The organism is Metamycoplasma equirhinis, from assembly GCF_006385185.1.
Taxonomy (GTDB): domain Bacteria; phylum Bacillota_I; class Bacilli_A; order Mycoplasmatales; family Metamycoplasmataceae; genus Metamycoplasma; species Metamycoplasma equirhinis.
Map to the genome: position 1 here is coordinate 1 of NZ_VFIX01000004.1, position 57,671 is coordinate 57,671.

54 protein-coding genes, 2 tRNA genes and 1 other RNA gene (1 of these 57 running past the window's edge) are annotated in these 57,671 nt (G+C 26.2%); 28 read left to right on the plus strand and 29 right to left on the minus strand.

Translation table 4 applies throughout. The features are described 5' to 3' along the window. Window positions 1-775 (plus strand): MAG0480 family ComEC-like protein (locus FJM08_RS07670; protein ID WP_211331333.1); only part of this gene is annotated, 775 nt, incomplete at its 5' end. Here the strand turns inward: FJM08_RS07670 and ligA are convergent. From ligA to ruvA, 17 genes are all read right to left on the minus strand, one after another. Further along, window positions 743-2,737, minus strand: a complete 1,995-nt coding sequence (gene ligA, locus FJM08_RS01495; RefSeq protein WP_140031449.1) for an NAD-dependent DNA ligase LigA — start codon at window positions 2,735-2,737, stop codon at window positions 743-745. The genes FJM08_RS07670 and ligA overlap by 33 nt on opposite strands. A 10-nt stretch (window positions 2,738-2,747) precedes the next feature. Next, window positions 2,748-3,692, minus strand: a complete 945-nt coding sequence (locus FJM08_RS01500) for an energy-coupling factor transporter transmembrane component T family protein (protein WP_140031450.1) — start codon at window positions 3,690-3,692, stop codon at window positions 2,748-2,750. Continuing rightward, window positions 3,692-4,723, minus strand: a complete 1,032-nt coding sequence (locus FJM08_RS01505; protein ID WP_140031451.1) for an ATP-binding cassette domain-containing protein — start codon at window positions 4,721-4,723, stop codon at window positions 3,692-3,694. The genes FJM08_RS01500 and FJM08_RS01505 overlap by 1 nt, the downstream gene beginning before the upstream one ends. Further along, complete coding sequence (locus FJM08_RS01510) at window positions 4,714-5,511, minus strand: energy-coupling factor transporter ATPase (protein WP_140031452.1); 798 nt, start codon at window positions 5,509-5,511, stop codon at window positions 4,714-4,716. The genes FJM08_RS01505 and FJM08_RS01510 overlap by 10 nt, the downstream gene beginning before the upstream one ends. A 175-nt stretch (window positions 5,512-5,686) precedes the next feature. Then, window positions 5,687-6,232: a hypoxanthine phosphoribosyltransferase gene (gene hpt / locus FJM08_RS01515; RefSeq protein WP_140031453.1), complete on the minus strand. Its 546-nt coding sequence runs from the start codon at window positions 6,230-6,232 to the stop codon at window positions 5,687-5,689. Further along, window positions 6,219-6,878 (minus strand): deoxynucleoside kinase, encoded by a 660-nt coding sequence (locus FJM08_RS07675; RefSeq protein WP_140031454.1) that lies wholly within the window; start codon window positions 6,876-6,878, stop codon window positions 6,219-6,221. Before FJM08_RS07675 ends, hpt begins: the two co-directional genes overlap by 14 nt. A 105-nt stretch (window positions 6,879-6,983) precedes the next feature. Then, window positions 6,984-7,859 (minus strand): bifunctional 5,10-methylenetetrahydrofolate dehydrogenase/5,10-methenyltetrahydrofolate cyclohydrolase, encoded by an 876-nt coding sequence (locus tag FJM08_RS01525; RefSeq protein ID WP_140031455.1) that lies wholly within the window; start codon window positions 7,857-7,859, stop codon window positions 6,984-6,986. Then, on the minus strand, window positions 7,859-8,041 hold the full coding sequence (locus FJM08_RS01530; protein WP_140031456.1) for a DUF2188 domain-containing protein: 183 nt from the start codon (window positions 8,039-8,041) through the stop codon (window positions 7,859-7,861). The genes FJM08_RS01525 and FJM08_RS01530 overlap by 1 nt, the downstream gene beginning before the upstream one ends. Before the next feature lie 92 nt (window positions 8,042-8,133). Then, window positions 8,134-8,505: a transfer-messenger RNA gene (gene ssrA / locus FJM08_RS01535) on the minus strand. Window position 8,506: 1 nt separating this feature from the next. After that, complete coding sequence (smpB, locus tag FJM08_RS07680; RefSeq protein WP_140031457.1) at window positions 8,507-8,932, minus strand: SsrA-binding protein SmpB; 426 nt, start codon at window positions 8,930-8,932, stop codon at window positions 8,507-8,509. Between the two features lie 28 nt (window positions 8,933-8,960). Continuing rightward, window positions 8,961-11,090: a ribonuclease R gene (gene rnr, locus FJM08_RS07685; RefSeq protein WP_211331334.1), complete on the minus strand. Its 2,130-nt coding sequence runs from the start codon at window positions 11,088-11,090 to the stop codon at window positions 8,961-8,963. Between the two features lie 6 nt (window positions 11,091-11,096). Beyond that, window positions 11,097-11,348 carry a preprotein translocase subunit SecG gene (secG, locus tag FJM08_RS01550; protein ID WP_140031459.1) on the minus strand — a complete coding sequence of 84 codons (252 nt, stop codon included), beginning with the start codon at window positions 11,346-11,348 and terminating at the stop codon, window positions 11,097-11,099. A 14-nt stretch (window positions 11,349-11,362) separates the two neighbouring features. Beyond that, window positions 11,363-13,033 (minus strand): aspartate--tRNA ligase, encoded by a 1,671-nt coding sequence (gene aspS, locus FJM08_RS07690; RefSeq protein ID WP_140031460.1) that lies wholly within the window; start codon window positions 13,031-13,033, stop codon window positions 11,363-11,365. Window positions 13,034-13,035: 2 nt separating this feature from the next. Then, window positions 13,036-14,298 carry a histidine--tRNA ligase gene (gene hisS, locus FJM08_RS01560; RefSeq protein WP_241863864.1) on the minus strand — a complete coding sequence of 421 codons (1,263 nt, stop codon included), beginning with the start codon at window positions 14,296-14,298 and terminating at the stop codon, window positions 13,036-13,038. An 18-nt stretch (window positions 14,299-14,316) separates the two neighbouring features. After that, window positions 14,317-16,962, minus strand: a complete 2,646-nt coding sequence (gene secDF / locus FJM08_RS07695) for a protein translocase subunit SecDF (protein ID WP_140031461.1) — start codon at window positions 16,960-16,962, stop codon at window positions 14,317-14,319. Window positions 16,963-16,997: 35 nt separating this feature from the next. Continuing rightward, a complete protein-coding gene (gene ruvB, locus FJM08_RS01570; RefSeq protein WP_140031462.1) occupies window positions 16,998-17,948 on the minus strand; it encodes a Holliday junction branch migration DNA helicase RuvB in 951 nt (316 codons plus the stop codon). Beyond that, entirely contained in the window at window positions 17,932-18,543 is a 612-nt protein-coding gene (ruvA, locus tag FJM08_RS07700; protein ID WP_140031463.1) for a Holliday junction branch migration protein RuvA, read from the minus strand. Before ruvA ends, ruvB begins: the two co-directional genes overlap by 17 nt. A gap of 105 nt (window positions 18,544-18,648) precedes the next feature. Here ruvA and FJM08_RS07705 point away from each other — a divergent pair, with 105 nt between their 5' ends. The 4 genes from FJM08_RS07705 (at window position 18,649) to FJM08_RS07715 (ending at window position 21,104) form a co-directional block, all read left to right on the plus strand. Continuing rightward, window positions 18,649-19,197: an inorganic diphosphatase gene (locus tag FJM08_RS07705; protein WP_140031464.1), complete on the plus strand. Its 549-nt coding sequence runs from the start codon at window positions 18,649-18,651 to the stop codon at window positions 19,195-19,197. Between the two features lie 174 nt (window positions 19,198-19,371). Further along, a complete protein-coding gene (locus FJM08_RS01585; protein ID WP_140031465.1) occupies window positions 19,372-19,707 on the plus strand; it encodes a hypothetical protein in 336 nt (111 codons plus the stop codon). Between the two features lie 94 nt (window positions 19,708-19,801). Beyond that, the gene (locus tag FJM08_RS07710; protein ID WP_170177181.1) at window positions 19,802-19,954 is read left to right on the plus strand and encodes a hypothetical protein; all 153 of its coding nucleotides are present in this window, start codon (window positions 19,802-19,804) and stop codon (window positions 19,952-19,954) included. 10 nt (window positions 19,955-19,964) lie between these two features. Further along, complete coding sequence (locus tag FJM08_RS07715; RefSeq protein ID WP_140031466.1) at window positions 19,965-21,104, plus strand: MHO_1580 family protein; 1,140 nt, start codon at window positions 19,965-19,967, stop codon at window positions 21,102-21,104. Between the two features lie 22 nt (window positions 21,105-21,126). Here the strand turns inward: FJM08_RS07715 and nadE are convergent, their stop codons facing one another. Continuing rightward, window positions 21,127-21,870, minus strand: a complete 744-nt coding sequence (gene nadE / locus FJM08_RS01595; RefSeq protein ID WP_140031467.1) for an NAD(+) synthase — start codon at window positions 21,868-21,870, stop codon at window positions 21,127-21,129. A gap of 184 nt (window positions 21,871-22,054) precedes the next feature. Here nadE and efp point away from each other — a divergent pair, with 184 nt between their 5' ends. The 3 genes from efp to FJM08_RS07725 are packed head-to-tail and all read left to right on the plus strand — an operon-like array spanning window position 22,055 to window position 24,759. Continuing rightward, entirely contained in the window at window positions 22,055-22,612 is a 558-nt protein-coding gene (efp, locus tag FJM08_RS07720; protein WP_140031468.1) for an elongation factor P, read from the plus strand. 2 nt (window positions 22,613-22,614) lie between these two features. Then, on the plus strand, window positions 22,615-22,917 hold the full coding sequence (locus tag FJM08_RS01605) for an MMB_0454 family protein (RefSeq protein ID WP_140031469.1): 303 nt from the start codon (window positions 22,615-22,617) through the stop codon (window positions 22,915-22,917). Beyond that, window positions 22,918-24,759: a thiamine pyrophosphate-binding protein gene (locus FJM08_RS07725; RefSeq protein WP_140031470.1), complete on the plus strand. Its 1,842-nt coding sequence runs from the start codon at window positions 22,918-22,920 to the stop codon at window positions 24,757-24,759. Between the two features lie 24 nt (window positions 24,760-24,783). Here FJM08_RS07725 and FJM08_RS01615 read toward each other — a convergent pair whose 3' ends face one another. Further along, on the minus strand, window positions 24,784-25,494 hold the full coding sequence (locus FJM08_RS01615; RefSeq protein ID WP_140031471.1) for a pseudouridine synthase: 711 nt from the start codon (window positions 25,492-25,494) through the stop codon (window positions 24,784-24,786). Between the two features lie 115 nt (window positions 25,495-25,609). Between FJM08_RS01615 and FJM08_RS01620 the strand changes: the two genes are divergently transcribed. The 5 genes from FJM08_RS01620 to FJM08_RS07740 all read left to right on the plus strand — a co-directional run bounded on the left by FJM08_RS01620 (window position 25,610) and on the right by FJM08_RS07740 (window position 27,865). Then, window positions 25,610-25,924 (plus strand): MG284/MPN403 family protein, encoded by a 315-nt coding sequence (locus FJM08_RS01620; protein WP_140031472.1) that lies wholly within the window; start codon window positions 25,610-25,612, stop codon window positions 25,922-25,924. Then, the gene (locus tag FJM08_RS07730) at window positions 25,899-27,044 is read left to right on the plus strand and encodes an MHO_1580 family protein (protein WP_140031473.1); all 1,146 of its coding nucleotides are present in this window, start codon (window positions 25,899-25,901) and stop codon (window positions 27,042-27,044) included. The genes FJM08_RS01620 and FJM08_RS07730 overlap by 26 nt, the downstream gene beginning before the upstream one ends. Then, window positions 27,044-27,523 (plus strand): MHO_1590 family protein, encoded by a 480-nt coding sequence (locus FJM08_RS07735; protein WP_140031474.1) that lies wholly within the window; start codon window positions 27,044-27,046, stop codon window positions 27,521-27,523. The genes FJM08_RS07730 and FJM08_RS07735 overlap by 1 nt, the downstream gene beginning before the upstream one ends. A 9-nt stretch (window positions 27,524-27,532) precedes the next feature. Then, a complete protein-coding gene (locus FJM08_RS01635; RefSeq protein WP_140031475.1) occupies window positions 27,533-27,757 on the plus strand; it encodes an acyl carrier protein in 225 nt (74 codons plus the stop codon). A gap of 33 nt (window positions 27,758-27,790) precedes the next feature. Next, a tRNA-Trp gene (locus FJM08_RS07740) sits at window positions 27,791-27,865 on the plus strand. 87 nt (window positions 27,866-27,952) lie between these two features. Here the strand turns inward: FJM08_RS07740 and FJM08_RS01645 are convergent. Further along, window positions 27,953-28,027: transfer RNA gene (locus FJM08_RS01645), tRNA-Thr, on the minus strand. A 94-nt stretch (window positions 28,028-28,121) separates the two neighbouring features. Between FJM08_RS01645 and FJM08_RS01650 the strand changes: the two genes are divergently transcribed. Both FJM08_RS01650 and FJM08_RS07745 read left to right on the plus strand, forming a co-directional pair. Further along, window positions 28,122-28,985 carry a tRNA pseudouridine(55) synthase gene (locus FJM08_RS01650; RefSeq protein ID WP_140031476.1) on the plus strand — a complete coding sequence of 288 codons (864 nt, stop codon included), beginning with the start codon at window positions 28,122-28,124 and terminating at the stop codon, window positions 28,983-28,985. Window position 28,986: 1 nt separating this feature from the next. Then, window positions 28,987-29,790 carry a YcsE-related riboflavin metabolism phosphatase gene (locus FJM08_RS07745; RefSeq protein ID WP_140031477.1) on the plus strand — a complete coding sequence of 268 codons (804 nt, stop codon included), beginning with the start codon at window positions 28,987-28,989 and terminating at the stop codon, window positions 29,788-29,790. Window positions 29,791-29,945: 155 nt separating this feature from the next. Here the strand turns inward: FJM08_RS07745 and FJM08_RS07750 are convergent, their stop codons facing one another. The 4 genes from FJM08_RS07750 to FJM08_RS07760 all read right to left on the minus strand — a co-directional run bounded on the left by FJM08_RS07750 (window position 29,946) and on the right by FJM08_RS07760 (window position 36,518). Beyond that, on the minus strand, window positions 29,946-32,354 hold the full coding sequence (locus FJM08_RS07750; RefSeq protein WP_140031478.1) for a S41 family peptidase: 2,409 nt from the start codon (window positions 32,352-32,354) through the stop codon (window positions 29,946-29,948). 351 nt (window positions 32,355-32,705) lie between these two features. Further along, window positions 32,706-33,572, minus strand: coding sequence for an FAD synthase (locus tag FJM08_RS01665; protein WP_140031479.1), 867 nt, complete (start codon window positions 33,570-33,572; stop codon window positions 32,706-32,708). Between the two features lie 53 nt (window positions 33,573-33,625). Then, window positions 33,626-34,648, minus strand: coding sequence for an HxHSH motif-containing lipoprotein (locus tag FJM08_RS07755; protein WP_140031480.1), 1,023 nt, complete (start codon window positions 34,646-34,648; stop codon window positions 33,626-33,628). 1 nt (window position 34,649) lies between these two features. Beyond that, window positions 34,650-36,518, minus strand: a complete 1,869-nt coding sequence (locus FJM08_RS07760) for an MAG3240 family lipoprotein (protein WP_140031481.1) — start codon at window positions 36,516-36,518, stop codon at window positions 34,650-34,652. 86 nt (window positions 36,519-36,604) lie between these two features. On the opposite strand from FJM08_RS07760, the gene FJM08_RS07765 reads away from it, so the two are divergent. The 5 genes from FJM08_RS07765 to FJM08_RS01700 are packed head-to-tail and all read left to right on the plus strand — an operon-like array spanning window position 36,605 to window position 41,568. Further along, window positions 36,605-37,534, plus strand: a complete 930-nt coding sequence (locus FJM08_RS07765; protein WP_140031482.1) for a ZIP family metal transporter — start codon at window positions 36,605-36,607, stop codon at window positions 37,532-37,534. A gap of 9 nt (window positions 37,535-37,543) precedes the next feature. Beyond that, entirely contained in the window at window positions 37,544-39,976 is a 2,433-nt protein-coding gene (locus FJM08_RS07770; protein WP_140031483.1) for an OppA family ABC transporter substrate-binding lipoprotein, read from the plus strand. A 10-nt stretch (window positions 39,977-39,986) separates the two neighbouring features. Beyond that, window positions 39,987-40,454, plus strand: coding sequence for a hypothetical protein (locus FJM08_RS01690; RefSeq protein WP_140031484.1), 468 nt, complete (start codon window positions 39,987-39,989; stop codon window positions 40,452-40,454). 17 nt (window positions 40,455-40,471) lie between these two features. Next, entirely contained in the window at window positions 40,472-41,005 is a 534-nt protein-coding gene (locus FJM08_RS01695) for a hypothetical protein (protein ID WP_140031485.1), read from the plus strand. A 20-nt stretch (window positions 41,006-41,025) separates the two neighbouring features. Beyond that, on the plus strand, window positions 41,026-41,568 hold the full coding sequence (locus FJM08_RS01700; RefSeq protein WP_140031486.1) for a hypothetical protein: 543 nt from the start codon (window positions 41,026-41,028) through the stop codon (window positions 41,566-41,568). A gap of 45 nt (window positions 41,569-41,613) precedes the next feature. Here FJM08_RS01700 and FJM08_RS07775 read toward each other — a convergent pair whose 3' ends face one another. The 5 genes from FJM08_RS07775 to holA all read right to left on the minus strand — a co-directional run bounded on the left by FJM08_RS07775 (window position 41,614) and on the right by holA (window position 48,618). Further along, entirely contained in the window at window positions 41,614-44,484 is a 2,871-nt protein-coding gene (locus FJM08_RS07775; RefSeq protein WP_140031487.1) for a cation-translocating P-type ATPase, read from the minus strand. Between the two features lie 146 nt (window positions 44,485-44,630). Continuing rightward, window positions 44,631-45,512 (minus strand): CDP-diacylglycerol--glycerol-3-phosphate 3-phosphatidyltransferase, encoded by an 882-nt coding sequence (gene pgsA / locus FJM08_RS07780; RefSeq protein WP_306769762.1) that lies wholly within the window; start codon window positions 45,510-45,512, stop codon window positions 44,631-44,633. Next, window positions 45,493-46,035 (minus strand): MHJ_0274 family protein, encoded by a 543-nt coding sequence (locus FJM08_RS07785; protein WP_140031488.1) that lies wholly within the window; start codon window positions 46,033-46,035, stop codon window positions 45,493-45,495. Before FJM08_RS07785 ends, pgsA begins: the two co-directional genes overlap by 20 nt. Window positions 46,036-46,118: 83 nt before the next feature. Further along, on the minus strand, window positions 46,119-47,639 hold the full coding sequence (locus FJM08_RS07790) for an alpha-amylase family glycosyl hydrolase (protein WP_140031489.1): 1,521 nt from the start codon (window positions 47,637-47,639) through the stop codon (window positions 46,119-46,121). A gap of 10 nt (window positions 47,640-47,649) precedes the next feature. Beyond that, window positions 47,650-48,618 (minus strand): DNA polymerase III subunit delta, encoded by a 969-nt coding sequence (holA, locus tag FJM08_RS01725; protein WP_140031490.1) that lies wholly within the window; start codon window positions 48,616-48,618, stop codon window positions 47,650-47,652. Window positions 48,619-48,721: 103 nt separating this feature from the next. Here holA and FJM08_RS01730 point away from each other — a divergent pair, with 103 nt between their 5' ends. The 8 genes from FJM08_RS01730 to FJM08_RS01765 all read left to right on the plus strand — a co-directional run. Beyond that, window positions 48,722-49,456: a YebC/PmpR family DNA-binding transcriptional regulator gene (locus FJM08_RS01730; RefSeq protein ID WP_140031491.1), complete on the plus strand. Its 735-nt coding sequence runs from the start codon at window positions 48,722-48,724 to the stop codon at window positions 49,454-49,456. 172 nt (window positions 49,457-49,628) lie between these two features. Then, window positions 49,629-51,119, plus strand: coding sequence for an MSC_0624 family F1-like ATPase-associated membrane protein (locus FJM08_RS07795; protein ID WP_140031492.1), 1,491 nt, complete (start codon window positions 49,629-49,631; stop codon window positions 51,117-51,119). Further along, a complete protein-coding gene (locus FJM08_RS01740) occupies window positions 51,106-51,603 on the plus strand; it encodes a DUF2714 domain-containing protein (RefSeq protein WP_140031493.1) in 498 nt (165 codons plus the stop codon). Before FJM08_RS07795 ends, FJM08_RS01740 begins: the two co-directional genes overlap by 14 nt. Window positions 51,604-51,611: 8 nt before the next feature. Then, window positions 51,612-52,544: an MSC_0622 family F1-like ATPase gamma subunit gene (locus FJM08_RS07800; protein WP_140031494.1), complete on the plus strand. Its 933-nt coding sequence runs from the start codon at window positions 51,612-51,614 to the stop codon at window positions 52,542-52,544. Then, window positions 52,534-53,013: an MSC_0621 family F1-like ATPase epsilon subunit gene (locus FJM08_RS07805; protein WP_140031495.1), complete on the plus strand. Its 480-nt coding sequence runs from the start codon at window positions 52,534-52,536 to the stop codon at window positions 53,011-53,013. Before FJM08_RS07800 ends, FJM08_RS07805 begins: the two co-directional genes overlap by 11 nt. Next, window positions 53,006-55,141 (plus strand): MSC_0620 family F1-like ATPase-associated subunit, encoded by a 2,136-nt coding sequence (locus FJM08_RS07810; RefSeq protein ID WP_140031496.1) that lies wholly within the window; start codon window positions 53,006-53,008, stop codon window positions 55,139-55,141. The genes FJM08_RS07805 and FJM08_RS07810 overlap by 8 nt, the downstream gene beginning before the upstream one ends. Before the next feature lies 1 nt (window position 55,142). Continuing rightward, window positions 55,143-56,915, plus strand: a complete 1,773-nt coding sequence (locus FJM08_RS01760) for an MSC_0619 family F1-like ATPase alpha subunit (protein ID WP_140031497.1) — start codon at window positions 55,143-55,145, stop codon at window positions 56,913-56,915. Beyond that, window positions 56,915-57,671, plus strand: the 5' portion of a protein-coding gene (locus FJM08_RS01765) for an MSC_0618 family F1-like ATPase beta subunit (RefSeq protein WP_140031498.1). It continues 620 nt past the right edge of the window; 757 of the gene's 1,377 nt are visible here — the first part of the coding sequence; it begins with the start codon at window positions 56,915-56,917; its stop codon lies off the right edge, out of view. The genes FJM08_RS01760 and FJM08_RS01765 overlap by 1 nt, the downstream gene beginning before the upstream one ends.

Genomic DNA, 57,671 nt, shown 5'->3' on the forward strand with positions numbered 1-57,671 from the left:
ATACTATGAATCTTTTGATTATTTAAGAAAATTAAACATATTTCATTATTTCACAATTAGTGGTTTTCATTTTGGTCTGCTTTATTTTATTTTAAATTTGTTAACTAAGAAAATCCGCTCTAATATAAAACATATAATTATATTTCTAATTTTATTAATTTATTTGGTCATTTTAAATTTTCAAATAAGTGCCAGTCGTGCATTCTTATTTATTTTAATTACATATGTAAATAAAAAATGATTTAATAAAAAATTTAATAATTTAAGCATTTTAACGATGGTCATGATTATAAATTTAATTTTTAGTTTCAATATAGTTTTTAATTATTCATTTATTTTTTCATATTTGATAACTATAACTATTTTAATTTCTATTAATTTGTTTAATTTTATAAAAAGATATTCATTACAATATTTTTGCGTTACTTTAGTAACTTATTTATCTGCGTTATTTTTATCAATGAATATCGCGAGCGAGATCAATTTATTAGGATTTATTTATCAAATATTCTTTTTACCAATTGCATCATTCACATATATGTTTTCAATACTATTTTTTTGAACTAATCATTTAAATTATTGATATTTTTTAGGGTTTAATGAATTTATAAAACTTATTTATAATGGTGCAGTAATGTTAAAATCATCTAAAAATATTTGATTAATGAACTATGTAATTTCAGCACTTTTGCTTTTTTCAAATGAAATAAAATTACTAGTCAAAAAAACTAGTAACTTTAAGTTAAATCAATCGCAAAAAATCATCTTCAGTTAAAAGTTCAACATTAAGATTTTTTGCTTTGCTTAATTTTGAACCGGCATCATAACCATATATCAAATATGATGTTTTTGACGATATCGAATTTGTTAGCGATCCGCCGTTTTCAATAATTATTTTTTCGAAGTAATTTCGTGGTTTAGATAAAGTTCCGGTAATTACAAATGTTTTGCCTTGTAGTTTATTATTAATTGTTGATTCGTTATATTCTAAATCCATATCTAAATTAATCAGATTGTTAATTAATTCCTGATTTTCAAATTCTGAAACTCATAAAATTAGTGAAGTAGTAATTTTTTCTCCAATTTCATTATATTCTTTCAAACTAGCAAAATCAAAAGTCAAAAAATTAGATAATTTTCTTACTTTTGAAGCGATAAATTTAGCAATTTTGACGCCAATATGTTTAATAGATAGCGCAAAAATTAGTTTTTCTAAACTTTTGTGTTTAGAAGATTCTATTGCATCTAACATTTTTAAAACCGAGCGATGGCCCATACGATTTAATTCTAATAATTTATCTTTATGATTTTTTAGTAAAAAGAAATCCTCAGGCTTTTTTATGAAATTTTTATCAATTAACAATTCAATATTTTTCTCACCTAAAGTAATAATATCCAGAGCATCCTTGGAAGCGAAATGTATTAATTTACGTTTGATTATTTCGGGACAATTTTTATTAGAACAATACTGCTCTAATTTAGTTTCTGAATCAATGAATTCGCTTTGACAAAATGGACAATTCAAAATTTTTTTAAATTTCTCTTGCCCTTTATTTTTATTCAAAGCGAGCCCAATTACACATGGGATAATTTCACCGGCCTTTTTAACATAAACTAAATCGTTTTCATTAATGTTTAGATTGTCAATATAATCAAAATTATTCAATGTAGCATAAGAGACTAAACTACCGGAAAGTTCCACGGGTTCTAATAAGGCGTTATAAGTTACTAAACCCGTTCGTCCAACGGTTACAAATATTTTTTTTAATAAAGTAGCAACGGTATCGGGTTCATATTTAAATGCTATTGCTGAATGAGGAAATTTAGCTGTATATCCTAATTTGTCATAGAATTCCAATTGATTTAATTTAATAACAATTCCATCCGTTTCGTAATTTAGTAATTGCTTCTTTGTTTTAAAATCATGAACGTATTTTCGTATTTCCTCCATTGATTTGACAAGTTGAGCTTCTGTTGAAATTTGAAAATTATATTTTCTAAGAAATTGAAATTCTTCTTGCATTGTTTTAATGCCGTATTTTTCAGGGTTTACTATGTAATATAGAAAAGCCGATAAATTGCGTTCTTTTACTATTTGTGAATTTAGTTGTCTAAGTGTTCCTGCAGCAGCATTTCGAGGATTGGCCATTTTAGGTTTATTCATAAGTTCAAGATTATTATTTAATTTATTAAAATCATCAATGGGCAAATATATTTCACCCCTAACCTCAAGTTCATCTTTTAAAGAAATTTCTTTAGGAATTGATTGAATTTGTAATATGTTTTCGGTAACATCTTCGCCAATTATTCCATTACCTCTCGTTACTGCCTGAAGTAACTTGCCATTTTTATATTTAATAGAAATCGAAAGTCCATCTATTTTAGGTTCAATAAAAAACGAATATTTTTTTGTGATTTTTTCGATATTTGAGATAAATTTTGAAATTTCTTCAATTGAATACGCTTTATTTAAAGAAAGCATTGGTTTATCGTGTTTTACTTTGGTAAAAATATCTAGTGAAGTTGCATTAATTTTTTGCGTCGGAGAAAGTTTAAGCTCTTCATATGAAAAAAAATAGGGATATTTTTCCTCTAATTTTTTCAATTTATTAAATTCACTATCATAAATTGCATCCGAAACAGTTGGATTATCTAAATCATAATATTGATGATCCCATTCGTTAATTTTTTGTTGTAACTCGAAAACGATTTTGCGTATTTCTTCTCTTGTTTCCATTAATTATTCCTTATACTCTTTGAAAAGTTGCAAGTCATCATCATGGTAAATTAATTGCATCTAATTGACAAATAATAACCATTGTAGTTAATATACAAATTGCTAATATTGCCACAAAATCACGTCAATTAGGAACTAATTGACGATAATGACTTCTCTTAGCATAAGGTTCATAACCTCTTGAAGTCATAGCATCCGCTAGATCATTTGCCTTAGTAAATGAAGAAACAAAAATGGGAACAATTAGCACAATAAACGCTTTTGTTCGGTCCTTTAAATTGCCGTTTTTAAAATCTATACCCCGACTAGATTGGGCTTTCATTATTCGATTGGACTCTTCCAATAGCGTTGGAATAAAACGAAGTGCAATCGAAATTATCATTGTAATTATTTCGGTTGGAATTCTAAATATTTTCAAAGGGAATAAAAAATCATTTATTGCCCTTGTCAAAAGAACTGGTTTTGTTGTTACTGTTAAAATTGTGGTAGTTAAAATAACACCATAAATTCTTATAAATATTGAAATAGTTCTTAAAATTGTGAATTTAGTTAATTGAAAAATTTTATCTTTACCAAATGGGGCTCAATAAATTGTATTAATTATTGTTTGCCCACGATAATAAACATATGAATCAATATTAGCTTCGGAACTTAAAGGAACAAAAAATGAATCATTAGATGAATGTGCCCCCTTAACTGTAAGCATATTGACAATTAGTAAAAATAAAGCTATATATGCCGGTAACTTTAATTTTGCAAAGCAAGATCTTATTGATTTTGTTGCAATCATGTAAACAATCATTATAAATCCAACCAAAATACCTAATGTTATAAAATGATCAACTATAAAAAATAAAACAATAAACAGAATGTTACCCAAAAATTTTAATCTAGGATCTAACTTATGAACAGACGTATCAATATTTAAATATTTTCCAATAATTGTACGGTTCATTATTTGCTCCTTACCTTATTTTTTGATTTACGATATTCGTTTAATTTTTGCGCTAAATCTTCAATGCTTGTAACTTTACCAACATCAATATTATTCATTTTTAATTTATTTACAAATGATAGCAATTTTGTTGGAATTAAGTTATTACTCTCTAGTAGTTTTTGATCACTTAATATTTCATATGTGTTTCCATCTTTAATTATTTGACCTTCTTTAACAAAAAGTGTGCGATTGGTTCATTTTAATGCATTATCCAAATCGTGCGTAACAATTATTATAGTTTTGCCTTGTTTGTATAAATTGTGAAATAAAGTTAACATTTCTTCTACACCTTGAGGATCTAAACCTGCTGTTGGTTCGTCTAAGACCAAAAATTTCGGTTCCATTGCTAATATACCAGCTAAAGCAACACGACGTTTTTGACCGCCAGATAAATTAAATGGGCTTTTATCTAAATAATCCTTTGGTAGACCAACTAATTCCAAATATTTACTTGCTAATTCCTTTGCTTTTGCCTTCTTCACACCCATAGATATGGGCCCAAAAATGATATCTTTTTCAATTGTTGATTCAAACAATTGATATTCTGCAAATTGGAAAACAACACCAACCTGTTTACGCAAAGTTTTTGCGTTTTTAATTTTCTTAATAGTTTTAGAAATGTTAATATCGGTATTAATTAATTCTATTCTTTCGCTTTTTGGTGTGGTTTTAAATTTTAACAATTCTTCATCATAATTTTTTACGGCTTCATTAAACAAATTTTCATCCGTAAAATTCTTACGATTAGGTTTCTTCGGTTTTTTGGTTTTTATTTGTTTTGGAACATCGTTAAAAGTTATTTGCCCTGCACTAGGAATTAATAGAGCATTAAAATGTTCGATCAAAGTAGTTTTTCCCGATCCGGTCGGACCAATTATTGATATTGCTTCGCCCTCATTAATATTGACAGATACTTCATCTAAAACTTTAATATATGTTGGAAGCCCAACATTATATTCTTTGGAAATATTTTGAACTTTTATTTGCATAATTGTTTTATTAATTCCTCCTCGTTATAAGTTGGGTTGATTCCGTCAACCATTTCACTTAGTTTGTAAATGAACGGCGAATCTATTTTGGCTATATCAATTATTTTTTTGTCGTTAAGAATTTCGATTGGTTTTCCTTCAGCTATTACTTTTCCGCCTGAAAAAACTATTAGTTTATCAGCCAACAAAGCTTCATCCATATCATGAGTAATTGAAATTAAAGTCTTATTAGTTTTTTGATGCAAATCATGAATTATCTTGTAAATATCGCTTCTGCCTTTTGGGTCAAGCATTGATGTTATTTCATCGAAAATAATAATGTTAGGATTTAATGCCAAAGTCGAAGCGATAGCAACGCGTTGCTTTTGTCCTCCTGATAAATATTGTGGTTCTCTATCTAAGCAATCGCCCATGCCAACTTCAGTCGCATATTTAACAATTATTTCATACATTTCTGAAGTTGTCATTTGTTTGTTTTCTAACCCAAAAGCAATATCATCTTCAACGGTAGAGCCAATAAATTGATTATCAGGATTTTGAAAAACAATTCCGATTTTTTTTCTAATCTCGCGTAAATTTTCAGAGTTGATTTCTAGTCCATCAATTAAAACTTTACCGCTAGTAGCTTTATAAATGGCTGATAAGACTTTTGAAAAAGTACTTTTTCCAGAACCATTATGTCCTAAAATTGCAACATATTGTCCGTCATCAATAGTGAAATTAACATCATTTAAAGCTAATTTATTTGTACCGGGATATTTATAGCATAACTTCTTTATTTCAATCATAATTAAATATTATATATTTTAATATATAAAAATTAAATTGTTGACGTTTAAATTGCTAAATTTTTAAATATTTAATTTTCTTGCATATTGCTTTAAATAAATTAAATTACTAATTTACAGTCTTATTTTAAGTTACTTTTTAAAAATAAAAGCTTGCATAAAGCAAGCTAAATTATTATTTTTTATTAGCTTTTAATATGCCTATATAAGGCAATTGGCGCATTTTTTCTTCCCAATCAAAACCAAAACCAACAACAAAATCTGTTTTCTTTATTTCAAAGCCAAATTTATCTGGTTCAAAATCAACAACTCGATTGCTTGGTTTATTTAATAAAGTGAGTACTCTTATTGATTTTGGATTTCGAGATTTTAATATTGAAACAACTTTTGACATTGTTCTTGCAGTATCGATAATATCCTCAACGATAAGCACATCTTTATTTTCGATATTGTTTGCCATATCTAAAATTATTTTTACATTGCCTGAAGATTTAGCTGTTCCTTCATATGAACTAGTGATCATAAAATCCATAATAAAATCAATGTTCACATCTTTTATTAGTTGTGCTAAAAATGGCAAGCAACCTTTTAAAAGTCCGACAATGATTAAATTTTCAGAACTTTTATATTCTAAATTTACTCAATTAGCTAATTCTTTAATTTTAGTTTCTAGTGTTTCTTTATCAAATAAAACTTTTTCGATTCTGCTATCTATTTGCATTCATTGTCTCCTTATCTATTATCTCAATCGCTTTCATTAACACTTCTTTTTCGCTTAAGTTATTTGTATCAATAATAATATATCTAAGTCCAAATCTGGCGGCAATTTCTTTAAAAATTCTTAAATAATTTGCGTGCAAATTTTTAAAATATTCGTAGTTTTGATTTCAATTTTCAACTTCGCTTACTCTCCCACGTTCAAATATACGTTTCTTAAATGTTTCAAAATTTATATCCAAATAAATTGCTAAATCAGGCAATTCTTCTTTGCTAATAAGTTTTTCAAATAATGCATCATAAGCATCCAAATATCTTTTTCCCTTTTGCGATAGTATTAAATTAGCAAAAATATAATGTTCAATGGAAAATCTATCTAAAAAAATATGATCCTTATTTCAATCTTTTTTTTCTTCATTAAATTTTTTTACTATTTCTGTAAATTTTGAAGAGTGATTTTCAACTATATATGATTGAAATCCAATTGTTAAATTAGGTTTTTTTTCATATAATCACTTTAAAAAAGTATTAAATACTTCATCATCTTCTTCGAATTCATGCAACATATAAGATCCATTATAATGTTTGTGTAATTTTTCTGATAAGCAACTTTTTCCGGCAGCTATCATGCCGCTAACTCCTATAATCATTTTTTCCCCTTAGTAATTTTTATTATTGATATTATTTTACATAAAATACATTAAAAAAATGAGCAAAAAACCAGTAAATTTTATTACCGGTTTTTCTACATAAAATTATCATATCTTAATTAAATTTTTAAAAATTTGCTTATATTTTTTTTCTTGAAATGTCATAGATTTTAACAAATTAAGAATTAACGATATTATTGTCATTGGGCCAACTCCGCCGGGGACCGGCGTAATATACGAAACTTTATCTTTGCAACTATCAAAATCAACATCTCCATATATTTTACCGTTAATTCTATGTATTCCGACATCAATAATAATTGCGTCATTTTTTATCATGTCTGAAGTCACACAATTGCGTGCTCCCGTAGCAACAATTACAATATCATTTTCAATAATTGTAGCTTTGGGGGTATCAATTGTATATCTAGCCACTTTGTTATTTAATTGTTCAAAATAATTAGCTAACGGATAACCAACTATTTTACTTTGTCCTATAACAGCAATTTTTTTATTAGTAATTGCAATGTTATTTTGTTTTAACATAATCACTATTCCTAGTGCGGTTGCCGGTAAAAAACTTTCATTTTTAAAATAATTAGAATTTAGATGAAATTCGCTTAACCCGTCAATATCTTTTGTGCTAGGAATTAAATTTAAAATTTTTTGAACATTTTTAATTTTTTTAGTTTGCATTGGTAATTGAATAATAAAACCTGTTGTTTCATTACTTAGTTTTTCAATTGCTTCAATTACTTTGGCTTCAGAACAGTTTTCTTCTAATTTTATTAATTTTGAAGAAATCCCCAGTTCCTTGGCGACTTTTATTTTACTATTAACATAAATATTTGATTCGTCAAGATTGCCTATTTGCAAAATACCTAAAATTGGCATTTCATCTTTTGCCAATTTGGAAATATCATTTTTTATAGCATTTTTGATTTTGCTAGCGCATTCTTTACCATCTAATAATTTATACATTAGCTTGTATATTTTCTAAAAGTGCCAATTTTGCTTTGAACATTAACAGAAGTGGTGTCTTTTAACGATTTTGCGTATTCGACAGCCTCTTTTTGTGTTTTAAAAATACGTAATGCTTTCTTACCTTTTGGATTTTTTACAGCCCATCCATCATCATGATTAACAACCAAACGAACAGCCATTAAATAACCTCCTAATTGTCTTGTTATTATTAATATAATAACATATAGAATACAACGAAATACATAAATAACTAAAAATAAGCAAAAAAAAATGGTGGAGATGCGGGGAATCGAACCCCGGTCCACACGTTTTTATTATTAAATGTTTACAAGTTTATTTGATTAATAAATTCTGCAATACATATTAATCAACAAATTTTGTATGCATATTAGTCAATAATTTCGCTTTAAAAATGACTAATTTTTTTTAAAGTTAAGCTCTCATACGAATTCAATAAACCGAGCAAATTTATTGATCGCCAATGCAAATTAATATGCGTAAATTGGATTTGAAGCCATCATTGATTTAACCATGAAAGCTTGTGAATTTTTTTTGTTTGCGCTTAAAAAGCCTAGAAGTATTTAGGTTTACAAAACCACTGAAATTTAATAATATTGACGTCTGTCGAAGCCTTTACACCCCCATTAAAATTTAAAATCTTTTTTTGCTTCTTGTTCTCTTATTTTTTGCCGTTTATCATATTTTTTTAGTTTTTTTGCTAATGCTATTTCAACTTTAATATGATTATTTTTTCAATACATTGAAAGTGGCATTAATATCAACCCGAGTTTTTCTTGCTTTGATTGTAGCCTAATAATTTCGGATTTGTGCATTAATAGCTTTCTAGTACGATAAGGATCACATTTAACTAGCATATATTGAGCAATGTTCATGTTATTTAATCATAATTCATTTTGATTATTAAACGAACAAAATGCATTTTCCATTTTAACATTTTTTGCTCGCAAACTTTTTACTTCTCACCCTAATAACGAAATGCCACATTCGTATGTGCTTTCTATGTCATAATCTGATTTTGCAAATTTGTTTTGAGCAATTATTTTAGGCATATTTAAATTTTACAAAAAAAGTGCAATATTACGCCAACATTGCATTTATATTACCTTTTTCTTTCTCGACTGATGTTATTATTAATTTATAATTTTTTCCTACTTTAAGAGAAATTTTGTTGCCTTTAGCTTCATAATCTGAGATTTTTAAAATATTATCATTAATATTTTCAAATCTTATTAAAACACTGGTTTCATATTTATTTATATTAAAAAAACAACCGAATTTTTCTACGCTAACAAGTGTAGCATCAAAAGTTTTATTAATTAAATTTTCAAAAAATTCTGCTTTTTTTATATCAACAATATCTCTTTCGATGGTCATTGCTATTTTTTCGGATTCTGAATTCAGTAAAGCTATTAATTCGATATTTTCTCCTAGCTTTTTTTTATCATCATCTTTTAATTCCTTTTTTTCAAAAATATATTTTCTAATTAAACGGTGTAAAAGTAAATCAGGGTATCGTCTGATGGGGCTTGTAAAATGAGAATAAGCTTCAGATGCTAGACCAAAATGTCCAATATTATTAGAAGAATATATTGCTTTTTGCATTGTTCTTAACATAGCCATTTTAAGATAATCATCGAACGAAATTTTTTTGATTTGATTTATCATGTTAGCAAATGATAATGGTTTTCCATCTAAAGGAACAGTTATATTTTTATAACCGCTAAATTTAAGTAAACTTTGTAAACTCAATAGTTTTTCTTCACTGGGTTTTTCATGAATACGATAGATTGAAGGAATATTTCTATCAAGCATTAATTGAGCGACAGTTTCATTTGCTCTTACCATAAAGTTTTCAATCAATTTTTCGCTTTCGCCTTCTTTGATTATTTTTATATCAATTACTTTTTCGTTCTCAATAATTATTTTAGGTTCTTTAATTTCGAAGTCGACATATCCTTCGTTTGCTTTCTTTTTACCGATTATGTTAGATAAATCTCTAGCTGCGTCTAGAAGTAAGGAAATTTTCTGTGGAACATTGATTTTGTTATCGAAATAGTCATTAACTTCATTATACGTTAAACGATAATTAGATTTTATAGTTGAAGCATATAATTGAGCATTTATGTTGTCTCCAACACCATCAATTTCTAATTCTAATGTTATACAATTTCTTACTTCATCGGGATTTAATGAACATATTCCATTGGACAATTGAAATGGCAGCATAGGAATAACCGCATCTGGCAAATAAATACTTGTTCCTCTCTTCAGCGCTTCAACATCAATGGGGCTATTTTCTTTGACATAATATGAAACATCAGCAATATGTATAAACAATTTTCAATTGTTATTTGCTTGTTTATAACAAGAAATCGCATCGTCAAAATCTTTAGTATCCAAACCATCAATTGTAACTGTTAAAAGTTCTCTTAAATCTTTACGTTCTTTAATTTCTTCTTCTGATACAAAATTAGGAATTAAATCGATATTTTTAATGGTTTCGTCATCAAAACTTTCATTCACATCATTAGAAGCAATGATTTTTTTGACAGGAAAATCGCTATCATTTAAATTTGAAATTTTTTGTTTATATAAAATCAGGATGTTTTTATCATTTGAAGCCAAAATTTCGCATTTCACGATGTCGTTTTTATTAATAGAATCAGGAATATTTTTAGTTGATAAAAATTCAAATTTACCTTGATGTTTTTCATCACAAGCATCAAAATAAAAATGATTATTAGGTGTCTTAGTAATCGTTCCAACGATTATTTTTTTGTTATGTTTAACATTTTTTAGAACATTTGCTTTGTATAACTTTTCACCCGAATCCGAAAAATAGTAAAAAATGTTAGCTTTAATAATATCTTTATCTAGACAATTTTTTAATTGAAAAGGAGGAATAAATGCAGATTTTTTTTCGCCGTTTTCTTCAAATTCAATAAATCCCAATCTTTTATTAGTGATGACAACTTCACATTCGACTTCGGTTAAAAAATAAATAGCGATATATTTATCATCGCGATTTATTTCAATTAGATTTTTATTAATTAATTTTTTTAGTTGAAGTGTTAATTGTTTATTTAATTTAGGAGAAAGTTTTAGTGATTTAGCAAGTTTTTCGAAAGAAATAGATACTACAGATCTAATTTTTTCAAGAATTTTTTGTTCATTAATTATATTTGCGTGGTTATTATTTGGAAACACAATTTTTTATCCTTTTTGAATAACTATTCGCAATGTCAAAGATAAAATAAATAACAAAATGCCTAAAATTATCATTGACCATTTTAAAACTTTCTTTATTCCGCGTTCTTTTGAAATTTTAAATAAATCTAAATCGTTACTACCAACTAAGGCACCACTAAAGCTATTAGAATCAGGAGCCATCATAAATGAAATGCCAACAATTAAAAAAGCAATGATTATCAAGCTAACAATTAAAAATATTGAAATAGCACTCATATATATCTCCTTAATTATTTTTTAATTTCCAAACTATATTCAAATAATTGTTCTTTTGTTACATCTGATGGTGCGGAAGTAAGTAAATCTATACCTTTTGCATTTTTTGGAAACGCAATAACATCTCTAATAGATGATGATTTTGTCAGAATCATTAAAACACGCTCAATTCCAAATGCTATACCATTATGTGGTGGCAAACCATAGTCAAAAGCTTTTAAGAAAAATCCAAATCTTTCTTGCTGCATTTTTTCGCTAATTTTTAAAATTTCAAACATTAATTTTTGGGTTTTTAGATCGTGAATTCTTATTGAGCCAGAACCTAATTCGAATCCGTTAAGTACCAAATCGTATGAAAGAGCTCTAACCTTATCCAATTCGCCGGTTTTTAGATATTCTAAAGTTGATTCATCAAATTGAGTGAAAGCATGATGCGCAGGTGAATATGATTGATTTTCTTTATCAAACTCAAACATTGGTCAATTAACAATTCATAAAAAGTTTAATTTCTCAGGATCAGCCAAAACATATAATTCATTTAATAATGTTCTCACTGCACCCAAAGATTTCAAAGCATCATCTTCATCTTTGTTGATTGATACGATTGCAAAAGGGGTTTCTATCTTTTTTTGTTTAGCTTTGTTTAGCAATTTGTTTGAAAAAATTGAGTTAGAATCTTGTAAATTCTCAATAATTAGGATTTCCCCATTATTTTTTTTAAAAGTTTCATTAATTGGTTGTAAGTATTCAGCTACGTTTCGATCAAAAATAATTACCTTAACAAATTTATTTTCATAATTTTTCGCAAATTCATTTGTATAATCCTCGATTAAAAATTCGAATCTAGTATCAGGCTTATCATTTCCGTAATGTTGCATTGAGTAAAAATAATCCATACGTGGAAATGGAGTTGAAATTTTATAGCCTAGTTTATAAAGAACTTCTTTTCACATTTTTTCGCATAGTTCAAAGATTTCTTCTCTACCACCAAATGACATTTCAATATCAAGTTGAGTAAATTCTGGCTGTCTATCTTTTCTTAAATCTTCGTCTCTAAATACTCTTGCAATTTGAAAGTATTTTTCAATTCCGGCGCTCATTAAAAGTTGTTTAAACAATTGTGGCGATTGAGGTAACGCAAAAAATTTTCCTTTTTTTCTTGTTGGTACTAGATAATCACGAGCACCTTCGGGAGTTGATTTTCCAAGAATTGGGGTTTCAACTTCGATATAGCCTTCACTATCAAAAAAGTTTCTTATTAAAAGCGAAAGTTTATGTCTTAATTTTAAATTTTCAAGCATTTTCTCTTGCCTCAAATCTAAAAAACGATATTCTAATCTTAAATCTTCGTTTGCATTTGTAGAATTTTTAGCAATTTCAAAAGGAATTTGTTTTGATGAATTTAAAACTTCATAATTATCAACCAATATTTCAATTTCACCTGATTTTAATTCCAAATTTGCTTCTAATCTTTTTTTAATAATTCCATTTACTTTTATACAACTTTCTTTTGTCAATTTTGGGTCGGAAATATTCTGAAACACTAGTTGAACAATACCAGAAGAATCGCGCAAATCAACAAATAATTGTTGTTTAAATTTTCGTTTATTTGCAATTCAACCAAATAATTCAACTTTTTTATCTAAATCATTTAGTGTAAGATTACCGCCATATATTTGTTTCATTTTTACTCCATTTCATTTATTGCTGCAAGAAATTCTTTGTTTGTGGTAAATATTATTGTTTTTTCTTGATTTTTAGTTTTGATTTTAATTTCGTTAGGCTTAGCGTTTAATTCTTTGAAAATTAAAAACTTGGGTTTAAGCTTAAAATATTGTTTAAAAAGTTGTTTAATTGTTAATTTTTGATTAATTAAGTTAACTTGAACTTTTTTACGTAATTCGTATGCAATTTTAAAAATTTCGTCTTTTTCAGAATCGTTTAAATATGCAATTAAAATATCTTGGGTTTTTGATAATTCGGGATATTTATTAATATTGGCTGCTATTATTTCAACAATTCTATCAACGCCAAATGCAAAACCGATCGAGCCTAGTTTAGGGCCGCCAAATGACTCGAGCATTCCGTCGTATCTTCCGCCTCCCAATATTGTCGATTTAGAACCTAAAGCTTTTGATGTAGATACAAATTCGAAAACAATATCATTATAATAATCAAGGCCTCTCACAAGGTAAGGATTTATGCGATACTCAATATTAAATAAATCTAGTAGTTTAAGTAAATTATCAAATTCTAATTTTTCTTCAACGGAAAGATAATCAATTAATTTTGGAGCTTTTTTAACAAAATCTTTATCGTTTTCCTCTTTATCATCTAAAATTCGAAGTACATTTTTTTGTAACCGAATTTGTGAAATTTCTGATAATTGATCTTTATATTGTTCGAAATATTTTTTTAATATTTTTATGTAGTTGTTACGACTAGAAAAAGAACCTAAATTGTTTATTTCAAGGCAAAAATCAGTAATTTTTATTTTTTCTAAAAAATCGTATGCTAACTTTATTAATTCAAAGTTAGCGTTAATGCTTTTGGGTTCAATTAATTCAACTCCGCCTTGAATAAATTGCCTATATCTGCCTTTTTGCGGGCGTTCATATCTAAACATAGGTCCGAAGTATGATAATTTAGTATTTTCTAAATTATTTATTTTATTTTCAACGAATGCTCTAATTGTTGAAGCTGTTGCTTCTGGACGTAGTGCAATAGTTCTATCGCCATTATCTTTGAAAATATACATTTCTTTAGAAACAATATCACTTGTTTCACCAACTGATCTTATAAACAAATTAGCTTCTTCAATAATTGGAGTTTCAATAAAATCAAAAACGTAATTTTTTGTTATTTCAAAAAAGTTTTCGCGAATATAAGAAACGATTTTTGATTCATTACCAAAAATATCTTTTGTTCCTTTTAGACGATTAAAAATCATATTGCCCTCCATAATTAATTAAATAGAAAATGAGTTTATACCATTAAATACTTGTTCTTCAATTTTTTCTGTGTTTCAATAGCCATTTTCGATTCTACGTTTTTTAATTTCATATTTTTTGAAATATAGATGCATTCAAATATTTGGAATAATGAATAAGTTTATTAACGATAACGAAACCAACCCTAGCCCAAATGTTAATCCAAATGATAAGTTAATATCGGTTATTAGTAATTTAAACAAAATTATGATTACAACAGATAAAATCATATTAAATAATTGTCTAAAGAAAATATCTCTTGTGTGATTTAAAAAAATTTCTTTGATTTTTTCTTTTTCTCAAATATAGTTAATCGTTGTTGTATCTTTAATAAATTCAGCTTTTATATTTTGTGAATTGATTACAGAATCAACAATATTGAATATTGTAATAAACACAATTCCGCCAAATAATTCTTCATTTAATTGATTGTATGAAATTATTGAAAGCATTGCAACTAATATAATAATAAATAGTTGTTTTAACATTAAAATTAGCGCACTAATTAATGAAAATCTAATTGTTATGTATATCATTGAAGTTACTATCGTGCAAGTAATTATTAAAGTCAATCAGCCAATGTTATTAGCAAAAGTTATTGGATTTAATTTTATGCTAAGTGCGTTTAAGTTACTTAATAGGAGTGGTTTAGTTTTTAAAATTGAAATTAAATTATTAAATTCGGCGCTAGAAATTAATGAGTTTAAATCATTTTTTGAAAATACTTTTAAAACATATGTAGTTGTATCCGCATCTTTTGTCATTGGTAATATTTCTATATTATTGATTCCGTCTATTTTAAAAATAAATTCAGCTATTTTATTAATTTCAGCAATTGTGAAACCATCACCCAAATTTTCCGAAACAGAAATTGTAGTTAAATAGTTGTATTTCAACTCTGGCGCTATGTTTAAACCATTTATTGGTGACTTTAATACGCCGGCAAAAATACCAAATAATATTAGTGTAATAAATACTAAAAAAGCAAAACTAATCGTAAAGTATTTTGATTTAGTAATTAAGTCTATTTTATTTGTTAGTTTTGATAAATTAGAATTTTGATTGATTAATATCTTAGGATTTTTATCAAATGATTCAGTTTTAATTAGATTTTTAATTAGTAAAGTATTTAATAAAATTGCAAAGGTTAATATTATAAAGGAAGCAATAAATGTAATTATTCCAATTGTGTTAATATATGAAATTTTAATAAATATTGCAAAAATAGTTGCAAAAATCATTAGTGCTATAGAATCTAGTCCACTAATCAAGCCATTATTAATCATTTTCTTAACGGCTTTGTTAGGATTTGCACCATTATTAATTTCTTTTTTAAAGATTGCTAATTTATTATTTAAAATGTAAAACGCCACGAGCAATAGAATTACTATACTTAACGAAACAACTGGATTTATTGTTATTTTAAACGCAATTAGAATTGATAAGAAAACAAATACAAAGAATCCTAACGATAAAATTGATATTGCACCAATTAAACGGTATTTAGCAATTAAAAATAGTGCTACAATCGAAAATAAAATTGTTATTGCTATTAAATATTTGTTTTTATTTTTATTTTCATTAATAGTGAAATATGAATATTGTTTTACAAAATCAAATTTTGAATAAGAAAAGTTTATAATAGCCGCAATTTCATCATCGGAAAGTCCATGTTTATTGTTATTGAGTAGATAAAATGAAGATTCGCTTTTATCTGGTGACAATAAAGCAGCGGGATTCATTGCGCTAATTAAGTAACCCCCAGCATTAATTTGATTATATTTTAATGAAGGAAATTTTAAATCAATAACCTTATCTTTTTCTTTAATTTCATCAGGCTTAGCTGAATTACCAATATAAGCAAAATTTACAGGGTTTTCTCCAGCTTTTTTTCAATCTTCTGGAAATTTTTCTTTTGCAATTCTAATAAATTCATGAAGATTTAATCAAAAGTAAACTTTTACAGTTGGATTTGAATCGTTTTTATTGTTAATGAAATATTTGTAAAAATATTCATTCGCCATATTAACAAATTGGTCTCATCCGGTGGAATCTAATTTAATTTTAATTCTTTGTCTTGCTCCGGCTTTATTTTTTGTTGTAGCAGGATCCTTATCTAAACTAATGTTATAATCCTCTGGTCCTTCTTTTATAAAATCTTGCAATGATTTAACTAGAGTAATATCAGGATTAAATCTAGAAATATAACTCCCTTTATAAAATAAGGGGTTTCCTAGTTCATCTGTCACTGTTAAATAGGGCTTTTTTACCAAGCTAGTTATAAGCTTTTGCATGTCTTCATCAGTTTTAACTTCATTGCTAGAAATTTCTAGCAAATTGTTAGATAATAAGTTAAGACTTTGCGATGAAGATAAAACACCATGTTGGTTTTCAATATATTTTTTTGTTAGATTTAAAATATTTTTTGAATTTGGCAAATCAAAATTTTTGTGTTTTTCGATTTTTAAACCGACATGCGCTTTTGCAACATTTGAATGATTTTGACTCAATTTAGGCGCAAGAAAAAACGCTGTCCCAAAAACAACAGATAAAATTATTCCTAAAAGGACTAAAATATTTATAAATCATCTAAATTTATTACTAATAAACTTTGCTTTTTTCATAGTTTGTAATTATACTAAAATTTTTTAGCGTTTAATTAAATTAAATGTACTGTTGCTAAGTATTTTAAGCCATCACTAGTTATCTTTCTCCCTCTAGGAGATTTTTCAATTAATTTATTGATTAAAAGTAATGGTTCAATCTCATTCATTATTGAATATCTATCATCTTTTGTTATTGAAGAGATTGCGTCAATCGAAGCAAATTTATCAACAAAAACAGTATGCAATGTTAAAAGATACTGTATTTGCGTGTTATATAGTCCTAATGGGTATATTTCTAAATAATCAAAGGCATTTTTTACAATTTTTTCAGTAATAATTTTTTCTTTTTTGAAAATACAAAAATCATTAACTCTTTTTAGTAAGTTATTAGCAATTCTTGGCGTTTGCCGTGAACAACTTGCGATTTTTTCAATAGCTTTTTCGTCAATTTTAATTAAATTTCGAACAGCAGAATTAACAATAACCTTTTCAATTTCTTCATTTGAATACGCTTGTAATTTTCCGATATATCCAAATCGATCCTTTAAAGGTTTGGATAGTAAATTAAATTTTGTAGTTGCGCCAATTAATGAGAAATTCTTTAATTTAAGACGCATTATACGTTTATCACCTTCGGGACCAATAGTTACGTCAAGAACTTTATCCTCCATTGCAGAATATAAAAGTTCCTCAACATTCTTGTTGATACTGTGTATTTCATCGATGAAAATTATATCATTTTCTTGAATTGAAGAAAAAATTGTTAAGATGTCACTTTTTTTCTCAATTAAAGGTCCCTGGACATAAACTATATTAGCTCCTACTTCTTTGCTTATTATTTTAGCCAAACTAGTTTTCCCTAATCCAGGCGGTCCATAAAATAGTAAATGGTCAATGATTCGTTTTTGCTCTCTTGCTGACGAAATCATTATTTTTAGAGTTGAAGTTATTTTGTTCTGTCCTATAAAATCATCAAAAGAATTAATTCTAAATTCTTGCTTCATTTGCTTTACTACCAATTATTTTTATTGCGTTTTCAACGCATTCTTCAATATTTTCGGTTAATTTCATATTTTCTAATGCATATTTAATTTGTTGTGATTTAAAACCGAGCATTTTCATTGTTTCTTCAAATTGCGATTGAGCATTGGATTCTGATATTTTATTTTTAAATTTTGAAATTTCATCCTCGCTTAGTTTTGATAAAAATTTTTGATATTTTTCTTTATAGTTATAAATAATATTATTTGCTATTCTTTGTGAAACATAACTAACTTTCATTAGCGAATTACAATCTTCAGTTGCTATATAATTTAATACATTTTCTCATCCCAGATTTAATATCGCAATAGCTGTTTTAGGCCCCAAGCCTTGTAACGCAATTAAATCTTCAAAAATAACCATTTCCTTGAAGCAATCAAATCCATAAGTGGTATTAGTATATTCATTTGTAACATTAGATATAAAAATTTTTTTAACTTGGTCTTTTTCAAATCTTGAAATATTAGGAACATATATTAATTCGCCCTCACCGTTATGATCTAAAATTAAATAATTTGTGTTAACGTGCATTATTTTTCCATATAAATATATTTTCATTCTTTCCTCCACAATTTAGTTTAAGTGATAAATATTTACAAATTTTAATTAAGCGAAAAAATAGCGAAAAACTTGGAAATAAATAAAAAATGCTAAAATTTGAATATGAAAAAAATTGAAGTAAATATTGAAATTAGTAAAGATTCAAAAATCAAATATGAATATGACCGTAAAACAAACAAAATTAAAGTAGATAGAATTTTACGTGGTGATTTTAAATATCCAACAAATTATGGATACATCGCAGAAGCACTTGATTGAGACGGCGATGAGTTAGATGTTTTAGTTTATTCAAGCGAATCGTTTTTACCGGGTACTTCTCTTGAAGCTAGAGTTATTGGAGCAATGAAAATGATTGATTCAGGTGAAACTGATACTAAATTAATTGCCGTTCACGCTGATGATTATCGTTTGGACCATATTAAATCATTAAAAGACATTGATCAAATGTGACTTGTTAGTGTAAGAAATTTTTTTACTACTTATAAAGAATTTAAAGGCAAAAATGTAACCCAAGTGACCGGTTTTGAAGATATTGAATGAGCTGAAAACGAATATAATGAATGTTGCGAATTAATGGAAAAATATGGAAAACTTGACAAAGAAGAATTTCTTAAGAAAATGAAAGAAGAACATCCTGAAAAGTATCTTTAATAATTGAAATTTGTAATATATAAAAACGGATTTAGAAGTTATAGCGAAAAACTATAATTTCTTTTTTATTCTTAAAATAAGAAAGAAAAGGTAAAAAAATCTGGTTTTTTCACAATATTTTCATATTTTCTTTTTAAAGCAAAAAAAATGTTGTATAAAAAAATATGGAGGAAAATGAGAAAAACATTAGAAAAAAATAAAGAGTTAGCACAATATAAAGAATTAATAAATAAGAAAACAGCGATTAAAATTGAAGATATAAAGAAATATCCTTTTATCGCAAATAAAGACAAATTAATGAATTTAAAATCTATATTTATAAAAGTACAACGAAAATTAATCGATTTATTTGAATTTTCGCTAGATGCAGATTTAAGAATCATCTACAATAAACTATTTAAAACCGACTCAGGTTTTAGCTTAAAGTGAAATAATTTTTGTTTTTCTAAAGCAACGTATTATCGAAAATTAAAACAATTATTTTTAGCAATATTTTGATTGATCGCATAAAAATAATGATACTTTGAATTCTTTTATTTATAAAATAAGAAAGATTGTAAGTTTCAAAATAAATAAAAATTTTAATAAATTTGGTGTAGTTTAAATGTCTAACCAAGTTAGACAAAAAAGGGAAATTATGAAACTATCAAATGAAAATAAAATATATAAAATAAACTTACAATATTTTTTAGCTTTTTATGATTTTTGCATGTTACGTTTTAAAATATTGCAAAATCAAAGACAAACAAAAATATAGAAACCATAAAATGTTTGTTAACGAGCCAACTATAGTTCAAAAATATACTAATTCTAAACAACAAATTTCATTTAGTGAAGATATGAAATGCGTAATAGTTCCTTGTGCATATTATGTAAATAAAAAAAACGGGTTAATATCTTCAAAAATAAAACAAATTTTTAGCAATTCAGCGTTAGATAAATATCCAATTGAATTAAGCATCACAAAAAACGAAATAGATAATAGCGCATTGATAAAAATTAAGATTTTTCACGCGCTTTATTTCGGTGAAACTAAATACATTAAAATTAACGGTAAGGAAATATCATTTGATCTTTCTAAACAAATTGGCGATTATTTTATTTTTAATATTGAAAAATTTTTTAACGGCGAGAAAATTCTATTCAAAGATTTAAATAAAATTGAAATTCGTGCGTTTACTAGTCGCAGAGATTATATAGCTTATCGAATTGGCGTTGATGTTAACTTAAAATATAATTATAATAGCACAAATTCCATAGCAAATGTTTTGGATAAAATTATAAAAATAAATGATATTAAAGCAATCAATTTTAGAATTACTAATCAAAGTTATAATTTTGAACTATCAAAATTTCCTTCGATAATGGAGATAATCAAATCCCAAACTGAAATAAATTTCAGTGATTTAACACAATATAACGGATGAAATGAGATAGCATATTCAAAAACACAAATATATTCTAATAACGAAAACAAAATTCCAACTTTTCATAGTGACGAAAAAAAATTACCGCTATTTTCAAATCTATGGTTTGAAAATGATTTTTCGCAAAAAGATTTTATTTTGTATAGTAAATTGCAGAAAAATAAACCAAATGAGTATGTTTATCGATACTACATTAACGAAAAATATAAATTTTCAAAAAAATTTAGTTCATTTATTATTGATAACGAAAATGGGGATCCGGGTTTTTGAATCCCATTAGATTTTCATGGAAATATTAAAGGAATTATTAAATCTAATTTATCAGAAAATTGTTCGCTTAAAAATTTAAGTTTTTCCAAAAATATTCACTCTCCTATATTTGACAGAAAAAATGGAAAAGTGAAATTGTTCGTAAATCCAATAATATTAACTGAGCAAGAACTTGAATTTACATTTGATAATTGAATAATAAATGAATAATTTTGCTCCCGGTAGGGGGAGTTTATTTTATTTTTGGGCCCCTAGGAATTAGTTTTCTTTTGTGTTCGCTTGTTTTATGAAGATTAATAATTTTTTGGTTTATATCTTTTGATACGGTATTTTTATCAATTAGTCATTTTTCAAATTCAATATAGCTAAAGCCAAGTTCTTCTTCATCATACTGATTTTCAATTAAATCAGCCGAAGGCCTTTTATTAATAATTTCATTTGGCACATCAAATAAGTTGGCAAGAATATAAACATCTGATTTTTTAATGTTGGCAAAAGGAAGCAGATCGCAACCACCATCGCCATATTTAGTAAAATACCCTAAATAGTATTCATCATAATTATCAGTTCCCAAAACAAGAGTTTTATTTTCTTGGCTTTGTGAATATAATGTTGCCATAATGAAACGAGATTTTAAATTTGCTATCGTAACTTTTTCTTGTAATTTTAACTTGGTTTTTAGTAATTCAAATTCATTAGTTAAATCAATTATTTGAATGCGATTGTCTAGTTGTAAATTAAGCAAATTTATATGTGATTCATTAATAGGATCGTCTTTTGTTTTAATGTAATAAAAATGCGAGTTATTAGGAAAATATTTATACAAAATTTTTGCTAATGTGGCACTATCAATTCCCCCTGAAATTCCCAAAGAAATTCCCTTTGAATTAGAAAATTCCACTTTTTGTTTTAGCCAAGTAACCATCTTTTTTATAAAAGTTGCATATTCTTTTTGTTTTTTAATAGTTAATTCCATTATTAATCTCCATATTATTATTAATACTAATAATTTAATTTTAAACACTTTTAATTATTTTTATATCTTTAATTATAAAAGTTATTAGATATATATCTAATTGCCATAAAAACCTTTATAATTTCTAATTGTATTAATAAAACGAGACTTTTTTATTTATATTTTATATATTAAGGAGAAAAAAATGATTAATGTAAACGATTTAAAATCGGGCACAACATTTCAATTAGAAGGCAATATTTATGTTGTTTTAGAAGCACAACATTCAAAACAAGGAAGAGGACAAGCTAACGTAAAAGTTAAAGTTAAAGACTTGCGCACAGGATCAACTACAATTAAATCATTTACAGGTGGTGAAAAAGTTGAAAAAGCTATGATTGACAAAGTAAATATGGATTATTTATATAACGCTGGTGAAGTGGTTATTTTAATGGATCAAGAAACATTTGAACAAATTGAAATTCCTGTTGAAAATTTAAAATGAGAGTTAAACTTTTTGAAAGAGGGACAAAAAGTTTTGGTAAGAAAATTTGAACAAGAAGTTTTGGATATTGAATTACCTGTAAACGTAAATTTACTAGTTACCGAATCCCCAGATGCTGTTAAAGGAAATACTGCTCAGGCTGCACAAAAGAAAGTTACAGTTGAAACTGGATATATAGTTGAAACACCCTTATTTATCAAGGAAGGTGAAGTTATTTCAATCTCAACTGAAACTGGTAAATATGTAGGTCGAGCATAGTTATGAATTATATTTTCGTTAACACAAAAATGAATTTTACATTTCAAGTTGATATTGAAACAATTAAAAAATCAATTAATCAAATATTTGAAAACGATGATAATGAAATAAAAATCAACAATTTGCAAATTAATCCCAACATGCAACATTCAAATATTGAAATAAATTTGACATATCAAATAAAATCTTTGAATAATTTCGCGTTCGAAACTAAGAAAATTCTTTTCTTAATTGAGCAAAAAATCAATTCATTAATTAATACCAAACCAACAAATATTAATTTAGTTTTTAAGGGAGTTTACTAAATGAAAAGAAAACTCATCGATCAACTCTCGGTTGATAATTTAAAAATAAATGCACTTGCATTAATTGCAAAAGCAAAAAACGGTAACCCCACAGTTACAATTTCCTCTGCTAAAATTTTTCATGCTTTATTTTTCTATCATTTAAAATTTGATTTGGAAAATCCTAATTGAATTGCGAGAGACAGAGTTGTAATTTCTTCCAAAGAGCACTTACATCTATATTATGCAACGCTAAAAATTTTAGGAAAAATATCAGAAAAAGAATTTGAAAATTCATGTAATGAAAATATAGTAACATTCGATAAAAAAACTGGTTTTGATTTCTTACCAACATCATATGGGCAAAACATTGGATATGCAGCTGGATTAGCAATCGCGCAATCGAATATTGCTAAAAAATATCCAGAAGCTAATCATTTTACTTATGTAATTTGTACAAAAAGCGATATTGAAACCGGCGCCGCTCAAGAAGCGCTTGAATACATTGGCCTAAACTGTTTGGAAAATTTAATTGTACTTTATGACTCAAATTCAATAAAGGCAGCAAATTTAAACAGTTACCAAGATAATCAAAAAAAATACGAAGCATTAAACTTTAAATACTTTTTAATAAAAGATGCAAACGCAAAAGCAATTGCCAAAATAATTTCGATTGCTAAAAAAACAAAGAAACCTTGCTTTATTGAAATTAAAACCTCAATTCAAGAGGGAATTTATAAAGAGGAATTAGCTTCTAATAAAACAAAATTTTTAAGCAAAAACACTTTAGAAGAAATTAAAGAAAAATCATATTTTCAAAAAACGAATATGTTTGATTCATATCCCGAAGTTATTGAAGCTTATAAAGAAGTTTTTGAAAAAAATCATAAAAAATTTAACCATTGAACAAACTCAGATGAATTAACCAATTTTTTAAACGATGAAATTAAAGAAAACACTAACGACCTAAAACTTAAAAATAATTGTTCATATTTAGAAGCATCATATTCAATTATTAATAACCTTGCAAGTAAATATGAAAATATTTTTGTGGCTTCTACTGAGTTAAATTCACTTGCAAACATTCATTATTTGAACGGTATATATGCCGCAAATAATTTAATTGCAAGAGGTTTGTTAACCGGAAAAAGAGAGCTTGCATTAACGAATATTGCTTGCGGATTGGCGGCCCATTCTAACATAAGACCATTTGTTTTTTTAGCAACTGAATATGCTCATCTCGCTATTCAAAGTATCAAACTTGCACTTGCATTAAATTTAAAAATTGCATTTATTATTTCAAACGAGAATTTTGGAATTAATAGTAGTATAAATTTGAATGTTGATCAACTAGCAGCGCTTAGAACTATCAGTGATTTTGAAATATTGAGACCTTGTGATGAAAATGAACTTCGTGGCGCATTTGAATATTATTTAAATAATACAAATAAATCCGTTTTAATAGAAGTTAATCAAAAAATAATGCCTAAATTTGAGGAAACATCTAAAAGCAATTTTAAAACTGGCGCCTATTATCTATGAGAAAACAAGGAAAATACGCACACTATAATTTCAAGTGGCGCTGATCTTGAAGTAATTTATGAATTTGCTAAAAGATATAAAATATCTTTAATTTCTGCATCAAATATAAATAATTTAAGATTTTTAAAATATGATAAAAATTTCGCCATATCGTTTGAAAATCAATCGACTTTTGGTTGAAGTAAATATGCTAGATTTAACATTGGAATAAACAAATTTAAATATAGTGCTAATAAAAATGATTTAAATTATTTAACAAATTTAAACATAGAATTAATTCATAATAAAATTTTAAGCATTATTGAAAAAGCTAAAAAATAATTCAATATTAAACTGAAATTTTAATTATTTAATATTTGTTATATTTTTTAACATAGAAATTTCAGTTTCAGTTAATTGGCGAAATTCGCCAATTTTTAAATTTTCGTCGGTTAAAAATCCATATGATTTTCGATGCAATTTTTTTACATAATTTTCGACTAAAAGAAATAAATTTTTAACGTGATGATTTCTACCTTCGTAAAGCGAAATTAAATACTTTGTTTCGGAAATTTTTGTAACTTTTTGTTTTGATATTTTTCCGTTAAGTTTTACATTTTTTGAATTCAAAAATTCTAATTTATCTTGAGATAATTTTTTTTCAAGTTCAACTAGATATTGACGTTCAATTTTTGATGATGGATGAGCTAACTTGTTTGCCAATTCGCCATCATTGGTTATTAAAATTACCCCTGTTGTATTAAAATCTAATCTCCCTACAGAAAAAAGATATTTATTTATTTTAATATGGTCATATATTGTTTTTCTTTTTTGCGGATCATCTAGCGTACAAATTGTATTTTTTGGCTTGTTTAGCAAAATATAAAGTTTCTTATTTTCTAATTTAAGTATACTGTTGTTAACTTTAACTTTATCTGTTATTAAAATTCGTTGACCAATTGTTGCTAATTCTTCGTTAACAAAGACTTTTCCTTGCAAGATTAATTTTTCTGATTCACGACGAGAGCAAAAACCACAGTCACTCATATATTTTTGCAATTTTATCGAATTAGGCATATTCTCTCCAATTAATACTTTCTAAATTGTTATTTATATTATAAATACATTTTTCAGTAGTATCAATTTTTTGATTTTTTTTAGCTTTTTAGTTTTAATTGGGTTAAGGAGAAAAATGGAATTAGAAAACAAAAACAATATTACACAATTAAGTTTGCAAGCCAAGCGAGAATTTATTAGCAAGTTTTGTATTTTAGCAAAAATAAAAAATAATGTGTCGAACAATCCTAATCTATCGTTTATTGACATCTTTTTAAAAGCACTAGATAACGACGGAAAGAAAATTTTTACAGAAGAATTTATAAACAATAACACTAATAGTAATTGATATTTAAATTATTATTCAAAGAATTTTTATTATAAAAAATTGAATTTTCTAGTTAATTTATTTATAGGGTTTATCAATGATATTAAGTCCTTTAAATTATAGTGAAATTCGGCAAAATTCACAAATAAATAACAAAGCTACACCGTTTTGATTAGAAAATTTTTATGTAAAAGCAAATCGAAATATATATTTACCAAATTTTACAAATAAAGGACAGTTAACAAAACTAAAAATTAGGCGCTTACTTCAAAGTGATAAATTTATTATAGAATTTTCACATTTAAATTTTCATTATGAAATTAACGACATTAATGTTGAAGTTGCGATAAATAATAAAAAAGTGGAATTTAATAAACTAAGAGCTTTAGATGGTACATATATTTTTAGTTTCATTAGTGAAAAAAATTCGGAAATTAATAAACTTTTATTTAATCAAATATTAAATATTGATTTTGAGGTTAAATACAAAATCGGAAATACTTGATACCAAGCTGAAGGTTATACATATTATTTAAATCATATAAAAAATAATAAGGTTATAAAAGTTGATACAAATGGAGCAAATATTAATCTCTTAACTATTATGGAAATTAGTTCATTTTCAAATGAAAAAAATTTGACTATAACCGAGCATCATGAGAATCGAGAATATATAAGTTTTCACTTTAAACCTAAAATTTTAAAACAGGGATTACATAATACAAAAATATTTGATTTCTCCATTATTAAAGCTAATAGCAAAGGGGATATAAGTCAAACTATTAATCAAAGTGATGTCTATGGTTTAAACATTATTGGAAGAATTGATATTCCGAATGTAAAGGGAAACATTTCATTGCGATACAATCCATGAGATGATAATAAATCAATTACGATAGATTCATATTCATATTTTGATAAGAAAGTAAATTCTGTAATTGTATCGCCTAATGATTTTTCAGCAAAACAAGGTCTAATCATTCCACCTAATTTTAGTGGCAATTTAAGTGAAAATTTAGATATAACATTTGGTGAAAATTTAAAGAATTTTTCAATTATATATAATCAATTCATTCCAAAACCTTTGTTTTCAGAATTAGATGGTTTGATTAATTTAAATTTAAAGAAAATTAGCGGTTGACTCACTAAAGAAAAATGGCACACAATAAAATTAAATAATATTGAAGAAATTATTAATAAAGCAAAAACTTTAAAAGAAATTGAAAAAATTGGGGAGAAATAATGTTACGAAAAAAAATTTTTTATGGAATTTTGTTTGGCGTTATTGGTGCTTCTGGAATCGCAGCATCCGTAGCTACTTTTGTTGTTCTTAAAAATAAAAAGGGTAAAACGGAAAATAACTCAATAAAAAATAAAAACGATGTTCCTAATTTAGAAAATGAGAGTAAATCAGATCAATTATCTAATAATGAAAGTAATAAAAAACAATTAAAAGAAATCCCATGAAAAAACATTTTCCCAGATATTAAAAGTTCTAACTACTATAATATGTTAAATTTTAGAAATGGACAAGCATGAATTGATGAAGAAATGATAGTTAACATCATAAAAGATATTATCAACCGAGCAACAATATTAGATGGTGAAATCAAATATGCTTATAAAATTATTGACGATCAAACTGTTTTAATATCTTTCATCTGAAAAAATAGCATTGAAAAAACCGCCATAACTTATAAGATCTCAACAAATAAGTTATAATTTTTAATTATGAATGTTGAAGAATTAATTTTTAAAGAAATAAAAAAATTAACAAAAGCAAAATTTACTCTTGAGTCAAATATAAAAGACTTAAACATTGATAGTTTAGATTTAGTAATATTAGTAAGTGATCTCGAAGAAAAACACAATATCACTGTGACCGATGAAGAATTAGTTAAATTAAAAACCGTAAATGATATAGTAGAGTTATTTGAAAAAAAAGTTAATAAATAATGATATTATTGTAAAATATTTATCGGTTGTTATACGGGTATAGTTCAATGGTAGAACAACGGGCTTCAACCCCGTGTGTTGTGAGTTCGAGTCTTGCTACCCGTGCCATATCATTATTATGAAATTTGATGCCGTTTCCGGCATTTTTTTATTTTAAAAACACGCTCAATAGCGTGTTGGGTCAATTACTTGAAATGGTGCCGTCAATTGGAATTGAACCAACGACCCCTTCCTTACCATGGAAGTGCTCTGCCCCTGAGCTATGACGGCAATTGCATTTATTATTATATACAAATTTATTAAAAAAATAAAGTAATTTGTTTTTATTATTATATAATAAAATACCCAAACGAAAGGAGAAATAGTGTTTTATAAAATATACAAAAGACGTGGTGTTTCTTCTTTTTTAGCCATAAAAAATTTTGCCAGAGATAATCAAATTAAAAAAATAGGCCATGCAGGTACACTAGATCCGCTCGCTGAAGGTTTGCTATTAGTAGCAACTAACGATGATACAAAAGCTTTATCGTTGATTTCTAATGAAACTAAAGAATATGAAGTTACAGCAACATTGAACAAATTTTCTGAAAGTTATGATGAAGGCACAGAAATTTATGATATAGCTTGTCCTATCGTCATTACAAAAGATAAATTGCTAGAGGCTTTAAAAACGATAAAAGAACAAAAATACCAAATTCCACCAATTTTCTCAGCTAAAAAAGTGAATGGTGTTAGAAGTTATAAGTTAGCAAGATCAAACCAAAACATTTCATTGAAACCTTGCAAAATTGAAATTTTATCTTTAGAATTGACTTATTTTGACCAAAAAAACCAAACATTTGCGATCAAAACAACTGTTTCGAAAGGAACATATATAAGATCATTAATTCATGATATTGGCAAGTTGTTAAAAACTGATGCGATTGTAAATTCATTAAAACGAACTAAAATTGGAAATTTGGAAATTAATAGCGATATATCCTATGAAAAAATTAATGATTTAGAATTGTTATTTTCTTTACCGGTTATTAGCATAAAGAATAATGATTTAATTAGTATTTATAAAAATAAAAAATTAATAGTAAATAATGAACTATCTAAATTTAAAGAGGCCATTTTTTGCTATGAAAATGAAGTCATTGGATGAGCAAATAATGAAAATGATAAATTTAATTTTAAAAAAATTTTTTTCAATAGAATAGAAAAAATATTAACAAAGGAAAAATAATATGAAAAATTATAAAATGATTGTTTTTGATATTGACGGAACTTTGCTTCCTTTTGGCGTCGATGAATTAACACCTAGAATGAAAGAAATGTTTCGAAAATTAAAAAAGAAAAAATATATTAACGTTTTATGCTCAGGAAGAGATATTTTTACTGTTGGAAAACAAATTGACAACCCTTATGTTGACTATTTTGTCGGAGCTAACGGTACATTTATTTTGGACTTAAAAACTGGAGAATATGTCTTTGAAAAAACTATCGAATATAAGGACTTTGTAAAATTTAGAGAATATGCCGAAAAATATAATTTGCCATTTTCTTTTGTCGGAAATAAATGAGGATATTATAATGATTTATTTAATATTGATCATTGATTTTATCGCCCATATAAAGATAAATTTATATCCGAAAAACAATTTGAGGAAAAAAATGATAAAAATTATTTAATAACAATTAGCTCGTCTACACCACATGAATTAGCGCTTGCATTAACAGATTTTTTTAATGAAAATGATATGGATATGTGAATTTTAGCCGAATGAACCGGCGGAATATTTATTTCAGCTAAAGGCATAACAAAAGCAACAGGTTTAAAAATTTTAGGAGATTTTTTGGGCATTTCCCTAAAAGAAATGGTTGCTTTTGGCGATTCTGAAAACGATAATGAAATGCTAAAAGAAGTTGGGCTTGGCATTGCTATGGGAAACGGAGAAGATAAAACTAAAAACGTCGCAAATGAAATTTGCCTTCCTGTAACAGAAGATGGACCTTACTTTAAATTAAGAGATAAAGGATTTTTCAAATAAAGCCCTAGAATGTAATACGAAGTACAATAATGTGTTTCGTATTTTTAATTTTAGGTTAAGAATTTGTTTATTATTAAAAGAATTAATTTCCATAAATTTATTATAAAAATGCAAACACTTTTTTTAAGTGTTGCACTTTACGCCACAATTGGGCATTAGTTTTCTAGTTTAATTAATTCAATTTCTAATTTAGCGAATAATTTTTCGAGTTCAATTAAATTTTCTTTTGTTTTTGCTGCTTTTGTTGCTAATAATTTAGTGTCAAGATTTGTCTTTTGTGATTCTAACTCTGTTTTTTTAGCGGGATCAGTTACCTTACCAATTAATTTGTCATATTCCTTTATTAATGCTTTAATTGCGCTTTCAAGTGAATTGAGTTTTGCATCTATAAAAATAGAATTTGCTCAAATTTTTGCTTCAAGAGCATCAACATCTTTTTTTAATTCATTGAATGATTTTTGTGTGTTCAAGTTTTTAAAATCAATGTGATGTTGAGTATCTTTGTGTCCGTTTGCTTCTAAAATATTTAATTTGTTAAAAATACTCTTTAGTAATTCTGATTTCTTTTGAGCTTCAGTTGGTTCAATTGTCTTAATAATTTCGTCAATTTTAGCTTCATCATAGAAGTGTTCATAATCTAATTTGATATCAGGTTCAACTCCACCTTCAATTGGATCTTTTTGTGGACCAAATACAGCATTATTAGGTCCTGAAATTGTAATTGTTGTTCCATCTGATAAAACATTAGCCATAATGGCAGACATACCTCCGCCTGTTTTTTGACCGATGATTTTTGCTATTCCCATTTCTTTAACAATGCTTGTTAGTTGGTTGGCAGCAGAAAATGTATTAATACCAACTAAAATATTTCAGTTATATTGTGTATATGCATCAAATGCACTTCCATTTACACCATCGGTATCAACATCATAAGCTGAGAGATCATGTCTTCTGTTTAAAATATCATATTCACGATTTAAAATAGGTTCATCAGTCATAAAACCCATAACAGAACACATTGAAGAAACCGAGCCACCACCATTAATTGCCAAATCTAAAACAATATTTTTAATTTCCGGTCTTTTCTTTAATTCTCTCATCAATTTACGCATTAAAAAATATGTATCATGTTTCCACGCATCTGGACTTTTCTTTTGTTCATCTGTCCCGTCTTTAAAACCAAATAATGTTACAATTGCGGTATTACCATGATATCTTATATATTTTTCTGCTGGTAAATCTTTAATTGCACCGTATTTAGCTTCAAATTTTTTTGTTAGCTCTTCTCTTTGCGTATAAAATTTTTTGTAAAATTCTCCCCGAGCACTAAAATCTGTTGGAATTGCAACTTTTTCATCTTTTTCATAATATGAAAACGAATTCATTCTCGTGTGAAGTTCATTTAGTTTTTTGTGGAACAAATCAATATATGCTTGATTGTAAATTTTCGGATCTGTCGAAAGAATTTTTTCTTTTAAACCTTCAGCAGTTATATATTCATCAAATGATTTGATGTGTTTATAATCTTTCAACCCATAGAAATGATCCATTACAAAAGTTAGATGATTGTAATTCAATTTTCTTTGATTTGTAGTTTGAATTTTTGTCTGTAAATTACTTTTTCTTACTTCTTCATTTGCATTTGGAGATTTTGCACTTACGCCAATCCCCCCAGCAACTGTAACAATTTTTTCTCCATTAAAATACGTGTTAACAAAATTTTGGCTCATAAAAATTGTGTTAAAAATTGAAAACGGTAATAAAACTTTTCCATCTTTATATAAAATATCAAAGCCATATTTTCCTAATTTATATAAAACGCCTTTTTTATCATCGTTTTGATTAAACGATTTAGAGCTATTGTAACTACTAAATCCGCCTGGGCGGGTTTTACGTTTAGAATGATCTAGTAAAAATCAAAAAATGTTTGATGTCGTGGTGTGAATATAATCAGATTCTCAATTTACCGTAATTTGATATTCTGTTTTATATTTTTGTCCTCATTTTTTGAATTGATAAATTTTTTGATTATTTTGTTCATCAATCGTTATGTCAAGATTTTGTTTAAGATCGTCAAAGTATCCTTTAAAATCTTCAATCGCTTCATCTATATCAACATATAAAACATCTGGTTTTTTATCAGTTGTATATGTTCTTAATTTTGAATCAGATTTAATTTCATAATCTGGATGAAGATTAATAATATCATATTCGCGAGAAGTGATTGATACTTCTTCATCGTTTTTTGGTTCGCTTTTTGGCAATATACCTTTTTTAGCGTTTTCTAATTCTTTAGTTTTATTTTCAAGTTCTTTAATCTTATTTGCTAATTCTTGTTTTTTAGCCTCAAGTTCAGCGGAAGTATCAGTAGATTTTTTTTCCTCAGTAGCTAAAGCCTTCTTGGTTTCTTCAAGCTCTTTAGTTAAATTTTTAAGTTTAGATTCTACTTCTTTAAGTTGCTTTTGTGCAGTTGTATCGCAAGAAACTGCGATAATTGCAACGGGTGAAATAGACATAAATGTACCCATAGAAATTAAAAATTTTTTTCGTTTTGAAATTTTCATAAATTCCTCTTGATCACAAAATATAAACGTATAATTAACACCTATTTTTTAAAAGATAATAATATTTTTTTAGTTAATTGAAATTAATAAATGTTTTTTATACATTAAAAATTATAATAGTTTTTTAAAGCACAAATTTTTAAAAATCCAGCATATTGATCAAAAATTATTTAAATTTTTTTACACTTTTTAGCAATTTTCAAAATCAAATTCAAAGATGAAAATTTAGAATTTACTATGAAATGTAATAGTCTATCTTGCAGTTTTTTTAATAAATTTATGTATTTATTTTTATATAAAATGCAAACACTTTTTTCAAGTGTTGCACTTCACGTTACAATGTTTTGATTTTTAATTTTCAATAAATCACTGGTAACCAATTTGGATATCGCTTTGCTTAAATTTTATTTCCTTTTTATCATTAATTTGTCTTATTTTTTGGAGAAATTCGATAAATGTTTCGCTATATTTTGAAGGGATTAATTCTAAATCATATAAATAAATTAAATTTAGAAAATTGCCATCCTCTTGGTCAGAATTTTCTTGTTCGTTTATTAATGCTAAACCATGGTATTCAATATTTTCTATTACAACATTAACGATATAGACACCATTTTTTAGTCTATTTAAATTTTTTGGATATTGAAAACGAAAATGATCAAGAAAAGTAATAAATGAATAATTTTCAATTAATAATTCATTTATTGCAGAAATATTACCTTCGCTAATAAATTCATTGATTAATGAGGAAGAAATTTTGACTTTATTTGCTTTAATTTCATCAGCAATTTTAACATCAAAATAATTCGCTAGAATCTTAGGTGTACCTTTTTTCATGAAACCAAATTTAAAATCTTGTCCACAAACAATTTTTTTAACATTATTTAAAAGCAACGTGTCAATGAATTTTTTATAATCCAAATTAAGCTTGTTTTGATCCATTTCGACAATAAAAACATATTCGAAACCTAATTTATCTAATGTATATAATCTTGGTTTCAATTGAAAAGCTTTTTTATTAGCGACTAAGCCATTTTTTATTGGAGATTTAAATATTATCGTCGCTAATTTTAGGGTATTTGATTCATTACGTAAATCTCTTGCAATTTTAAAAAGTGAATTATGGCCAATATGAAGTGTTTCAAAAGAACCTAAACAAATAATTAAATTATCATCAATTGGTAATTTATTTTCAATGTCTCAATTATATATTTTCATCTCAACATATATTTTAAATAAAAAACCAAACATCATTGCGATATTTGGTTAAATTATGATAAGTCAATTTGGTCTTTAATACCTTCTAAAGTAGCTATTTCCAAAATCAATTTTTTAACTTTTTCGAGCAATGTGTGTGATTCATCTCGAAAACTCGGCTCAACCAAATTGTTATTTTCAGTTCAATCTCCTGATTTTTCAAGAATTTTTTGAATATTTTTAAAACTATTGTTATATTCAATGTGATTGATATTGTCAACTATATTAGGTAAAATTTTTTCATAAGCAGTTTTAAAATCATTATATAATGTCTTATTATATTTTATAAATTCCTCATGCCATAGTCCCATTTCATATGTTAAATTAACAATAGCATGCGAATGACTATGTGAATTTTTATCTGATTCAATATTGATTTTATCTAAATCTTCTTTTTTAGTCAATTTATTTTGGTCGTAAATATGAGCTTTAAGAAATTTTCATAGGGCTTCAAGACTTCTTTGGGTTTCGGCTAGTTCAATATTTATTCCCGATAAACGTTTGTCAATAGTTGTTAAATGTTTCAAAAATTCTTCATTTTCAAAGGCAAGATTTGTATCAACTAAAACAGCGTCTACGTCTTGAAAAATTAAACAATATTTTAGTAAGTAAATTGCAAATCAATTATCCTCCATAGTATTAATTTCATCATTAATTCATTTTTCGTAAAATTCACGAATTTTACTACCATTTTCAGCGATTGATTGTTCACTTGCTAAATCTTTGAGCTTTTTACGTAGTGATTCTACATTTCGCTTTAAAGAAACATAATTTATTCGGTAATTACGATATCTTGTTTTAACTTTATTAAATAAATTAGTTAAATCATCTTTGTATAATTTATATATTTGTTGAGTAGGTGTATTTTTAAATTTATGTTCTGTTTTTTTATCATTTTCTTTAAATTCGTCAAGATCTAAATTATTTTCTTTATCTTCGTTTTTATTAATATTACAAGCGCTAGAAACAATTGGTACAGTTAAAAATGCTGAAGAAATTAATAAGCTCGAAAATAATAATTTATTTTTTTGTTTCATTTTATTTATCCTCTATTTTATCGATTGTAAAAATGTTTTTTAAATTGCCTGAATATCCTTTAAAACCATTTCAATATAAGTAAACTGATTTCAATTTTTGTTCGCCTTCAGATTTAAAACTTAAATCATTTTCATTGGCAAATGAAACAAAATCTAGCTTTAAATAGATTCTTCCTAGTTGATTATTGTCTTTAATTACAGAAACATCAATTCGTTTAACACCACTATGAATTTTTTGTGCCTCGTTTTCCAAAGCATATGCCAGTAAATAATTATTAATATACGATGCTAAAACTTTGACTTGGAATGAATCAGTATCTAATTTCGCAGCTTCGAAATTAGATTTACTATTATTTTCTCAATATGAAAATAAATTTTCGAGTTGTTTTCCGGCTTTTTCAAGTAATGTTCTAAATGCAGAAGTTTCGTCATCTTTTTGCAAAAAGTCATTTAATTTAATTCCTTCCGGAGAATCTTCTTTTTTAACATTGAAACTAAAAATATCTTGTACTCTTACATCTTTTTCTTTTACATTATTAAAAATCATTCCCTTTAATCTATGACCGTGGTCATCAAAGTTAGAAGATATTAGCGAATAATCTTTAAAAGAACCATCTTTTTTATAAACTCTAACAATAGCCTCCAATAATTGATTTGTATTAAAATATTTCGTATATTTAAAATCAATAATTTTATATTCTTTATCACTAGCCTTTTTGCTTTCAGGGATAACTAGATAAAAAATTTCATTTTTAAACGTTTGAAAAAAATACATAAGTCCTTTAGCGTTTCAAAAATCAAAGGAAGTGGCGCCACTAATAAAATAGTTAATATTATCAACTACATTTATATATTTTTTACCATCAATAAATAAAAGTGGATTAGAAACGTAATCAGTAAATAGTGGTAAGTTGATTTTTAAAGTTTCACCAACACCAAATTTTTGTGTTGTTGAATAGTTTCTAAATTTGTTTATATAATATTTAATATTTTTTTTGGATTCATTCATTATTGATTGATTATCTCAATTCAAAATATCTTTTATTTTAAATGCAATGTAATCAGTTGCGCCCGAATATGATGTTTTAATTTCAGTATCTTGTCAATCAATTATTATTTTTTTGACCTTAACGTTAAATTTATTTAAATACAAAACTAAAATATTTTCAAATAATTCGCGTTGTCTTTTGTGTTCTGGTGATAGTCATGATTTCGCTTGAATATATTGAGTTTCAAAAATATCATTAAATATTATTCTTTTACTATTATATTTTTTCGCATTATTCATGTAATGTTGATTCATTGTCGAGTAATTTGATTCAATATCTTGAATTACTCTAAAAATAATCGTTTGTAAATCAGCAAAGTATGGATCGCCTTCCCGATTATAATCATGTTTATTTTTTTCAGATAAAACCGAAAATCATTCATCATTCAAATCATTTGCCGAATCAATTTCATCAAAAGTATATTCGTTTAGAAAATCATTAATATCGCTTTCTTCAGTGCTATTTTCTATATTAATATTATTATACTCACTCAATGACTGTTTTCAAGTTGTGCGAACTGGAAAATCAAATTTATATTCTAAGGTTTCGCTTGCATTTTTTAAGTAAAATTTATTATCCTTGACAAAGGCTAAATCAAAGTATATTTTTTGATTTTTTTTGTCATAAGAATAAAAAATTTTTTCACTATTGTGTAAAGATGCAATTTGACCGATGCTTAAACGATTCAAAAAAACACGAGAAATTTTAGAAATATCTAAAAAAACAGCTTGTTTTTTGTGCGTGCAAGCGATTAAAATTGGTGTTAATATGACAATTGGCGCTAAACCTAAAATACTAGCTGAAATGTGGTTTTTTTTCATATTTATCTATATTTTATCATTTTTTATTTAACTTGAATTAAAAAAATATTGTATAATGTAGTAATTATTTCGAGAAAAGAGGGCGTATGTTTATTAAAGAATCATTAATAGATAATTTGTATTTAAGAATATTTGCCAACTTGATTATTTATGTATTAATTATTCTTGCTGTACCCGTATTATTGCAATTATTTTTATCAATTTTTAAAACAAAAATAAGCGATAAAAAAAGTATTTATTTATATGCGTTTTCAACCGGAATGTTTTTAATGATCGGTTCGATCGGATTTATGCAAGAGGCTTTCTTAAATTTAAGATGAATACATAGCTTAGGAATTAGTGAATTTCAATACAATGCTTGACTTGCATTAATAATAGGATCAAGTTCACTTCTTGGTTTAATAATTGTAATTTTAGGGAGATATATTTTCGTTAAAATTAGTAAAAAAACAAATATACATATTCATAGTGACCATAGTGAGCATGGGCACTCAGATCACTTAATTTCAATTAAAGATATTGATAATCCCAAAGCGGCTTGAATGGCCATAATAATGTTAATGAGTCATAGAATTATTGATGGTGTATTTTTGGGATATGGTGTTTTTGCATTAACATATTCAAGCACAGATTACAAGGCGATAATTCCGCTTCTAATAACATTTAATATTCACATTATTCTTGAAGTTATTATTGTCTACTATCGTCAAATTCAATATGGACAAAAAAAATGAAAAGCAATTTTATATAACCTTTTAACAATTGCATTAATTATTCCATTTATGTTTTTAGGAGCTTTTCTAGGTAAAGAAATTCGTGATAGTAGATGAATTTTACCTGTATTATACGCGCTAGCAGGTTCAATTATAATTTTCATGGCAGTATTTGAATTAATTCCAGAATTTATTCACGTTAGAAATCAAAATCCAAAAACATTGTATATGACATTTGCAATTTTTGCAGCAGCAATTGTTATAACAATAATTATTCTGTCATTCCACGGACATATAGCTTAAGGAGGAGAAATGAAAAAGAAATTTCTAGCATTTTTGCCGTTATTGTGTCTTATTTTTTCGTTTCCCATCTCGGCCTCATGCCAGAAAAACAACTTTAATAAAAATCATCACATTTTTATAGATTATTCAAATTTGCCTAATGATTTTGGGAATTTTGGTTACTTGTTAAATAATTCGCAATCTGAAAATATTCGCAAAATCAATCTTATAACTGGTAGCAAGCTATTTCGATTAAAATCTCAAAAACAACCAATTATTGATTTTCGTGACAACATTGTTTTACAACCCACAGAATTATTTTATCAATTTGAATATGCAAAAAATATTACCATTAATAGCAAAATTGCAAATCACGTTCAAGTAAATAGTTTTGACAATTATCTTATTGATGAAATATCATATAAAAACGATGAACCAAAAGATATAAATAAATTTTATCCAAAGAAAGATAAAGGCAACGGTTTTAATTTACCTTATTTATTTATTCCTTCCAAAAATACAAAATCTATTAATAGTCAACTATTTTTCGAATCTCTTTCAAATTCAAATGGATTTAAAATTGAAGTTAACGATATAAACTCAAAAAAATGAATAGATTATAAAGGAAATAGTATCAATAGCAATGTAACAATAAATGATTTTAGATTAGGTATTTTAAAGTCACTTTTATTAGACGAGCGCTTTAGAAATAATTGGCTAAAGAAAAAAAATATTGCCTTAACAAATAAGCAACAATCTTTTATAAAAGATAATCCAACCATATTTAAAAATTCAAAATTTGTTGACTATCTAGAAACTTACAGTATAGATATTGAGACATTGCTAGATTTTAATAGTAATTTTTTGGAATTTAAAACACAAGAAAACAAATACATCAATTTATTGGACTTTTTCAAAAGCTTTTTTATATACACAAATTATGCAGATGCTTTGCCATTTGAATACATTAATGAAAAATATAAAAATTTCAAAAATAACATTGATTGATTTTTTGAATATGGGCAAACTTATAAAAACACGCTATATTCATCATATTATTACATTTCAAAAAATTCAAACATTGAGTTAAAACTAATTAAAAATGAAACATATGATGCAAACGATAGTTCACTAAAGGAAATTATTTTAAAATATAATCCAATGGCCGTTCCAAATGAAACTTTTGGAAGTCAAATGTATAATGCTATAAAACAAAATATTGTTTCAACATTAAATTTTGATGATTTAAACATCAATCAACGCCAAGAAATTTTAAAAAATTACCATAACTACAATATAAATTATGATCGAAGGATTGAAAAATATTTTCCACATACAAAAATCATTAATAATCTTTTACCTTTAAATTCCAAACATTATTTTAATGATGAATTTTCACAATTATACTATGGTGTAAACATTAACGAACTTAACGAAAATTTGGAATTAATAAAACTCCAAAACCCTAAAGCGTTTGCTTTTAGATCATTATTTAACAATTTAATTAATCACTATGGCTTATTGAATGGAAACAAAGATGTTTGATTAAGTCAAGCTCCGGCCGATTTAGAAATAAATGCTAAAAATAACGGATTAAATTATAGTTTTATACGCGATGCACTTGTTAATATTTCAAAACCGATTGTATTTTCTTACGAAAATAATAGTTTAGAAAATTGACACAATATTTATCAATTTCAAAATAAAAAGTGAGCAAATGAAATTGACAATAGTGGCATTGATAATAAATTAAAGCCTTTTAATTTAAATCAAATTTCTATTGCATTAAATTCATTAATAAATGATTTTTACGCCAATAATAAAAAGGTTAATGATATTGAATTTGATATTCCAATTCAGGCAAATTTAATTAATTATGAGCTAAATAATAAACTTGCAAAAATGACAAAATTATTTAACGATATTAATATACGTCTTAAACCAAATTTTGTAATTATTGATAATTATGAAAAATACCGTGAATATTTTTTGAGTAATAAATCAATCTATAAAGAGAATAATTTCAATTTATTAAGAGCAAATACCGAAGAATTTATTAGCCATCAGATAATTTCCGCAAACACAAATTTGTTGCTTTATATGAATATAATTTACAAAACAATTTCAGATTCAACTAACACGTATTTAGAAACTAAAAACTTAATTAAGCATTTAAAATCTAAATCAATTGAATTTTCAGACAATAGTTTTTCACAATTTAAAATTTTTTTAGAAAATAAGGAAAACAAAATTAAAAATGCTTTACTAGAATATTTGCGAATTCTTCCACTTGAAAATACAATTAATTTAATAAACGAAATAAATAACATTATTTCATATACTATTTCATTTGAAAACGAAATATCATCTGAAAATTTCAACAAAAAAATATATCAAAAATTTATTAAAAAACCAATAGCTTTTGATGGTTTAGATTATTTGCAAGATATTGAAATAATATAAGGAGAGCAAAATGAAAAAGAAATTAAAATTTACATTTTTATTACTATCATCAAGTGCGTTAGTTTCCACTGGCGCCTTTCTTTCAGCGGCATGTGTTAATCCATTTAAAGCCACGAAACCAGCGCAAAGACTAAATAGCACTCAACTAAAACAGATTCACGATGAAGTAGTTTTTAAAAGAGCTAAAAATAGTAAAGCTTCAAATAAAGAACTTGGCGAAAAAATTACTGAACTAACCGCAAAATATAAAAGATCATTAGATATTGGTAATGATATTAGACACGATTCTGAATTTAAAAAATATTTTTATCTAAAAATACCTAATATGTCAAATTACGATCGTGGAGCACATAAATTCAAATTTTGATTCGAGGTCAATAATGAAACAGGATTAGTCGAATTGCATTATGATATCATTTGCTCAGATTTTCCGGATAATCCAGAAGCAATTAACAAAATTATAAAAATCGATAACTAAAGTATAATTTATAAACTATGAAAAAAAAGGGAATTTATTTTTTAATACTAGTAGCACCAATATTATTACCGATTGTAACCATAAGTTGCTACAAAAGAGAAAATAAACAGCATGCTGCTATTAGTGGATATGGAAAATGTCCATGTGGTGATATAAATGTTAATAGCACTTCAAGCGAAGTTTCGTTTTTATCTTCTACAACATTAAAAAATATTTATGAAAGTACTAATTTTTCATTAACCAAATTAGGCAAGATAAAAACTCAGAACGAATTGATTGAAATAATTGAAAAATTAAAGAAAAAATACCAAAAAACTAATATTTTTTTTGATCTCATTAATGATCAAAATTTTACAAAATACTTCAATTTAAGATTATTTAATTCCAAATTTTTAAAGAAACATTTCATAGAATATGAAATAAATATCGATAAAACCAATTCCAATAGGAGTAAAATTTATTTAAGTTATAAAATATATTGCTTAGCGAAAATTCAAAATGGATATCATCCAATTGAAGATGAAAAAAAGATTTTTTTAGATTATTTATAGCAATATAAAAGGGGATGAATATGAAAAAACATTTTTGATTTTTTGGTGCATTGGCAACAACTATTCCTGCGTTTACAATAATAGCAGCTAGCTGTGATAACAATGGTGCTAATCAAAACAAAAAAAATGTTATACCAAATTACTATAATGATATAACTAGAGGCCTTTTAAGTTCATCACAATTAAGTGAAATCAAAAAATACTTTTCATTTTCAGCAACTAAAGAAGGAAAAGAAAAAAGTATTTATGATTTGCAAAAAATAATTAAAAAATTGTTGGAAAAGTATAAAGACGAAGATGATAAAGTTAAAGATTCTAGCGATAAAAATAATGCATACAAACACATTTTAAATGATCCAGAATTCAATAATAATTTTAAAGCCGAAATATTAGATCAAGGCGCAGTATATGGCCACCCAATAAAAATTTATTTTTATGAAAAATCAAATGAAAAAGATATTCCGTGTTTAGTGTATAAAATTTTTTGTCCTGATAGACCAGCAAATGGCGGAAAATTTTCACTAGAATATGAAGGTCGCATTTACTTAGAAATTAATAAATAATTAAATAAAATAACAAACTCTAAATTAAAAAAGGTTTGTTATTTTTTATTGTATATGTTTTGATTTATTGTTTGATTTTATCATTACAAATCCGGAATTATTTGAATCAAATTTTTCAAATTTAGATACTAAAAGATTGGTTACTTTTTGAATCAAATAAATTGGAATTAAAAACATAGGTAATCCTAAACCAATTCCAATCAAAGCGGGCGCTGATTTTAAATTAACATACCCTTTAAAAACTAAAGCTAATTTGTTTGCAAAAGCAACAATGATTAAAAAACTTATCGAAAATATCACTGACAAATATACTTTTCAATAATATATCGGATTTAGTAAAATAATTGGTTTGCTTGACATTAAGTTAATTGAGTTAAATGCCGCGGTTATTCCTAAAATTAAAAATGCCATTGTTGATGCGGCGCTAATTATATTATTAGGTGAATTATAATAAGCTCAAAGTGCTCCTAAATAATATCCCATCATAGATAAAACACCAATTAGAAGTCCTTTGCAAAGAGTGTCTATTCCCATTCCGCCACTAAATATTGATTCATATTTATATATCGGCCTATGATTCATAAAATTTTCTTTCGAATCTTGTAAACCTAGTGCAATCGCCGGAAAACCATGAGTAAATAAGTTAATTCATAATAATTGAGACGCTGATAATATATAAATCTCCTGGTTACCTAATTGTGATTTTCAAGATATTGATGAAAATATTGCACGAAAAACTAATAATCCAATAAAAACCAAAATTATTTCAGCAATTGAAGTTATCAATAAATTTTGAATTACATTTTTTATTTTTTGATAAATCGACCGCCCGTTATCAACGGCCTTTACGATTGTTGCAAAATTATCATCAGCTAGAATTATATTTGCTGCCTGTTTTGAAGCTTCTGTGCCTGTAATTCCCATTGCGCAACCAATATCTGAAGCTTTTAATGCTGGCGCATCATTGACTCCGTCGCCTGTCATTGCTACAACCTGTTCGTTTTTTTGCCAAGCATTAACAATCCTTAATTTATCTTCAGGTTTAACTCGCGCATAAACGGAGTATTGTTCGATTGTTTTAGTTAATTCATCATCAGAAATCTTATCTAAATCAGTACCCGTTATTGCTTTATCGCCACTTGTAAATATTCCCAAATTTTTTGCGATTGCAATAGCTGTATTTAAATTATCTCCTGTTATCATTATTGGCTTAATTCCCGCACGTTTGCATTGCAAAATAGACTCTCTAGCAGTTTCACGTGGTGGATCTATCATGGCTATTAATCCCAAAAACTCAAAACCACTTTCAATTTCTTCAATATTTTTTTGTGATACTTTATTTAAAAACAGGTTATCAACTTTTCTATATCCTATCGCTAAAACCCGATATGCTTGATTAGCCCATTTTTCATTTTGTTCAAGAATTTTTTGTTTTTCAATTTGATTTATATTGGCGCATTTGTGTAAAAGAACATCGGGAGCGCCTTTTGTAATTAAAATGTTTTCATTATTTATTAAATGAATAGATGTCATCAATTTTCGTGACGAGTCAAAAGGAATAGTGAATAATCGAGGGTGTTGACTAATTAAATTATTTTTATATTTATTAATTGAGTGTTTTTCTAGCTCATATAAAAATGATATTTCCGTAGGATCACCAGCAACTTTATAAATTCCATTATCATTAATTAAATTAGCTTCAGAACAAAGCGAACCATATTCGATTACTTTGATTAAATTTTCATTTGTTATTTGTTTTTTTGAACTAAAATTTTTACCGTCAAAAATATCAATTATCGTCATTTTGTTTTGTGTTAATGTGCCAGTTTTGTCAGAACAAATAACTGCGCAACTGCCTAGTGCTTCTACTGCCATCAAATCTTTCACAATAGCTTTTTGTTTGGCCATTCTTTGAATCCCAATTGCCAGAATTATTGAAGAAAATGCGATTAATCCTTCAGGGATAGCAGCAACAGCTAAGGAAATAGCATTAACTATTGAAGTACTTCAGAAAATTTTATCTGTAAGTGAACTTTTTGTTGCTAATTGAAAAATTATTTGTACAATAAAGCTCAAACAGAATAATGCTAAACCGGTATAGCCGAAAATTTTTCCTAATTTGTTTATTTTTATTTGTAGCGGACTAATAGTTGATTTCTGTGAACTTACTAAATTCGAAATTTTTCCCAATTCTGTGTTTTTTGCTATCGCAGTAACAACAAAATATCCTGTACCTGTTGCTACTATTGATGATGAATAAACCATGAAACGACGATCTGCTATTGGTAATTGTAAATTGCGCGCCATATTTGCATCTTTAAATGCTGGTTCACTTTCGCCTGTTAAGGAACTCTCAATAACGCTTAAATTTGACGAAGTTAGTAGATAACCATCAGCAGGAATAACGTCACCTGATTCAACCATAACAATATCACCGATTGTAATATCTGTTGCCTCGATTAACATTAAATTTCCGTTTCTGATAACTCTACTTTGTAGTGGACTTAGTTTCTTTAATGCGTCAATTGCTTTAGCGCTTTTGATTTCTTGAATTGCGCCTATCGCGGAATTCGTAAGAACAACAAACAATATAATTGTAGGTTCAATAAATTCAATTAATAAACGATTATTATTGCCATACCAATTTCAATTACTTTCAACACCATTAACAATTGCTAAAATATATGAAAGCAAAGATGCAAACAAAAGAATAATTACTAAAATATCTTTAAATTGGCTTAAATAAGCAATAAAGGGATTTAGTTTTTTTGTTTCATCTAATTTGTTTTTACCATATTTTTCCTGTCTAGCTTTTATTTCGTTTTCATTTAATCCAGTTTTAATATCAGTTTTTATTTCTATTTCGTTAATTTGATATTGAATTTGATTATGTGATTTTTTTTGCAATTTCGTCATTTTATTAAATTTCCTTAAATTAGTTTGTTGATTTAGTGAGTTGTATATAGCATAATTTTACTAAAAATAAAGCTGGTTTTTTGTTTTTAAAAATAATAAAAAAAGAAGCAAAACTTTGCAATTAAAATCCGCTTCTATTAATCAATCTAAAAAAATGAATCGCTTGAATTATTAGTAGAATTTGAATTGTTTTTGGCTTGTTCAATTTCTTGAGTCAATTGATTTTTATATTCTTCAGAAGAAGTAATCTCCATTGATTCCATATCTGATTTTTCAATGGCTTGGTTATTTTCATTCGTTGACGTCTCTATAATAGGTTCCTTTTTTGAATCAAGATTATTGTCCTTTGTGATTCCTTTTAAGTATTTGCAAATATAAATTATGCCACTTACTCAAGCTAAAATTAGACCAGCTAATAATGGTATGTTTACGTAAAATTGTTTTAATGAGTCTTCGTTTTCTTTTAATCATGGAACGCTAAAGGCTATAACCAGTAGTGAAAGAGAAACAATTATAGTTTTAATTTTTCCCCATCAATTTGCATTAACCTTAACATCTTTTTTAGCTGCATACATTCTTGAGCCATCCACCATAATATCTCTCACAATAAATAAAATTACAATAGGTAAATATGTAAAGTTAAAGATTGCTAAAAATATCATCATCATTGTAGTAGCGACTTTATCAGCGATTGGATCAAAAACTTTGCCGAAATTAGACACCGTTTTTGTTTTGCGAGCGTAAAAACCGTCAACAAAATCTGTTATCATCGCAACTATAAATAATGAAACACAGGTTCAATAGATAATTGATAAGGCTAATTTATGACTATTTGAGCCAATTAATTTAATTCCGTCATATCTAAATCCACCGCCGCCGGTTTTAGCTAAGATAAGTGCTGCTCCAGCTGACATCATGGCTAAAAATGGAATCATTAATAGCATTCTAAGAATTGTAAGCCAATTAGCGACACCTAATTTCGCTTTTGTTTTTGGTGCTTTTGCCATTTTATTTTTCATTTCCTTCATAGTATTTTTCCTTAATTGATTTTTTAACTAAATCTAAACATATATTCTTTTTTTCTCCATCAGGCACTAAAGCATATTGTTCTTTAAAAAATTTTAGTGTCTCCGGAATATGTTTTTCTCATAAGTTACAATAGTTTACATTAATTAACTCTGCATGTTTAACGAAAGTCTTATATTGTTCATTTTTAACAAAAGAATAAGCAAAATCGTCGCGTTTTATTAGTTTCATTAGCAATTTTTGTGCGCCAACACGAATTTCGCCCATTTTTCGCGTAGTTTCATGACTATTAAACTTTTTCAGCTCGTTTAACGAATATATAATAATTTCTTGAAAACTTAAAATATATTCATAATACAACGAAAGAATTTCTTTAGCTTTTTCAGCTTCCGCTTTTGCGGCACGTTTTTTTAAAACAGATTTTTTTACGATTTTTCAAATTATATATGCAATTATAAATAATAAAAGCACTGCCATCAATACATAAAGTACAACATTAGCCACTGGTGATTGTGAATTAGGCATATTTTCCTTTCTATGCAAGTTTTAGCTTGATTAAATAATTATAAACAATAATATATTTGCTAATAGTAATATTTATTATTTTACTATTCATTATAATTTTTTTCTTTTAGTAAGATTATTCCCTCAAAAGGCGACAATTCTTTAGGCAGTGAAGCATAAAATTTACCAGCATATGTTGTAAACGCTATTTTTGATTCAGAAATATTAGCTAAAGGCAAATGTTTGCTTGTTAAATTAACTAAAAAATCTATATCCAAATTATTTTTGATTTTATGTGAAATTTTAATTATGCCTTTTTTGTCATTATAAATAGCAATTTTTGATTTACCAAAATTTATATCGTTAAATGTGTTAAAAATTAATTCTTTTAAATTGATTAAAAAATTTAAGGGGCTGTCTTTTGCGATTAATTGACTTTCAACATTTGTTTTATCAATTTTTAAAGAGTTTAAAGCTCCGGCTTTTGAATTTTTAGGTTCTTTTGTTCAAGGCATTAATGTATATGAAGTTCATTTGTTTTGAAATGATTGAGCCGCAAAATATTCATCTTCATTAATATTATTGGCTTGATAAAATCTTTTTTCTTCATTATAGTTTGGATTATTAAATTCATAATTTCGGCGAATTTTGGCTCGTAAAATCCCTAATTCATCGCCATAGTAAATACCAATTGAATTTTTACCCGCAAATAGTAATAAAATAAACGCTTTTGCTGATTCAAATAAATAACTAAGTTCATCGCCTCAACGCGAATTAATTCTCCCAATATCATCCGATCCAAAAGATAAAATAATTTTTTTATTGTTGAAAAATGGCTTGTAAGTTTTAACAAAATATTTGAAATTGAATTTTTGCTTTTTAGCCGATTTTTCGTCACTTATAATTCCGTTTTTAGCAATGTGTGTCAAATATAAATAATCGCAGCAATTAAGTGGATTTTTTAACATCTCCGAATATAAATTTTTGTGAAATTGATTGCTTTTTAATATCACAGTAATACTTACATTTTGGCGTTTTACAATCTTGTAAATATCTTCTAAAAATTGAAACTTGTTTTTTTCGATTAAATTGTTTTTTTCGATTAAAAAATCAAAATTTGAAATAATGATTGTTTTGATATTACACTTAACATAGAAACTTAAAATTTCATCAAAATAAGTAATTAAATTTGCGATAGTATTCAAATTAATTTTTTTAAATGAATCATTAACTAAATATGTTTCAAGAGAAGTTAGTTGTTTTTTATCATTAGAATTCTGAATATCATATAAATTAAGCATGTTATTTAAGTTAATATATGATTGTTTAATTTGGAAAATATCAATTATGGGCGCAATTTCGATTTGGTTTTTGCGATAAATATCAATGCATTTTACAAAGTCAGTAATTGAACCATAGCGATTTTTAATTTCTTGTAGTTCAAATTTGTTTTGATACTGTGTTAAAATGTCATTTATCGCAATAACATTAAAACCACATGTTTTTATGTAATCTAATTTATTTATTAAACCTTCAAAATTTCCAAACCCAGTTGTTTCTTGATTTGTAAAAGTTTCAATTTTTAATTCATATAATAAAATTCTTTTGAAGTTATTTTCGATCATATTAGTTTCCTTATTTAATTAATTTTAATACAAATGATTGTAATGCTAGATTTTCATCTAAAAAACCATTTTTAATATCAAGATCAATTTTTGCTAATTCATCAATTAAAGCAGTTATTTTTTTGTTACCCACCTTATTAAAAAAATCAATAAATAATTTAACTCTAAAACTATGAATATTCAAATTTGCTACAATTTGCTCAGTTGAAAAATTTGCAACGCGAAGCAAATAAATTTCTTTTGCATATGATAGCAATGACGCTATTTGAGAAAGTAATTGGTTTGCAGAAACACCAAAATTTAATTGTTCATTAAGTTTATAAATGATTGTTTCGGTTGGTACATTTTTTAAAATCGCATCACTAAAAGCAAATTCAATATTGTTTGACATTGCGAAATTATTATCTTCTATCATTTGTAATGTGATGTGTTTATTTTGCAATAAAAGCTTGCAAATTTCGTTAGTAATAAAAGTTAAGTCATTTGGCATAATTGCTAAAAAGTGAAGTAAAGCAAATTCATCAATTTCTCCACCTCTAGTTGTAATAAAATTTTTAACAAATGAATATAGCTTTTTCTCAGAAATTGATTGTGTTTGAATTAATTTTGCAACATTTTCTATACGTTTAAAAAGTGGCGATGGTAGAAAATTTTTATCGTATTTTTTAGTAACCTGTGATAAAACAATATTTACCGCACTATCGGCCGAAAAAACTAAATCAAAAAAATCGTTTTGACTTGATTTACTATTACTTTTAATTTTTGAATTAAATAATTCAAGATTTTCAAAAATAACAATTTTTGGCATGCAAAAAATGTCTATATTGTATAGCGCATCGGACACTTCTTCTAAATTTACTTGCCCGAAAAAACGATGAATTTCAATTTCGTTTGTTTTATTTTTTTGCTTTACTTCTTTGATTAAATTATCAATTTCAGTTTTTATAAAATATTCGTCTTCGCCAATGATTAAATACATGTAGTTATTATATTAAATTTGTAACAATATTAACTTATATTTTTGATATAATTGCTATAAATTTATTTAAATTATTTAAACATTTATAAATCAGGAGAACTATATGTCAGGACACTCAAAATGAGCAACAACAAAAAATCATAAGGCTGCGGTTGACGCAAAAAGAAGTAAATTATTTCAAAAGTTTTCGAAAGAAATTATGGTTGCGGCTTCTCTAGGGGGACCTGATCCCGATTCAAATCCTGGGCTAAAATTAGCAATTGCTAAGGCAAAAGCAAAAAGTATGCCTAAAGCTAATATTGAAAAAGCTATTTCTAAAATTACCGGCGGTTCAAAAGAAGGAACGGGATTTCAAGGTTATTTATATTCAGGAACTGCATTTGGTGGAATTAATTTTGTTGTTAGCTGTTTAAGTGACAATTTTAATCGTTTAAGTTCCAATATTAAACATTACTTTTCGAAGCACAATGGGCAATTAGGAAAACAAGGTACAATTCCTTATGTTTTTGATCAAAAAGGCATTATCGAATTTGCATCAAATTTAGCAGCTGAAGATGAAGTTATGATGACAGCGCTTGATTCTGGTGCAGAAGACTTTTTCAATGAAGATGAAACATATACAATCATATGTGAACCATCATCATTTCAAAAAGTGAAACAAGCAATTGATGAGGGTTTTAAAATCGAAAATTACTCTACAGCGGAAGTAACTTATTTATCGAATTCTGATATTGAAGTTGACGAAGAAAAAATGCAACAAATTGAAGACTTTGTTGATTTTCTTGAGGATGACGAAGACATTCAACAAGTTTGACATAACGCAATAGTAGCTGATTAATTTCGAATGACATCATTTTAAAATGGTGTCTTATTTTTTTAATTTGATCGATAAATAATTAAAAAATCAAATAATTATTGCAAATAAGAAATTTTTTAACAAAAAAATAACCTTAAAAATTTAAAATGTCTATAATTTAATAGTTTATTAAATTAAGGAGAAAAACTCATTTATGAAAAATTCTTTAAATTTGGAAGAGACAAGAATTTTTAATGATTATCATGCTTTTTCTAAAAATAAAAAAGGCAATTTAGATGTTTTCATTTACAAAATTATCTTGTTAACCGTATTAGTTCTTGGTTGTCTTTCAGTTTTATTGTTTATTCGCGATTCATTTTTCGCACAAAAAATGTTTGCGAATTGAGAAATAAAAGATTTCTTAAAATTTGATAGTAATGAAAACATCCAGAAAAATACATTAATTTTTACTAGATTTTTCTTGCTTGCTTTTGTGTTTTTTTACACAATATCTAAAAACTTTATGAATCTATATTTCCAAAAAGAAAAAATTAAAAAATATTGGCCTTGATTCACATTATATTTAAGTATGTCTATCGCATCAATTGTTTTAACATTTACATATTTTGAATCAAATCCTGCCAAAAGCGTTTATTTGTTCATTATATTGGTACCTGTTTTTATTATAAATTTAGTTTATTCAAGTTACATATTTAACTTAAAAAGAAAAACAGATCCTAACTCACAAAATAACTTAACTTCGCTAATAATTACAAACATCTCACAGTTCTTATTATTAGCTCTCGTTATTGTGAGTGCGTTTAGTTGAGTATTTGGCGCGAGTTCAAAAGTTGCAAATTCAGAAATGTTATTTAAAGATAACACATTCTTTAACTATTGAAAAAATTTGTTGTCTATTAAAAAAACAAAAAGCTTCTTTTTGATTTTTATTGCAGCAACCATAATTTTGTCATTATTATTTGGTGTTAACGCTGACAGAATTTCATTTATTACCTTCAAAGTTAAAAAAGATGAATATTTCAAAAATTCAATTATCTTATCATTATCAATTTTAACAACAGTAATTTTTTGATTAGTTAGAATCTTTTTTATAAGATTTGACGAAATTTCAGTATTGGGTAAGAAATTTCAAAATCTTATTTATTTAGTTGAAATATTATTTGCTGCATTGGTTGTAACTGGTTATATGCTATTTCAATTTTTGAATAGACTTAAAACAAATAGCCACGTAATAAATACAATTGCAATTTCGTTTTCTGAAGCGTTATTATGAGTTTCATTGCTAATCACAACATTTTTAAGTAAACATAATAATTTAGTTAATTTGATTAATTTATTATTTGTTTCACTTGCCTCTATCGCAATTGTTGGTGCTTACTACGCCAAAACTAACGAATATAATTTTGGAATTGCTACATTTATTAAATTAGGATTAATATCAGTTTCATTAACAATCATTATTTTCGGATTGAATCAAATTCTTCTATCGGAAAATAATTTAACATTTTTAATCATTGATTCTAATTTAGAAATTACACAAATCTTTTTAGTTATTTCAGCAATTGTTTGAACCGTATTTCTTTTAGCATCAACACTATGGCTGATTATCGTAGCTAACAAAATTACATTCTTTAAAAATAAACACACTGAAAATGAAGAAAGGATAAAATATGAAGAAGAATAAAAACGAAAATTCAGAATTATTTAACGTATATGCTGAATATGAAGAAATTATCACAAAAGAAAATTTTATAAACTTTACTCAATTAATTACTTCTATATTGTTTAAAAATAATTTAGGTTTTCAATCACAAACATATTTAGATTTCTTAAATTATTTAAATGAAGGACTTGATAAAAGATACGACATTGTTTACGACAATTTCATCATTAATTTTAATGTAAATCCAAAATTTGATATTGAAAAATTAGTGCCAATGTTATCAAATTTCGAATCAAGCAATAACGATGCTATTAACTTAAAAAATAGCATAACTGATGAATCATTAAATAAATTCTTAAATGATTTAAATATCGAAATTAGTAGAGTTTTAAATTCACATTGCTTTGTTGAAATTATTCCAAATGTCATAATTTATTTATCTGAAAATACTGGTCAATTAAAACTTCTATTTAATAAAGAAATTATTAAAACAGTGGTTAGATAGGAAAAGACATGTATTTAAAAACGTTAGAGAAAAAGAAAACAAATTTAAACAATATTAGATTAAAGATTAATAGCGATAGAAATATATTGTTAATAACAATAATGAAACTAACAAAAAAACTTTCATTTTACATAAACAATGCAGTTTTGAATAAAAATTTAATATCATCACTTGACAAAAAATATGACTTAAATAACACCATTATCGGTGATGATGCAAAATTTCTTGAAAAACCTATCAGCAAACTAGATAAAATAAAAAATCTTTTCAAGAAACCAAAACAACTTTGAATTTACTTAACTGAAGAACAAAAATATACAACCGACTCATATTCACGTTACGAAAAGAAAATATTGGAAATGACTAAAAAGGCAAATGCAGATTTTATTCCTATTGGTCAAAAAGCGATTGAATTTTGTAAGAAAAACAAATTTAAATCATTAATGAACTTTACTAATAAAAATTTAGACCCTGATTTTGCCTCAAAATTGGTTCAAGCTATTAAAGCTTTATATGCTGGACAAAATTACGAAGAAGTATATTTTGTAATTAACACCAATAAAAGTTATAATGAACCATTTCAAATCTTACCAATCAAAAATTTTAACTTAACTAAATTAGCAAATATCGACGAAGAAAAAAATATCACCGACTTTACAAACTTTAAAATCTACCCAAATATTGAAGATTTTATTGATGCTCAAATCAATATTTTTCTTGAAAATTCAATTCATTCACTTATTATTGAATCTTCTTTTTATAGTGCTAAGACGGATTTGGTTTTCACAAACAAATCAATTCGTCAACTTGAAGATACAATTACAAAATTAGATAAAAAATTGCACCTTCTAAAACAAGAAAAAGAAATTGAAGAAATTGTGATGTTAACAAGAAAAGCAAAAACTGATCTTGATATTAATGGAGGCGATGATGAATTTTAATAAGCGCGCTAACGAAAACGGTTTTGATATCGTAATTAATTTTGTGTCAAAGAAACCATATATTTTAAAAAATGGATTAATTTATTTGAATGTTGGAAATGAAAATAAATGAGAATTAATTCAAAATAGATCAATTGCGAGTTACCCAAACACTATTATTAAAATAGTTGATCCTAAAGAAAATAGCGAATGATTTATGTTTTTATCAGACGTTAGTGTTTTTGCAAACGAAAACAAAATTCAGATAAACACATTTTCTAATTACAATAAATATTTAAAAGTTGAAGAAGATGTTGATTTAAACGATACCTTAAAAGATGTAACAAAAGAAATTGATTATTTTAATGCACGCCAAAATTTTGGTTTAAATATTAATCAATTTATTCTATTAACAAAATTAAAACGCGAACAATACATTAGCAAAATGTCACAAATTTTAAACCTACGAAAGGCGGAAAAATATGAATAAAAAATTAAAATTATTTTGAAGTCTTTCTTCTGCAACTTTAACTATTGCAACACCTCTTTCTGTTTTGGTAAGTGCTAGAGCGAAAGAAAAAGAAGTTGACCCAAACTTCGATCAATTTAAAGCGATCGCAGAAACAAAAACCAAAGAAGCAGTTAAAAAAGTAGTTGAAGAAGTTATTAAGTATCTTGAAACTGAATTAGAAAATGTTAAAAAAAGTGAAGATAACGGTATAAACAAAATTCAAAAGCAAGTTTATCTTGATGAAATAGTCAAACATTTCAAAACTAAAAAAGATAATATTATCCAAGAACCAGAAAAATACGGAATTAAACCACTAATTCCTTATACAATTTCGCAACATAAAGAATTGCTTATTATTAAAGTTACATATAATGGTAGAGTTTACGATAGCATCAAAATTCCAAAAAGCGAATTACAAAAATACGAAGATTTGGTTAAGCCGGATGGAAAAGTTGAAACAATTAAAGAAATTAAAAACACTTTAACCAAAGTTGAATTTGAAGAAGCAATTAGACAATATGTCGAAAACCTAACCAAAGAATTTAACAATATCATTTACCAAAATGTTGATACTCCAACACTTAATTTAAAATTAGTTGAATATGAAATCAATGGTAAAAAAGTTTATGGCTATGAAATTGGATTTCCTGAAGGATATACTTCATGAGAAGAATATATAAATAAAAAGATCACTCCTAGATTTAATGAATTTGACTTAAAACAAAGCAATCAATTAGACATACCTCAAGAAGAAGATCCTAAACCAGAAGAACTTGACAAATTGCCATTAGTACCTGGTGATAAACCAAAACCAATAGAAAAATATGATATTAACAAATTACCTAATTTAAATCCTTTAATAAAATACACTTGGTCAGATAAAGAAGCACAAGAAATTATTGATAGATTTAAAGCTATAAATAATATTGCTAAGGCTAACGCTGAATTATTTTTCTTCAATAATCCAATTAATACTAGATACTTATATGAAGTTGAAGATTTAAAACTAGAAAACGAAAAATTAAATGCTATTGTTGCTATTTCTGACACAGTAAAGCCAAAATCTGGCAACACACAAAAAAGAACATATAAAATAGAAATTAATTTGGATAAATCAGATAACTATAAAAAAAATCAATATGTTCTAGAGACGCAAATTGATGAAATTAGATCTATTTATAATAAATTTTTAGTAGCTATTGGATTAGATACAAAAATCGATTATAATGATTTGGGTAATGATAACCTACAACAAACTTTATTTACGATGGTTGAATTAGCAGCAAAAATTTCAAATATTGATGATGTTGCTAAAGCGTTTAAGGAACAATGGAAAACATTAACCAAAAACTCTGCATACCAAATTAATTTTGGTAATCAAGAACTGCTAAAAATAAAAAACAGCGAAATAAGAAATGAAATTTCTAATTTGTTTCTAAATCAATTAATTTCTGCGTTAATCAAATTAGAGTACAAAGTTGGCGAAGAAAAAGTCAGCGAAGAAAACGTTCCTTATTGACATTCGATGACAAAAGCCTTCAGCCGTGTTAAGATACAATTCGAAAGATCAATAAAGAAAAACCGTGAAATTATTTTAAATAACTTTAAATCAAATAGTGATAAATCTAAAAAAATTAGTTCTAATGTTTTAGATGAATTATTTGAAAAAATTAAAAAAGACTTACTAAAACTAGAATACGTTTCAACAGAAAGTCCTTTATTAGTTAAAACATGATATGCCAAATATTTAAAACTAATAAAGGAAATTAAAGATGAATTTATTGTTCTTAAGGAATTAGCATCAGACAAACCTATAACAAATGCCAATACTGAAGAGTTTAAAAAATTTATTAAAGCTTATGAAGAAGCTAATAAGATTGTTAAATCACAATACTTTAGTGAAAATAGACTTAAGAAAATATTTGGATCTATTTTAATTACAATAGGTATACTAAGCACAATTATTAACCTAACAATAATGGCAATAAGATTCAAAACCAATCGCAAAAGAAAAATTTTGATTGTATATCTATTAATATTAACAATTTCATTAATTATGTTAGCAACAGGTATAACAATTTTAATGTTAGGAATGAGAGGAATATAAAATGGCCAAAGAAAAGAAACTAATTACTGAAGAGACCGTTACTACAACACGAACATATGTTGCCGCTGACGATGAATCTGTTAAAAAACCTAAAACTAAAACAACAAAAACTACTAAAACAATAAAAAAAGAAACATCCCCCAAGGCAAAAAAGGAAACTTCATCTAAGACAACTAAAAAAGAAAGTAGTGCTAAAGTAACTACTAAAAAAGAAACAAAAAAAGTTACTACTATTAAATTGCCTAAAGGTACAAAAAACCCAAAAATTGCAGCAATATTTGATTATATTGTTGAAGTAACCGGAAATTTCCCATATGAACAAAAGCAAATGTTTGTTGCAACCAAAAATAAAAATATTAAATTTATTTTAGTAAGCGCAACAAAAACCAATGCCTATTTATTATCAAATAACACAAATAAACAACTAGAAATTGATGACGAAATTGAAATCATCAAAACTAAAACAGAAGTTCAAACATCGCCAGAACATTTTGGAAGAATTATTGATATTGATGGAAATGTTGTTTTACCACAAAAAAGAACCGTGGAATTTACAAAAGAATTATCTTCAAGTTCAACATTCAAATTAGCACATGATTTGATGTCAGTTAAAACATTAAACGAACAATTATATACTGGTATTACAATTGTTGACTTATTAATTCCAATTGGCAAGGGGCAACGTGAATTAATAATTGGTGATAGACAAACTGGTAAAACGCACATTGCAATTAACACAATCATAAATGCATCAAAAAATGGTGTAAAAAGCGTATATGTTGCAATTGGCCAAAAACGTGAAGCTATTTCTAAGATATATAAAACCTTGCAAGAGCATGATGCACTTAAAAACACAATTATTCTATATGCCCCTGCTACAAGTGCATACGAACAATATTTAGCACCTTATGTAGGTATGGCGCATGCTGAAAATATTGCTAAAACAAATGACGTCGTAATTATTTTTGACGACTTAACAAAACACGCAAACATTTTCCGTGAAATTGCCTTATTAACAAACAAACCCGTTGGTAAAGAAGCTATGCCTGGAGATATGTTCTTTGCTCACTCTTCATTGCTTGAACGTGCTGGTTCATTTAAAAATCAAAAAACTATTACCGCGTTACCAATTGTACAAACAATTGATGGTGATATAACTTCACTTATCTCATCAAACGTAATTTCAATTACTGATGGACAAATTGTAACAAGTTCTGATTTATTTTCAGCCGGTAAATTACCAGCAATTGACATTGATTTATCAGTTTCCAGAACAGGTTCAAGTGTTCAAAGTACAACTATTACTAAAGTTGCTGCTGAAATCGGTAAAATCTATCGTAAATACAAACGTCATTTAAAATTAGCAATGCTGGATTATGACTTCAACGATGAAACAACTCAATTATTATACAAAGGTAAAATGATTGATAAAATGTTCATGCAAAGAAACTTTTCACTATACTCACAACGTTTTGTTTTATTAATGTCAAAATTAATTTCATGAAGTATTTTAAGAGGAATTAAAAACGAACAAAAAGCACTTGAATTCCTAAACATCTTAATTGATACAAACGAAGAAGCAAAATTGGCATTTGAAACAATTCAAAATTCATATGACTATGATGACAACATTATGAAAGGTTACTTTGCTTACGCTTTAAAACAATATTCAAATTATATGAAACTAAATTGAGAAATTGAATGTGAACACAAATACGTTAACTTTGAAGATGAATATTTAGAAAAAATTGCACAAATGTTAGGAGATAAATAATGACCGGAACAATAACAAAATTTTTCTCAGATATTGTTGAAATCGAATTTAAGAAAAATCATTTGCCTTTAATTAATCAATTACTAACTGCGCATAATGGAAAAACCTTTTTACTGGTAAAAAGAATAATTAATGAAACAACCATTAGAGCAATCATCATTTATTCATTTGCAGAACTTAATATTAACGATGAAATCACTAATACAGGCACAAGCTTTATGGTTCCTGTTGGTCAAAATTCAAAAAATAATATTTATAACTTTTGAGGAAATCCTCTGCTTTCACAAAATGGCAATATTAAACGTGTGGAAATGAATTCTACAATTAATAATGATGAATTTTTAGACACAAATCTAGAAATTGTTGAAACAGGTATCAAAGCAATTGACTTCTTTATGCCAATTATTAAAGGATACAAATTAGGAATATTTGGTGGCGCCGGTGTTGGTAAAACTGTTTTAATGAAGGAATTGATTTTTAACGTTAATCGTAAAAACCAAAAAACATCAAATATTTTTATCGGATCTGGTGAAAGATCACGTGAAGCTATTGAATTGTATGAAGAATTAGAAAATTCTGATTTGATGAAAAACTCAGTTATGTACATTTCAAAAATGAATGAATCACCCGGAGCCAGAATGTCAATAGTTCCAATCGGAATTACTGCTGCTGAATACTTGCGTGACCATGATAAAGAAAATGTTTTATTATTTATTGATAACATTTACCGTTTTGTTCAAGCTGAAAACGAGGTTA